Source organism: Pseudomonas sp. RtIB026 (assembly GCF_016861355.2).
GTDB classification, from domain to species: domain Bacteria; phylum Pseudomonadota; class Gammaproteobacteria; order Pseudomonadales; family Pseudomonadaceae; genus Aquipseudomonas; species Aquipseudomonas peradeniyensis.
This window is the reverse complement of sequence record NZ_AP023348.2, coordinates 3109594-3167264: the sequence shown is the minus strand read 5'-3', so window position 1 is coordinate 3167264 and position 57671 is coordinate 3109594. Positions and strand designations below refer to the sequence as shown.

The window sequence follows — 57671 nt, the reverse complement described above, 5'->3', positions numbered from 1 at the left end:
GGCGCGCATCCAGCTGCAGCGCCAGGCTGGCGCCGCTGAAGTCCTGGCGTGGCGGTCGTGGCCGGTCACTCGGCAGGCTCAGCAGGGTCGGCGCGCCATCCAGGGCCTGGCGCCAGTAGTCGGCCTGGCGTTGCAGTTGCTCACCGGCCAGCCAGCGTCGCTGCCACACGGCATAGTCGCCGTACTGGATGGCCAGGGCCGGCAACGGATCGTCCAGGCCCTGGCACATGGCCGGGTACAGCGCGCCCAGCTCACGGGTCAGCACGCCGAGGGACCAGCCGTCGGCGACGATATGGTGCAGGGTCAGCAGCAGCACATGGTGCTGATCCTCCATGCGCAGCAGGCTGGCGCGCAACAGTGGTCCCTCGACCAGGTCGAACGGCGCGGTGGCCTCGGCCTGCAGGTGCGCGGCCAGGTCATCGGGCGCCAGGCTCAGGCGCCGCAGCCAGCCCGGTAGCGGCGTGGCGGCGACGTGCACCTCGGCGCTGTCGCCTGCGGGTACGAAGCGGCTGCGCAGGCCTTCGTGGCGCGCGACGATGCACAGCAGGGCACGCTCCAGCGCGTCGGCATCCACCGAGCCACGCAGGCCCAGGGCCAGCGGCACGTTGTAGGCCTGGCTGCCGCCCTCCAGCTGGGCCAGGAACCACAGACGCTGCTGGGCGAACGACAACGGCAGGGGCTGCTCGCGGGGCACCGCGACGATGGCCGGCAGCGCGCTGTGCCCGGCGCTCGCCAGCACCTGGGCCACGGCGGCCAGTTCGGGGTTGGCGAACAGCTCGGCCAGGGTCAGCTCGACGCCAAGGCGCAGGCGCACCTGGGAGACCATGCGCATAGCCAGCAGCGAATGGCCACCCAGGGCGAAGAAATGGTCATGCCGGCCAACCTGCTCCACCTGCAGCAGTTCGGCCCACAGCTGGGCCAGGGCAGTTTCCAGTTCGCCCTCGGGGGCCACGTAGCCACGCTCGAACAGCGCCGAACGCTCAGGCGCCGGCAAGGCGCGGCGGTCGAGCTTGCCGTTGGCGGTCAGCGGCAGCGCCTGCAGGGCGACGAAGGCCACCGGCACCATGTACTCCGGCAGATGGGCCAGCAGTTGCGTGCGCAGGACCTCGGGCAAGGGTGCCTCGAGGCCGGCCTGCGCGGTGAAGTAAGCCACCAGGCGCGGCTGGCCAGGCTGGTCCTCGCGGGCCACCACCACGGCCTCGCCGATGCCCGGCAGGCTGTTCAGCCGGTTCTCGATCTCGCCCAGTTCGATGCGCACCCCACGGATCTTCACCTGGTCGTCGTTGCGCCCCAGGTAATCGAGGGTGCCGTCGGCCAGCCAGCGCACCAGGTCGCCGGTACGGTACATGCGCGCGCCCGGCGTTGCCACGAACGGATCGTCGAGGAAGCGCTCGGCGGTCAGCTGCGGGCGGCCAAGGTAGCCACGGGCGACCCCGGCGCCGCCGATGTACAGCTCGCCCGCCACGCCCAATGCTACCGGCTGCAACCCGGCGTCGAGCACGTACAGGCGGGCATTGTCCACGGGGCCGCCGATGTGCAGCGCGCCCCCCGCCTCCACTACTCCGGAGCTGGCCACCACGGTGGTCTCGGTCGGGCCGTAGTTGTTGACCACGGCGAAGGTCTGGGTGCGGTTGAACTGGCGCAGGCGATCCCCGCCGATCAACAGGGTGCGCAAGGTCGGGTGACCCAGTTGATGACTGAAGGCGTATTCGGCCACAGGGGTGGGCAGGAAGCTGACATCCAGCGGTTGGGCGCGCCACCAGGCCAGCAGCGCATCAAGGTCCTCGTGGCCCTCGCCGGCGGGCGCCAGGTGCAAGGTGGCCCCGGCGCACAACGCCGGCCAGACCTCCCAGGCCATGGCGTCGAAGCCGAAGCCGGCCAGGCTCGAAGTGTGCCGGCCCAGGCACAGGTCGAAGGCCCGGCAGTGCCAGTCCACCAGGTTGTTCAGGGTGCGGTGCTCGACCATCACCCCCTTGGGCTGCCCGGTGGAGCCCGAGGTGTAGATCACGTAGGCCAGGTGTTCCGGTCCCAGGTCGGCGACGGCTGGATCATCCAGCCGCTGCGGCCAGTCAGGCTGATCGAGCGCCAGCACCGGCACCGTGATCCCATCCAGGCGGCCGCGCAACGCTTGTTGGGTCAGCACGGCCACTGGCGCGCTGTCGTCGAGCAGGTAGCGCACACGCTCGTCCGGATGGGCCGGGTCCACCGGCACGTAGCCGGCGCCGGCCTTGAGCACCGCGACCAGGCCAATCAGCGTGTCCAGGCCACGACGGGCGAACACTGCCACGCGGTCATCGGGGCGCACGCCGAGGCCGATCAGGTGGTGAGCCAGGGCATTGGCGCGCTGGTTCAGGTGCTGATAAGTCAGCGACTGGTCATTGGCAGTGGCGGCCAGGGCGTGGGGATGGGCCTGGGCCACGGCCTCGATACGCCGATGCAACGGACCGTGCGACTGTTCGATGCCCGGGGTCTGGTTGAAGGTTTCCAGCAGTTGCTCACGCTCGTCGGCAGGCACCATCGGCAGCGCCCTGACTTCAGCGGTGGACGTCGCCGCAAGCAGGCTGCGCAGGGTCTGCTCCAGGTAGGCACAGACACGTCGTGCCGGCACCTCGGGGCTGGCCAGCAGGGTCAGGCGGAACGCTTCGCCGAAGTCGTCGACGCTCAGGGTCAAGGGGTAGTTGGTGGCCTCGGCGGCGTGCACGATCTCGATCCCGGCCCAGCCGGCGCGCAGCACCGCTTCGGAGCCCGAGGCCGCGCTGTGGCGGTAGTTGAGCAAGGCGTTGAACAACGGCGTCGGCGCCGCCACGCCGCTGCAGCGCTGGGCCAGGGCCAGGGGCGCGTGCTCATGGCGCATCAGCGTGCTCAGGCGCTGGTGGGTGGCCTTGATCGCGCTGGCCAGGTCAGCGTCGTCCAGGTCCACCCGCAGCGGCAAGGTATTGATGAAGATGCCCAGCGCCCGGTCGGTGGCCTCGGCGCCTTGCAGACGGCCCATCAGCACGGTGCCGAACACCACCTGGTCGCGCCCGGTCAGGCCGCCCAGCACCCGCGCCCAGGCCAGGTGGAACAGGCTGGCGACGCTCACCCCCTGGCTGCGGGCCTGGGCGCGCAGCGCGCGGCACAGCGCCAGGTCAAGGTCCAGCGCGTGCTCGTTCAGCGCCGCGCCATCCCCCTGCACATCGGCCAGGCCATAGGCCAGGGTCGGCGCGTCCACGCCGCCGAGCATGTCGCGGAAAAACGCCTCGTGCTCGGCCTCGCCGACGCCCAGCAGGGCCTGGGCCACATGGTTGCGGAACGGCAGCGGACGGCCCAACCGGGCACTTTCGCCGAGCAGGAAGGCGAGCATTTCGTGGCGCACCACCTCAAGGGCGCTGTGGTCCATGGCCACGTGGTGGAACTGCAGGGTCGCGTGGACCTGCCCATCCGCCTGCGCCGCCTGGCATTGCAGGCGGATCAACGGTGCCTCGGTCAGGTCGAAGCCGCTGTCCGGCAGCTGGCCCTCGGCCAACTGGGTGACCCGCAGCCGGGCCTGGCGCCAGACCACCTGCACCGGCGTCTCCAGGGCCTTCCAGTGCACCGAGGTGCGCAGGATATCGTGACGGTCGATCACCCCTTGCAGGGCCTGGGCGAAGGCCTCGACCCGGGCGCTGCTGGCGAACACGAAGCGCGCCTGCATCACGTAGGGATCATGGTCGCCGGCGCTGGCATGGTGGAACAGCATGCCTTGCTGCAAAGGCACCAGCGGATAGATGTCCTGCACATTGGCCGCGCCGCCGGGCACGCCTTCGACCAACTGGTCGATGCTGGCCTGGTCGAGCTCGACCAGGCTGAGCATGGCCGGGGTGATCCGCGCGCAGCCGGCGGGGATGCGGTTTTCCGGTACCTCGACGCTGCCCTGGCGCGCCGCCACGTACTCGCCACGTTCGAGCATCCCCAGCAGCGCCGGCTTGTGCTCGCGCAGCCGCGCCACCAGCGCGGCGTCGCTCAGGGCCTGGCGATTGCCCTGGACCACCAGCTGGCCATCCTTGAGGGCCAGCTGGACATTGTTGGCGGCCAGGGTCGCCAGTAGTTCGTTGATGCTCACAGGACGATCTCCATTCTGTCTGTGATGGCGGCATAGCCTGCCAGCGTCGGGTGTTCGAACAGGCTGCGCACGTCGGCTTCCAGGCCCGCCTCGCGCAAGCGCGAGGTGAGGGTCACGGCCAGCAGCGAGTGGCCGCCCAGTTCGAAGAAGTTGTCGTGGCGGCCTACCTGCTCCACGCCCAGCAGCTCGCCCCAGATACGCGCCAACAGCTGCTCGGTGTCGCCTTGCGGCGCCTCGTAGACGCGCGCCGGCAGGTCCGGCTGCGGCAGTGCCTTGCGGTCGAGCTTGCCGTTGGGGGTCAGCGGCAAGGCGTCGAGGGCCATGAACAGCGCCGGTACCATGTACTCGGGCAGTTGCCCCAGCAGCGCCTCGCGCAGAACCTCGGCGGGCGGCGCGGCGCCGGTGACATAGGCCACCAGGCGCGGGCCGGTCGGTTGGGCGTCGTGCACCAGCACCACGGCTTCGCGCACCCCGGGTACCCGGGCAAGGCAGGCCTCGATCTCGCCCGGCTCGATGCGCAGGCCGCGCAGCTTGATCTGGTGGTCGGTGCGGCCAAGGAACTCGAGGCTGCCGTCAGGGCGCTGGCGTACCCGATCGCCGCTGCGGTACAGCCGCTCGCCGTCGGCGAACGGGCTGGCGATGAAGCGTTCGGCCTGTTGCTCCGGCAACCCCAGGTAGCCACGCGCCACCCCGGCGCCGCCGATATGCAGCTGACCGGCAACGCCCAACGGCACGGGTTGGTCGTGGCCGTCGAGCACGTACAGGCGGGTGTTGTCGATCGGCCGGCCAATCGGCATTGCGCCCGATGTCAACGGATCCTGCGGGTGCAAGGTGCAGACGCTGCAATCGACCGTGGTTTCGGTCGGCCCATAGACGTTGTGCAGCCTTGCCCGTGGCAGGCGCTCGCGCACCTGGTGCACCAGGGCCTCGGTCAACTCGCCGCCACCGCAGACGATATCGGTGAGGCTGGCGCAGGCCGCGCTGGCCTCGTGCTCGAGGAACTGCTGCAGCAACGCCGGCACGAACTGCACCACGCCGACCTGTTGCTGGTGGATCAGCTCGGCCAGGTACTGCGGGTCGCGCTGACCGTCCGGCTTGGCCAGCACCAGGCGCACGCCGCTGCACAGCGGCCAGAACAGCTCCCACACCGAGGCGTCGAAGCTCACCGGGGTCTTGTGCAGTAAAGCGCCCTCGCCCGGGAACAGCCCGGCGCTCCAGTGCACCAGGTTGACCACGTTGCGGTGCTCGACCATCACCCCCTTGGGCAGCCCGGTGGAGCCGGAGGTGTAGATCACATAGGCCAGGTTGGCGGCGGCCAGGCCCGGCACCTGCGGGTTGTGCTCCGGCTCACGGATCGAGTCCGCCAGGTCGAGATCGACCTGGGTCAGTGGCAGATCCCCCATCAGCGCCCGGGTGGCCGCCTGCACCAGGACCGCCCGTGGCTGGCTGTCGACCAGCATGTGGCGGATCCGTTCGACCGGATAGTCAGGGTCCAGTGGCACATAGGCGCCACTGGCCTTGAGGATGGCCAGCAGGCCGACCACCAGCGACAGACCGCGCTCGACACAGATCGCCACCCGGTCGTCGGGCCGCACGCCCAGCGCGATCAGGTGATGGGCCAGGCGGTTGGCCTGGGCGTTGAGCTGCTCGTAGCTGAGTTCACCCTGTTCGGCGCTGAGCGCAACAGCCTCGGGCGTGCGCAAGGCCTGGGCCTCGAACAGGTCCTGGAGGGTCCGGTTCAGGTCGTGGGGCTGCGCCGTGCGGTTGAAGTCGTGCACCAGCAGGTCGTGCTCCTCGGCCGACAGCACCGGCAGTTGCAGCAGCGCTTGCCGTGGCTGATGGGCCAAGGCCTCGGCCATGGCCTCCAGCACCCGCCGCATCTGCTCGCAGACACGCGCCGCGCCGACCGCCGCCGGCGCCAGGGCAACCAGACGGAAGCGTTCGCCGATATCGTCCACGCTCAGGCTCAGCGGGTAGTTGCTGCGCTCGTTGCTGTCCAGGGTCTCGATGCCTTGCAGGGCCTGGCGCTGGTCCTCGTCCGCCTGGCTGCCGTGGCGGTAGTTGAGCATGGCGCTGAACAGCGGCGCCGGGGCCGGCACGCCGCTGCAACGCTGGGCCAGGGCCAGTGAGGCATGCTCGTGGGCGAGCAAGGCGCTCAAGCGCTGCTGGGTCTGGCGCACGGCGTCCTGCAGGTTGATGCCTGCAAGGTCCAGGCGCAGCGGCAAGGTGTTGATGAACATGCCCAGCGCCTGGTCCGCTCCCGCGCCGCCTTCCAGACGACCGAGCAGCACGGTGCCGAATACCACGCTGTCACGGTCGCTGGCGGCGGCCAGCAGGCGGGCGTAGGCCAGGTGGAACAGGCTGGCGACGCTGATGCCCAGCTGCCGTGCCTGCTGGCGCAGACCGGTAGCCAGGGGTTCGTCCAGCCATAGCTGGGCCTCTTCGATGCCGAGGCCGTCGACCTGCACGTCGCCCAGGCCGAACGGCAGGGTCGGCTCGTCGATATCGCCCAACTGCTCGCGGAAGAACGCCTCGTGCTCGGCCTGGCTGACGCCCAGCCGCGCCTGGGCCACGTAGTTGCGGTACGGCGCGCCCTGTTCGGCGGGCACCGGCGCGCCTTGCAGATAGCTGACCAGTTCCCGGCCGAGCACATCCAGCGCGGTATGGTCGAGGACGATATGGTGGAACTGCAGCACAGCCTGCCTTCCGGCGCCCTGCGCGTCCGGCCAGTGGTACAGGCGCACCAGTGGCGCCCGGTCGAGGGCCAGGGCATGAGGCACCGCAGCCTCGTCGGCCACCTCGAACAGCGCCAGCTCAGCCTGGCGCCAGACTACCTGCAATGCCTGCGGCAGGCCGTCCCACAGCACTGACGTACGCAGCACGTCATGACGGGCGATGACCTTGCCCAGGGCATCGACGAAGGCGTGCAGCCGGTCACGGCTGGCGAAGGCCATGCGCGATTGCAGCACATAGGGATCGTGCTCCGGCGAGCTGAGGTGGTGGTAGAGAATGCCCTCCTGCAACGGCGCCAGCGGGTAGATATCCTGCACGTTGGCCGCGCCACCCGACACCGTGGCGACGATGCGCTCGATGGCGGCAGGTTCTAGGTCCACCAGCGGCAGCATGTCCGGGGTGATCCGGGTGCAGCCGGCCGGAATCCGGTTGGCCGGGACCTCGACCTGGCGACCATGGCCCAGGGTTGCCGCCAGCGCCGCTACCGTCGGCTGGCCGAACAGGGTGCGCACGTCGGCCTGCAGGCCGGCCTGGCGCAGGCGCGCGGTGAGGCTCACCGCCAGCAGCGAGTGGCCGCCGAGCTCGAAGAAGTTGTCATGGCGACCAACCTGTTCGATACCCAGGACCTCGGCCCAGGTCGCGGCCATGGCCACCTCGGTGGCGCCGATTGGCGCAACGTAGGCCTGGCGCACCAGGGCCGAGGGGTCCGGATCCGGCAGCGCCTTGCGGTCCAGCTTGCCGTGGCTGGTCAGTGGCAGTTCCTCCAGACGCATGAAGGCTTGCGGTACCAAGTGACCCGGAAGGCTGACTTGCAGACCTTGGCGCAAGGTGTCGAGATCGACCACGGCGGTTTCGGTGAACCAGGCCAGCAGACGCTCGTCACGCACCAGCACCACCGCGTCCGTAATGCCCGGCTGGGCCTTCAGCGCGGCCTCAATCTCGCCCAGCTCGACCCGTACGCCACGGATCTTCACCTGGTCGTCATTGCGGCCCTGGTAGTCCAGCGTGCCATCGACATTCCAGCGCACCAGATCGCCCGTGCGGTACATCCGGCCGCCGTTGAACGGATCGTCGAGGAAACGCTCGGCAGTCAGTTCAGGGCGTTTGAAGTAACCTCGGGCGACCTGCGCACCACCGATGTACAGCTCGCCGGTCACCCCCACTGGTACGGGCTGACGCTGCTCGTCCAGCACATAGACGCGGGTGTTGGCGGTCGGCTTGCCGATATGCAGCGCACCGCCCGGTTGCAGTTGCCCCGACGTCGCCACCACGGTGGTCTCGGTCGGGCCATAGTTGTTGACCAGCGCGAAGCCCGGATCGCGGTCGAACTGGCGCAGGCGATCACCGCCGACCAGCAGCGTGCGCAGGGTCGGGTGCTGGCGTTCGCGACGCAGCGCCTGCTCGGCGACCGGCGTCGGCAGGAAGCTGACCTGTAGCGGCTGCTCCAGCCACCAATCCAGCAGTTCATCGACATGCTCGCCGCCGATGGACGCCGGCGGCAGGTGCAGCACTGCTCCGGTGCACAGCGCCGGCCAGGCTTCCCAGGCCATGGCATCGAAGCCGAAGCCCGCGACGCAGGAGGTGTGGCTGCCCTCATCCAACTCGAAGGCCTGGCAATGCCAGTGGATCAGGTTGGCCAGGGTGCGGTGCTCGACCATCACCCCCTTGGGCTGGCCGGTGGAACCGGAGGTGTAGATGACATAAGCCAGCTGATTCTCGTCCAGCCCTGCAACCACAGGATTGCTGGCCGCGTGGTCGAGCCAGCCATCGCCATCCAGCATGACTTTGGCTGCATCGCCGACCAACGCTTCGGTGGCCGATTCGACCAGCACCAGCGCTGGCGCACTGTCGCTGAGCAGGTAGGCAATCCGCTGCTCCGGATAACCCGGATCGACCGGCACATACGCCGCCCCGGCCTTGAGCACGGCCAGCATCGCCACCAACCGTTGCGGGCCACGTTCCAGACACAGCGCCACGCGGTCGCCCAGGACCACGCCACGCTCGATCAGATGATGAGCCAGGCGGTTGGCGCGCTCATTGAGTTCTCCATAGCTCAGACTCAGCTCGCCCTGTACTACGGCCAATGCTTCGGGCGACTGGGCCTCGACCAGTGCGTGCACGGTCTGCCCTTGGGGATAATCCACGGCCGTGGCATTGAAACCTTCTAGCACCTGGCGTCGCTGCATGCCGTCGAGGATGGGCAGCCTGTCGACCTGCGCCGCGCCACCTTGCTCCAACGCCTGGATCAACTGGCTCACGGCAGCGGTCATCCAACCTGCGACCCGCTCGGCACCGATCCCCAGCTGGGCCAGTACGCTCAGGCTGAAACCTTCCCCGTGGTCGTCCACGCTCAGGGTCAGCGGGTAGTTGCTGCGCTCTTCACCGCCGAGCTGATGCATGCCCTGGAAGCTTGCGACATCCACACCGGCCGTATCCGTCGGGCTATGGCGGTAGTTGAGCAAGGCACTGAACAGCGGCGCCGAGGCCGGCACGCCGCTGCAACGCTGGGCCAGTGCCAACGACGCATGCTCATGCCCAAGCAACGCCGACAGCCGCTGGTGGGTGGCCTGCACCGCATCGCGGGCGCCCTTGGCGGTGTCGATGCGCAGCGGCAAGGTGTTGATGAACACCCCCAGCGCCCGGTCGGCGCCGTCACCGCCTTGCAGGCGGCCCATCAGCACGGTGCCGAACACCACGTCACCGCGCCCCGCCAGCACACCCACCACGCGGGCCCAGGCCAGGTGCATCAGGCTCGCGGCGCTGACCCCGAGCGCCCTTGCCTGCTCGCGCACCCGGCGCGACAAGGCCGGATCCAGCGGCAGGCGCGACTCCTCGATATCACGCCCGTCGCCCTGCACATCGGCCAGCCCCATGGGCAGGGTCGGCTCGTCGACATCGCCGAGCATGTCGCGGAAGAACGCCTCGTGCCCCGCCTCGGCGGCGCCCAGGCGTACCTGGGCCACGTAGGTGCGGTACGGCACGGGCGCGCTCAACAGGTGCCGGCGACCGGAGAGGATCGCCTGCAGTTCGTGGACGATCACCTCCATCGCCGTGTGATCCAGGGCCAGGTGGTGGAAGTGTAAAACGGCCACCACCCGTTGCAGGGCCGGGTCCAGGGCGTAGGTCAGGCGCAGCAGCGGCGCCTGGGTCAGGTCCAGGCGTTGCAGGCGGGCATCGAAGTGCGCGTGCAGCCGCTCGATCACCGCCTCTTCGCCCAGGCCGGTGACCTCGCTGACCGCCAGGCGAGCCTGGCGCCAGACCACCTGCACCGGCTCGCCCAGCCCCTCCCAGACCACCGAAGTGCGCAGGATGTCGTGGCGGTCGATGACCTGTTGCAAGGCCTCGGCACAGGCCTGCAACCGATCCAGGCTGTCGAAGGCCAGACGGGTCTGCAGCAGGTAAGGATCGCCCTGCTCAGCACTGAGGTGGTGGTAGAGAATACCTTCCTGCAACGGCGCCAGCGGGTAGATTTCCTGCACGTTGGCCGCACCACCCGGCACGCTGGCGACGATACGGTCGATGCTGCCCTGGTCCAGGTCGATCAGGCTGAGCATGTTTGGCGTGATGTGCTTCGCATCACTTGGGACTCGATTGGCTGGCACCTCGATTTCACGTCCCGACCCCACAGCCGCCGCCAACGCGGCCAGGGTCGGCTGGACGAACAGCACGCGTACGTCGGCATCCAGCCCGGCCTTGCGCATGCGCTCGATCAGGCTCACCGCGAGCAGCGAATGGCCGCCCAGTTCGAAGAAGTGGTCATGGCGACCAACCTGCTCGACCTTGAGCACCTCGGCCCAGATCGCGGCCAGCGCGGTTTCGATTTCACCTTGCGGCGTCTCGAAGGCACGGCTGACCAACGCGTCGCTGCCCGGCTGCGGCAAGGCACGGCGGTCGAGCTTGCCGTTGGCGGTCAGCGGCAGCGCGTCCAGTTGTACATAGGCCGACGGCAACATGTAGTCCGGCAGTTGGCCTTGCAGTTGCTGGTGCAGTTCAGCGATTGCCTGATGGCCAGTGAAATAGGCCACCAGGCGCTTATCGCCCGGCACATCCTCGCGCACGATCACGGCGGCGTCGCGTACACCCGGGCACTCGCCCAGGCGTGCCTCGATCTCGCCCAGCTCGATACGGAAGCCCCGCAGCTTGACCTGCTGGTCGGCGCGTCCCAGGTAACGCAGGGTACCGTCGGCCTGCCAGCTCACCAGGTCGCCGCTGCGGTACATCGTGCCGCCGTTGAACGGATCCGGCAGGAAGCGCTCAGCGGTCAGCTCCGGCTGGCCCAGATACCCCATGGCCACGCCGTCACCGGCGATATACAACTCGCCCACCGCTCCCACCGGCAGCAATTGCTGGCGGGCATCGAGCACATAGCAGCGGCTGTTGCCGATCGGCTTGCCAATCGGGATGCTGCCCTCGCCCACCTCGGTGATTTCGTGGGTGGTGCTGAAGGTGGTGGCTTCGGTCGGGCCGTAGCCATTGAGCAGGTGTTGCGGCGCGCCATCGCGCAGTACCCGGGCAATCACCGCCGGGTCCAGCACATCGCCACCGACCATCAGGTAGCGCAGGCCACGGAACACCGGCAGCAAATCGTCGGCAAACTGGTGGAACAGGCCGGCGGTGAGCCACAGCACGGTGACGCCCTGCTCCAGCAGGACTTCGCGCAGGCCCTGGCGCGACAGCACCGTGTCCTGGTCGACCACCACCACCGCGCCGCCGTTGAGCAGTGGCGCCCAGACTTCCAGGGTGCTGGCGTCGAACGCCGGGTTGGAAGCAAAGGCCACGCGGTCCTGGCGGTTGAAATCGGCAAAGCCGTTGTTGATCACCAGGCGCACGATGGCCCGGTGCGGCACCTGCACGCCCTTCGGCGTGCCGGTGGAGCCGGAGGTGTACATGATGTACGCCGCGCTGCCGGCGTCCACCGCCAGGCCCAACGGCGCATCGGCATAACCGCTCAGGTCGAGGCGGTCGAGTTCGACTCGGCGTGCGCCGTCCACCTGGGGCTGGTCGCTGTGGGTCAGCACCAACCGCGCCTGGCTGTCGGCCACCATGAACGCCTGACGCTCGACCGGCGCATTGCCGTCCAGCGGCACGAACACCGCCGCGCACTTGCTCACGGCCAGCTGGGCCGCCAGCAGATCGAACGAGCGAGGCAACAGCAAGGCCACGCGGTCACCCGCCTGTACCCCCTGCTCCAGCAGGTACCCGGCCAGCCGGCTGGCCTGCCGGTCGAGCGCCTGGTAGCTCCAGCGCCGCGTGCCATGGGCCACCGCCAGTGCATCCGGGCTGGCCATGGCCTGCGCCTCGAACAGGGCATGCACGGGCAGGTCGCGGGGATAGTCGCGACGGGTCGCGTTGAACTGCCGCGCCACGCGCTCGCGCTCGACGTCCGGCAAGGCGTTGATACGGTTCAACGGCGCCGCCGGCGTGTCCGCCAGGGTATCGGCCAACCGCGCCAGGGCCGTCTGCAGCAGCTGGCAGACCAGTACCCCATCCACTTGCGGCACCGCCTGCACGGTCAGGATGAAACCGTCACCCAAATCGTCGACGCTGACCACCAGCGGGTAGTTGCTGCGCTCATGGGCGGCCAGCAGTTCGATGCCCTGCCAGGCCTGTGCGCGCTGCGCCCCGGAGACCGCGCTATGGCGGTAGTTGAGCAGGCTGGTGAACAGCGCCTGGGAGGCCGGCACGCCGCTGCAGCGCTGGGCCAGGGCCAGGGAGGCCTGCTCGTGGGCCAGCAGGCGCGCCAGGCGCTGGTGAGTCAGGCGCACGCCGTCGACCACATCCATCTCCCCCACACTGACCCGCAACGGCAAGGTGTTGATGAACATGCCCAGCGCCCGCTCGGCGCCCTCGCCGCCCTGCAGGCGGCCGAGCAGCACGGTGCCGAACACCACGTCCTCGCGGCCGGACAGCTGCGCCAGCACCTGCCCCCAGGCCTGGTGCACCAGGCTGGCGACGCTGATGCCCAGCAACCGTGCCTGCTGACGCAGGCGCAGGGCCAGTGGCTCGTCCAGGCGCTCACGGTGGTCGAGCACGTGGCTGCCATCGCCCAGCGCCCCGCGCAGGCCGAACACTTCGGTCGGCTCGTCAATATCGCCCAGCAGTTCGCGAAACAGCGCCTCCTGCGCCTGGCTGTCGTCACGCAGGCGCGCCTGGGCCACATAGTTGCGGTACGGCACGCTGTCGCCCTCGGGCATGCGCCCCAGCAGCGCATCGCCGACCTCGGCCACCAGCAGTTCCATGGCGGCGTGGTCGAGGAGGATATGGTGCAGCAGCAGGGTCGCCTGCAAGCGGCCCTGTTGCACATGGCTGCTCAGGTGCATCAACGGTGCGCGGCCCAGGTCCAGGCGCGGGCTGTCCAGTGCCGGCTCAAGGTCCAGGCGCGCCTCGCGCCAGACCACCTGCACCGCTTCCTCGAGCCCCTGCCAGTGCACGCTGGTGCGCAGGATGTCGTGGCGGGCGATGACCTGGTTCAGCGCCGCGACGAAGGCTTCCAGCTCGGCCTCGCCGGCAAAGGCGAACTTCAGTTGCAGTACGTAGGGGTCGACCTCGGCACTGGCCAGGTGGTGGTAGAGAATGCCCTGCTGCAACGGCGCCAGGGCGTACAGGTCCTGGATATTGGCCGCACCGCCGGGAATCCTCTGCACCAGGCTGTCGAGCGCGGCCTGTTCCAGGCGCGCCAGCGGCAACATGTCGGGGGTGATGCGTGTGCAGCCCGCCGGGATACGGTTGGCCGGCACTTCCAGCGTCGCCTCGCCGCCCACCGCCGCCGCCAGCGCGGCCAGGCTCGGCTGGCCGAACAGTACCCGTACATCCGCCGCCAGGCCGGCCTGGCGCATGCGCGCGGTCAGGGTCACGGCCAGCAGCGAGTGGCCGCCGAGCTCGAAGAAGTTGTCATGGCGACCGACCTTAGCCACACCCAGCAGTTCGCTCCACAGCTGCGCCAGCAGGGTCTCGACTTCGCCTTGCGGCGCCTCATAGGCCTGCTGCGTGGTTTCCGGCTGCGGCAGCGCCTTGCGATCGAGCTTGCCGTTGGGGCTCAGCGGCAGCGCGTCGAGGTGGGTGAACGAAGCCGGCACCATGAACTCCGGCAACTGGCCCAGCAGCGCAGGGCGCAGCGTGTCCGGCGCCTGCCGGGCGCCGGTGTAGTACGCCACCAGGCGCTGCTCGCGGGCCAGCACCACCGCCTCCTTGACCCCTTCGATACGGGTCAGGCAGGCCTGGATCTCGCCCAGTTCGATGCGCAGGCCACGAATCTTCACCTGATCGTCGTTGCGCCCGAGGTATTCCAGGTTGCCATCGGCCAGGTAGCGGGCCAGGTCGCCGGTGCGGTACATCCGGCCACCGGCCCTGAGCGAGAACGGATCATCGAGGAAGCGTTCAGCGGTCAGTTGCTCGCGGTTGAGATAGCCGCGGGCCACCTGCATGCCACCGATATACAGCTCGCCGGCCACACCCACCGGTACCGGCTGGCCCTGGGCGTCCAGCACGTACAGCGCGGTATTGGCGATCGGCTTGCCGATCGGCGTGCTGTCCGGTGCCGTCACGCAGTGCCAGGCACTGACATCCACCGCCGCCTCGGTCGGACCGTACAGGTTGTGCAGCTCGACCGTCGGCAGTTGTGCATGGAAACGCCGTACCAGGCTGCCGGGCAAGGCTTCGCCGCTGCACAGCACGCGCTTGAGCTGGTGCGCCAGGACTTCGCCATGGGCGAGGAACACATCAAGCATCGACGGCACGAAGTGCAAGGTGCTGACCTGCTCTTCACGGATGACCGCGCGCAGGTACTCGGGGTCGCGGTGTCCGCCGGGGCGCGCCATCACCAGGCGGGCGCCGGTCTGCAGCGGCCAGAGGAACTCCCACACCGACACGTCGAAGCTGAACGGGGTCTTCTGCAGCACCACGTCACCAGCCCCCAGTTGGTAGGCGTCCTGCATCCACAGCAGGCGGTTGACCACCCCGGCGTGCTCGTTCATCACGCCCTTGGGCAGGCCGGTGGAGCCGGAGGTGTAGATCACATAGGCCAGGTGGCGCGGGGTCAGCCCGGGCACCTGTGGGGCATGCGCCGGCTGTGCCTGCCAGGTCGGTCGGTCGAGGTCGATCAGCGTCGCCGGGCTCGCCTGCGGCACGTCGCGGGTGGCACCGTGCACCAGCACCGCCAGCGGCGCGCTGTCATCGAGCATGTGGCGGATGCGCTCGGCCGGGTAGTCCGGGTCGACCGGCACGTAGGCGCCACCGGCCTTGAGGATGGCCAGCAGGCCGACCACCATCGACAGGCCGCGCTCGAGGCAGAGCGCCACGCGCGCGTCGGGTTTTACCCCCAGCGCAATCAGGTGATGGGCCAGGCGGTTGGCCTGCTCGTCGAGCTGGCGATAGGTCAGCTCGCCTTCCTCCGCCCTCACCGCCACAGCGGTCGGGGTGCGTCGAACCTGAGCCTCGATCATGCCGTGCAGGGTCTGCTCCAGGTCGTACGCCACCGCCGTGTCGTTGAACTCGACCAGCACCTGGCGCCGCTCCTCGGCACTCAGCACCGGCAAGCGGTTCAGCGCCTGCTGCGGATGCTGCTCAAGCGCCAGCAGCAGGCCATCGAGCACCTGCAGCATCTGTGCGCAGATGCGCTGCGCGCCCACCTGGGCCGACACCTGCACGCCCAGGCGCAGGCCATCGCCGAAGTCATCGACGTTGAGGCTCAGCGGGTAGTTGGTACGCCCTTCGCTGCCCAGGGTCTCGATCCCCTCCCAGGCCTGTGGCTGCGGCGCGGCGCGGGTGCTCTGCCGGTAGTTGAGCATGGCGCTGAACAGCGGCAGCGGCGCGGCCACCTGGCTGCAGCGCTGGGCCAGGGCCAGCGAGGCGTGCTCGTGGACCAGCAGCGCCGACAGCTCGCGGTGGGTGGCCAGCACGCCGTCGCGCACGCCCAGCCCATCCAGCTCGACCCGCAACGGCAGGGTGTTGATGAACATGCCCAGGGCCCGCTCGCTGCCCTCGCCGCCCTGCAGGCGGCCCAGCAGCACGGTGCCGAAGACCACGCAGTCCTTGCCGCAGGCCACCGCCAGCAGACGCGCCCAGGCCAGGTGCACCAGGCTTGCGGCACTCACGCCCAGTTGGCGGGCCTGGTCGCGCAGGCGACCATAGCGAAGGCCGTCGAATTCCACCTCGGCCTCATCGAGGGCCTGACCTTCGCCCTGCACCTCGCGCAGGCCGAACGGCAGGCTTGGCTCGTCGATACCACCCAGGCGGGCGCGGAAGAACGCCTCGTGCTCGGCTTCGCTGACGCCCAGGCGCGCCTGTGCCACATAGTTGCGGTACGGCACCGAGGCCGACAACGGCTCGGTCTGCCCCAGCAGGTAGCCGCGCAGTTCGGCCTGCACCGCCTGCATGGCGATATGGTCGAGCACGATATGGTGGAACTGCAGCACCGCCTCGACCCGCTGGCTACCCGGCTCGGTGCGGTGCAGCAGGCGGATCAGTGGCGCCTGGCCAAGGTCCAGACGCGCCAGGTGGGCATCGTCGAGCGGCGCCAGTTGCAGCGGCGCCTGGCGCCAGACCACCTGTACCGGCTGCGGCAGGCCATCCCAGAGCACTGCGGTACGCAGGATGTCGTGCCGGGCGATGACCTGTTCCAGGGCCTGTGCGAACACCCGCAGCCGCGCCGGGCTGTCGAAGCGCAGCCGTGCCCGCAGGGCGTAGGGATCGACGCCCACGGCGCTGAGGTGCAGATAGAGGATGCCCTCCTGCAACGGCGCCAGGGGGTAGATATCCTGAACATTGGTCGCACCGCCCGGCACCGCGGCGACGATGCGCTCAATGGCGGCCGGTTCCAGGTCGACCAGCGGCAGCATGTCCGGGGTGATAAGGGTGCAGCCCGCCGGAATCCGGTTGGCCGGCACCACCACCGCGCCGCCCTGGCCCAGGGTAGCCGCCAGCGCGGCCACGCTCGGCTGGCCGAACAGGGTGCGTACATCCACCTGCAGGCCGGCCTGGCGCAGGCGCGCGGTGAGGGTCACGGCCAGCAGCGAGTGACCGCCCAGTTCGAAGAAGTTGTCGTGCCGCCCTACCCGCTCCACGCCCAGCAGTTGCGACCAGATCTCGGCCAGCAGCACCTCGGTCTCGCCTTGTGGCACCTCGTACTGGCGCGCCTGCACGTCCGGCAGCGGTAGCGCCTGGCGGTCGAGCTTGCCATTGGGGGTCAGCGGCCAGCTGTCGAGGTGGACGAACAGCGCCGGCACCATGTACTCCGGCAACCGCGCCAGCAATGCCTGGCGCAGCGCGTCGGCAGGCTGCGGCTCGCCGCGGTGGTAGGCGACCAGGCGATCACCGCCGTGTGGATGCCGGTGGACCAGCACCAGGGCCTCGCGCACGCCGGCCACGCGGTTCAGGCAGGCCTCGATCTCGCCCGGTTCGATGCGCAGGCCGCGCAGCTTGATCTGGTGGTCGGTACGACCAAGGAACGTCAGGCTGCCGTCGGCGGCCTGACGTACCCGATCGCCGCTGCGGTACAGGCGCTCACCCTCGACGAACGGGCTGGCGATGAAGCGTTCGGCCTGTTGCTCCGGCAACCCCAGGTAGCCACGCGCCACCCCGGCGCCGCCGATATGCAGCTGGCCGGCGACGCCCCAGGGTACCGGCTGGTCGTGGGCATCGAGGACGTACAGACGGGTGTTGTCGATGGGTTGGCCGATCGGCAACGCGCCGGGTGGAATCGGCTGTCCGGGCTCCAGGGTCCAGGCGCTGCAGTCGACCGTGGTCTCGGTGGGGCCGTAGACGTTGTGCAGGCGCACCTGCGGCAGGCGCTGGCGAACCTGCCGGGCCAGGACCTCGGTCAGCTCGCCACCGCCGCAGACGATATCGCTGAGGCTGGCGCAGGCGGCACTGTCGTCCTGGTCGAGGAACTGCTGCAACAGCGCGGGCACGAATTGCACCACGCCGACCTGCTGCTGGCGAATCAGCCCGGCCAGGTACTGCGGGTCGCGCTGGCCATCCGGCTTGGCCAGCACCAGGCGCAGCCCGCTGCACAACGGCCAGAACAGCTCCCACACCGAGGCGTCGAAGCTCACCGGGGTCTTGTGCAACACTGCGCCGCCGGCCGGGAACCGGCGGGCACTCCAGTGCACCAGGTTGGCCAGGTTGCGGTGCTCGACCATCACCCCCTTGGGCAGGCCGGTGGAACCTGAAGTGTAGATCACATAGGCCAGGTGCGCGCCGTTCAGCCCAGGTACCCGTGGGTCGCTGTCCGGTTGCTCGGCCCAGCACGGTTGATCGAGATCGACCTGCGGCACCGCCGCTTCGCCGACCAGCGTCCGCGTGCCTTGTTGCACCAGCAGCGCTCGCGGCTGACTGTCGGCGAGCATGTGGCCGATACGTTCTGCCGGGTAGTCCGGGTCCAGCGGCACATAGGCACCGCCGGCCTTGAGGATCGCCAGCAGGCCGACCACCAGCGGCAGGCCGCGCTCGACACAGATTGCCACCCGGTCGTCGGGCCGCACGCCCAGTGCGATCAGGTGGTGGGCCAGGCGATTGGCCTCGGCGTTGAGCTGGCGATAGCTGAGTTGTCCGTCGTCAGACTGCACGGCGATCGCCTCGGGATCGCGCGCCACCTGCTGCTCGAACAACGCCTGGACAGGCTGTTCGAGATTGCCGGCCTGGGCCGTGGCGTTGCAGGTCTGCAACAGATGCTCACGCTCATCGTCCGGCAATACCGGCAGCGCCAGCAGCGCTTGCCGTGGCTGAGCCTCCAGACCTTCCACCATGCCCTGCAGCACCTGCCGCAACTGCCCGCAGACCCGCTGGGCGCCGACGCTCGCCGGGGTCATTGCCACTAGGCGGAAGTCTTCCCCCATGTCGTCCACGCTCAGGCTCAGCGGGTAGTTGCTGCGCTCCTGGCCATCGAGGAACTCGATGCCCTGCCATTCCAGGCGCCGGGCCTCGCTCGCCGCCTGGCCATGGCGGTAGTTGAGCATGGCGCTGAACAGCGGCGCCGGGGCCGGCACGCCACTGCAACGCTGGGCCAGGGCCAGCGACGCATGCTCGTGCACCAGCAAGGCGCTCAGGCGCTGCTGGGTCTGACGCACGGCGTCCTGCAGGTCGATGCCTGCAAGGTCCAGGCGCAGCGGCAAGGTATTGATGAACATGCCCAAGGCCCGCTCGGCGCCCTCGCCGGCTTCCAGGCGGCCCAGCAGCACGGTGCCGAACACCACCCGGTCGGTGCCGCTGACGGCAGCCAGCAGGCGGGCGAAGGCCAGGTGGAACAAGCTGGCGGGGCTGGTGCCCAGCTGCCGGGCCTGTTGCCGCAAACGCGCGGCCAGGGTCTGGTCCAGCCAGAGGTGGGCTTCCTCGATGGCCTGGCCGTCGCCCTGCACATCACTCAGGCCGTAGGGCAGCGTCGGCTCGTCGATATCGCCCAGCTGGGCGCGGAAGAACGTCTCATGCTCGGCCTGGCTGACGCCCAGGCGCGCCTGGGCCACGTAGTTGCGGTAAGGCACCGGGGCCTGCACTGGCACGGCGCTGCCCTGCAGGTAGCCGAGCAGCTGCGCGCCGATGATCTCCAGGGCGGTGTGGTCGAGAACGATATGGTGGAACTGCAGCAGTGCCTCGATGCGCTGGCTGCCGGCCTCATCGCAATACAGCAGGCGGATCAGCGGCGCCCGGGCCAGGTCGAGGCGTTGCAGGTCGTGGCCGTCGAGCGGCGCGACCAGCAGTGGCGCCTCGCGCCAGACCACCTGCAGCGGTTGCTCCAGGCCTTCCCAGAGCACGGCGGTGCGCAGCACGTCGTGACGGCTGATGGCCTGGCGCAAGGCCTTGGCGAACGCCTCCAGGCGCGCCGGGCTGTCGAACGCCATGCGCGACTGCAGCACATAGGGATCGTGCTCCGGCGAGCTGAGGTGGTGGTAGAGGATGCCCTCCTGCAACGGCGCCAGCGGGTAGATATCCTGCACGTTGGCCGCGCCGCCTGGCACCGTGGCGACAATGCGTTCGATGGCAGCAGGGTCAAGGTCCACCAGTGGCAGCATGTCCGGAGTGATATGGGTGCAGCCGAAGGGGATCCGGTTGGCCGGGACCTCGACCTGGCGGCCGTGGCCCAGGGTCGCCGCCAGTGCCGCCACGGTCGGCTGGCCGAACAACGTGCGCACGTCAGCCTGCAAACCGGCCTGGCGCAGGCGCGCGGTGAGGCTCACCGCCAGCAGCGAGTGACCGCCCAGTTCGAAGAAGTTGTCGTGGCGACCGACCTGCGCAACGCCCAGCACCTCGGCCCAGAGTGCCGCGATGGTGGTTTCCACGGGGCCTTGCGGCATGGCGTAGGCCTGGCCGGTGAGCATGGCCGGTTCCGGCAAGGCCTTGCGGTCCAGCTTGCCGTGGCTGGTCAGTGGCAACTCGTCCAGGCGGATAAAGGCTTGCGGTATCAAATGGCCCGGAAGGCTGGTTTGCAAGCCTTGGCGCAAGATGTCTAGATCGACCATGGCGGTTTCGGTGAACCAGGCCAGCAGACGCTCGTCACGCACCAGCACCACGGCATCCGCGATACCCGGCTGCGCCTTCAGCGCGGCTTCGATCTCGCCCAACTCGACCCGCACGCCACGGATCTTCACCTGGTCGTCATTGCGACCCTGGTAGTCCAGCGTGCCATCGGCATTCCAGCGCACCAGATCGCCCGTGCGGTACATCCGCCCGCCGTTGAACGGATCGTCGAGGAAGCGCTCGGCGGTCAGTTCAGGCCGGTTGAGGTAGCCTCTGGCGACCTGAGCGCCGCCGATGTACAGCTCGCCGGTCACTCCCACCGGCACGGGCTGACGCTGCTCGTCCAGCACATAGACGCGGGTGTTGGCGGTCGGCTTGCCGATATGCAGCGCACCGCCCGGTTGCAGTTGCCCCGACGTCGCCACCACGGTGCTCTCGGTCGGGCCATAGTTGTTGACCAGCGCGAAGCCCGGATCGCGGTCGAACTGGCGCAGGCGATCACCGCCGACCAGCAGCGTGCGCAGGGTCGGGTGCTGGCGTTCGCGACGCAGCGCCTGCTCGGCGACCGGCGTCGGCAGGAAGCTGACCTGTAGCGGCTGCTCCAGCCACCAATCCAGCAGTTCATCGACATGCTCGCCGCCGATGGACGCCGGCGGCAGGTGCAGCACCGCCCCGGTGCTCAGTGCCGGCCAGGCTTCCCAGGCCATGGCATCGAAGCCGAAGCCGGCGACGCTGGAGGTGTGGCTGCCCTCGCCCAACTCGAAGGCCTGGCAATGCCAGTGGATCAGGTTGGCCAGGGTGCGGTGCTCGACCATCACCCCCTTGGGCTGGCCGGTGGAACCGGAGGTGTAGATCACATAGGCCAGCTGATTCTGGTCCAGCCCTGCAACCACAGGGTTGCTGGCCGCGTGGCCGAGCCAGTCATCGCCATCCAGCATGACTTTGGCTGCATCGCCGACCAACGCTTCGGTGGCCGATTCGACCAGCACCAACGCCGGAGCACTGTCGCTGAGCAGATAGGCAATCCGCTGCGCCGGATAACCCGGATCGATCGGCACATACGCCGCCCCGGCCTTGAGCACGGCCAGCATCGCCACCAACCGTTGCGGGCCACGTTCCAGACATAGCGCCACGCGGTCGCCCAGGACCACGCCACGCTCGATCAGATGATGAGCCAGGCGGTTGGCACGCTCGTTGAGTTCGCCGTAGCTCAGACTCAGCTCACCCTGTACAACGGCCAATGCTTCGGGCGATTGAGCCTCGACCAGCGCGTGCACGGTCTGCCCTTGCGGATAGGCCTCGGCTGTGGCGTTGAAGTCCTCCAGCACCTGACGCGATGCGTCGTCATCCAACATCGGCAGGTCATCCAGCATTTGCCCCGGGCTCTGTTCCAGAGCCTGCAACAGCTGGCCGAGGGTGTTTACCATCCAGCCGCCGATCTGCGCCGCCGGCAGCCCTTCGGCGGCCAGCACGCTCAGGCTGAAGCCCTCGCCCAGGTCGTCGACGCTCAGGGTCAGCGGGTAGTTGCTGCGCTCCTCCCCCCCCAGCAGGCGCACGCCCTGCCAGATGCCTTCGCCATCGCGGGCGACGCCCTCGGCGCTGTGGCGGTAGTTGAGCAAAGCGCTGAACAATGGCGCAGAAGCGGCGACGCCACTGCAACGCTGGGCCAGCGCCAAGGGCGCGTGCTCGTGACCGAGCAGGGCCGACAGCCGCTGGTGGGTGACACGCAGCGCCTGGTCAACCGGCAACGCGGTGTCCACCCGCAATGGCAGAGTGTTGATGAACATGCCCAGCGCCCGATCGGCGCCCTCGCCCGCTTGCAGGCGGCCCATCAGCACGGTGCCAAACACCACGTCGCGACGCCCCGCCAGCACGCCCACCACACGGGCCCAGGCCAGGTGCACCAGGCTGGCGGCGCTGACGCCGCGCTGCCGCGCCTGCTCGCGCAGACCATGGGCCAGGGTGGCCGGCAACATCAGGGCAGCATGTTCGACGCGCCCGCCATCGCCCTGCACATCGGCCAGGCCATACGGCAGGGTCGGCTCGTCGATATCACCCAGTTGCGCGCGGAAGAACGCCTCGTGGCCAGCCTGATCGTCGCCCAGGCAGACCTGGGCAACATAATTGCGATACGGCACCGCCGCAGGCAGCGTGACACCACGCCCGTCCAGCAGCGCCTGCATCTCCTCGCCGACCACGGCCATGGCGGCGTGGTCGAGGGTCAGGTGGTGGAACTGCAACAGGGCTACCCACTCGCCCTGGCGCGGATCCTCGGCATAGACCAGGCGCAGCAAGGGCGCCCGGGTCAGGTCCAGGCGTTGCTGGCGGGCATCGAAACGGGCCTGCAGTTGCTCGATTACTGCCTTTTCGCCCAGCCCGGTGACTTCGCTGACCGCCAGGCGGGCCTCGCGCCAGACCACCTGCACTGGCTCGCCCAACCCCTCCCAGACCACCGAGGTGCGCAGGATGTCGTGGCGGTCGATGACCTGTTGCAAGGCCGCAGCCCAGGCCCGCAAACGCTCGATGCTGTCGAAGGCCAGGCGTGACTGCAAAAGGTACGGGTCGCCCTGCTCGGCACTGAGGTGGTGATAGAGAATGCCTTCCTGCAAGGGCGCCAGCGGGTAGATTTCCTGCACGTTGCCCGCGCCACCCGGCACGCTGGCGACGATACGGTCGATGCTGCCCTGGTCCAGCTCGATCAGGCTGAGCATGTCCGGCGTGATCTGCGTCGCGCCTTGCGGCACACGGTTCTCGGGCACTGCCACTTCACGTCCGGAGCCCACCGCGGCCGCCAGCGCGGCCAGGGTCGGCTGGGCAAACAGCACGCGCACGTCGGCATCCAGCCCGGCCTTGCGCATGCGCTCGATCAGGCTCACCGCCAGCAGCGAGTGGCCGCCCAGCTCGAAGAAGTGGTCATGGCGGCCGATTTGTTCGACCTTGAGCACCTCGGCCCAGATCGCGGCCAGCGCGGTTTCGATCTCACCTTGCGGCGCCTCGAAGGCACGGCTGACCAACGCGTCGCTGCCCGGCTGCGGCAAGGCACGGCGGTCGAGCTTGCCGTTGGCAGTCAGCGGCAGCGCGTCCAGGCGCACGTAAGCCGACGGCAGCATGTAGTCCGGCAGCACGCCTTGCAGACGCTCATGCAGCTCGCCGATGGTCGGCGCCTGGCCGGTGAAGTACGCCACCAGGCGCTTATCGCCCGGCACATCCTCGCGCACGATCACGGCGGCATCGCGTACACCCGGGCACTCGCCCAGGCGTGCCTCGATCTCGCCCAGCTCGATACGGAAGCCCCGCAGCTTGACCTGCTGGTCGGCGCGTCCCAGGTAACGCAGGGTACCGTCGGCCTGCCAGCTCACCAGGTCGCCGCTGCGGTACATCGTGCCGCCGTTGAACGGATCGGGCAGGAAGCGCTCAGCGGTCAGCTCCGGCTGGCCCAGGTAGCCCAGGGCCACGCCGTCACCGGCGATATACAACTCGCCCACCACTCCCACCGGCAGCAATTGCTGGCGAGCATCGAGCACATAGCAGCGGCTGTTGCCGATCGGCTTGCCAATCGGGATGCTGCCCTCGCCCACCTCGGTGATGTCGTGGGTGGTGCTGAAGGTGGTGGCCTCGGTCGGGCCGTAGCCATTGAGCAGGTGTTGCGGCGCGCCTTCGCGCAGTACCCGGGTAATCACCGTCGGGTCCAGCACATCGCCACCGACCATCAGGTAGCGCAGGCCACGGAACGCCGGCAGCAAATCGTCGGCAAACTGGTGGAACAGGCCGGCGGTGAGCCACAGCACGGTGACGCCCTGCTCCAGCAGGACTTCGCGCAGGCCCTGGCGCGACAGCACCGTGTCCTGGTCGACCACCACCACCGCGCCGCCGTTGAGCAGTGGCGCCCAGACTTCCAAGGTGCTGGCGTCGAACGCTGGGTTGGAGGCGAAGGCCACCCGGTCCTGGCTGTTGAAATCGGCGAAACCGTTGTTGATCACCAAGCGCACGATGGCCCGGTGCGGGACCTGCACGCCTTTCGGTGTACCGGTGGAGCCAGAGGTGTACATGATGTACGCCGCGCTGCCGGCGTCCACCGCCAGGCCCAACGGCGCATCCGCGTAGCCGCTCAGGTCGAGGCGGTCGAGTTCGACCCGGCGCGCCCCCTCCACTTGCGGCTGGTCGCTGTGGGTCAGCAGCAACCGCGCCTGGCTGTCGGCCACCATGAACGCCTGACGCTCGACGGGCGCATTACCGTCCAGCGGCACGAACACCGCCGCGCACTTGCTCACGGCCAGCTGGGCCGCCAGCAGATCGAACGAGCGAGGCAGCAGCAAGGCCACGCGGTCACCGGCCCGAACGCCCTGTTCAAGCAGGTAATAGGCCAGACGATTGGCCTGGGACTCAAGCTGGGCAAAAGTCCATCGACGCTGACCATGGACTGCCGCCAGTGCATCCGGTGAATTCACGGCCTGGGCTTCGAACAACCGGTGCACGGCCAGGTCACGCGGGTAGTCCCGTGCCGTGCCGTTGAACTGCTGCACCACGCGCTCACGCTCCGCCTCCGGCAAGCGATGCAGGCTGTGCAAGGCGCTCATCGGCGCCTGTTCCAGCGCCGTGACCAGTTGCAGCAGCGCCATGCGCAGCAGCTGGCAGACCCGGCCACCGTCCACTGGCGCCACGACCTGCACCGTCAACCTGAAGTCATTACCGTAATCGTCGACGCTGACCACCAGCGGATAATTGCTGCGTTCCTGCGCGGTCAGCAGCTCGATCCCGGCCCAAGCCGGCCCCTGGGCGGGTTGGCCGGCACTGTGGCGATAGTTCAACAAGCTGGTGAACAGCGCCTGGGACGCCGGCACGCCACTGCAACGCTGGGCCAGGGCCAGGGACGCCTGTTCGTGGGCCAGCAGGCGTGCCAGGCGTTGATGGGTCAGACGCACGCCATCGGCGACGCCCGCAGCCCCCACGCTGACCCTCAGCGGCAAGGTATTGATGAACATGCCCAGCGCCCGGTCGGCGCCCTCGCCGCCCTGCAGGCGACCGAGCAGCACGGTGCCGAATACCACTTCCTCGCGGCCAGACAACTGCGCCAGCACCTGGCCCCAGGCCTGGTGCACCAGGCTGGCCACGCTGATCCCCAGCGTCCTCGCCTGGCCACGCAGGCGTGCGCCCAGTTCCGGTTCCAACGACTGACGGGTTTCACCGACCTGGCGAGTATCAACCTCGGCCTCACGCAATCCGAACACCTCGGTCGGCGCGTCGATATCGCCCAGCAGCTCGCGGAACAGCGCCTCGTCGGCCCGCGGATCGGCGCCCAGGCGCGCCTGGGCTACATAGTTGCGGTACGGCACGCTGTCCGGCAGCGCCGTCTGCCCTTGCAGCAAGGTACCGATCTCGGCCACCAGCTGCTCCACGGCAGTGTGGTCGAGGAGGATATGGTGCAGCAGCAGGGTCGCCTCCAGGCGCCCGGCCTGGACCTGGCTGCTCAGGCGCAACAGTGGCGCCTGCCCCAGATCGAGCCGCAGTGTCTCCAGCGCCGGGCTTGGCACCAGCGGCGCCTCGCGCCAGACCACCTGCACCGCCTCGTCGAGGCCCTTCCAGTGCAGGCTGGTGCGCAGGATGTCGTGACGGACGATGACCTGGTTCAGTGCCGCGACGAACGCATCCAGCTCGGCTTGCCCGGCAAAGGCGAAACGCGCCTGCACCACATAGGGGTCGGCGCCTTCACTGGCCAGGTGATGGTAGAGGATGCCCTGCTGCAACGGCGCCAGGCCGTAGATATCCTGGACATTGGCCAGGCCACCGGGGATCTGCCGCACCAGCGCATCGATGGCGTCCTGGTCGAGGCTGGCCAGGGGCAGCATATCCGGGGTGATCCGCGTGCAATCGGCGGGGATGCGGTTGGCCGGCACGGCGACGGCCGCATGCCCGCCCACCGATGCGGCCAGCGCTGCCAGGGTAGGCTGGCTGAACAGCACCCGCACATCGGCTTGCAGCGCCTGCTGGCGCATGCGTTCGACCAGACGCACCGCCAGCAGCGAGTGACCGCCCAACTCGAAGAAGTTGTCGTCTCGGCCTACCGCCTCGACCCCGAGCAGGTCAGTCCAGATCGCCGCCAGGGCGGTCTCGACCGGCCCCTCGGGTGCCTGGTACTGCCGCGTCGGTGCCTCGGGCGCCGGCAGGGCCTTGCGGTCGACCTTGCCGTTCGGTGTCAACGGCATGGCCTCAAGGTGGATGAACAGTGCCGGCACCATGTACTCGGGCAATTGCCCCAGCAGATGCTCACGCAGCTCTTGCGCGACCTGGGCCTGACCGCTGTGGTAGGCCACCAGGCGTGGGCCGCTGTGCGGGTGCTGGTGAACCAGCACCAGCGCCTCGCGCACGCCAGGCAGACGGTTCAGGCAGGCCTCGATCTCGCCCGGCTCGATACGCAGGCCGCGCAGCTTGACCTGATGGTCGTTACGGCCAATGAACGCCAAGTTCCCGTCCGCGCGCTGACGCACCAGGTCACCGCTGCGGTACAGGCGCTCGCCCTCTACGAACGGACTGTCGATAAAGCGCTCGGCCTGCTGCCCGGCCAGCCCCAGATAGCCCCGCGCCACCCCCGCGCCACCGATGTGCAAGTGCCCGGCCACGCCCCACGGCAGTGGCTGATCGGCGTCGTCGAGGACGTACAGGCGGGTATTGTCGATGGGTCGGCCGATCGGCAGCGCGCCGTGGGGCACAGGTTGTCCGGGCTCCAGGGTGAAGACGGTGCAGTCGACCGTGGTTTCGGTGGGTCCGTAGACGTTGTGCAGGCGCACCTGCGGCAGTCGCTCGCGCACCTGGCGCGCCAGGGACTCGGTCAGCTCGCCGCCACCGCAAACGATATCGGTCAGGCTCGTGCACTGCGCGCTGCGCGCCTGCTCGACGAACTGCTGCAACAGCGCCGGCACGAACTGCACCACGCTGACCTGCCGTTCGATGATCTCCCGTGCGACATAATCCGCGTCGCGCTGGCCGTCCGCTCGCGCCAGCACCAGGCGCAACCCGCTGCCCAGCGGCCAGAACAGCTCCCACACCGAGGCGTCGAAACTGATCGGCGTCTTGTGCAGCAGCGCGCCGTCAGCGCTGGTCGGGCACAGCCCGGCGGCCCAGCGCACCAGGTTGACCACGCTGCGGTGCTCGACCATCACCCCCTTGGGCGTGCCGGTGGAGCCAGAGGTGTAGATCACATAGGCCAGGTGCCGTGGGGTGAGCCCGGCCACCCGTGGGCGGGTGGCCGGCAAGGCTTCCCAGGTCGGCTGGTCGAGGTCGACCTGCGGTACCGCCACCTCGCCCGCTACCTCGCGGGTAGCGCTGTGGACCAGCACCGCCAGCGGCGCGCTGTCTTCGAGCATATGACGGATGCGCCCGGCCGGGTAACCCGGATCGAGCGGCACGTAGGCGCCACCCGCCTTGAGGATGGCCAGCAGGCCGACCACCATCGACACGCCGCGCTCGATGCAGATCGCCACCCGGTCGTCAGGTTTTACCCCAAGTTCGATCAGGTGATGGGCCAGGCGGTTGGCCTGCTCGTCGAGTTGGCGATAGCTCAGTCGCTCGCCATCGGCCTCCAGCGCAACGGCGCTGGGGCGCGCCTGCGCCTGGTGTTCGAACAGGGCGTGCAGCGGCAGGTCCAGGTCATGGTCGACCGCCGTGTCATTGCAGTCCACCAGCAGGTGATGGCGTTCCTCGACCGTCAGCACCGGCAGGTCCAGCAAAGGCCGCTCGGGCTGCTGCTCGAGCGCCTCCACCAGCCCTTCGAAGACTTGCCGCAACTGCCCGCATACGCGCTCGGCGCCCCACTCGGCGAGCGCCTGGACCGTCAGGCGCAGGTCCTCGCCCAGGTCGTCGACGGCCAGGCTCAAAGGGTAGTTGGTGCGTTCCTCGGCCCCCACCACATCGATGCCCGGCGCCACCGCGATCACCTCGGCCGCATCGCCCGCGGCACTGTGGCGGTAGTTGAGCATGCTGTTGAACAGCGGCGTCGGTGCCAGCACGCCGCTGCAGCGCTGGGCCAGGGCCAGGGGCGCCTGCTCATGGCCGAGCAACGCCGTCAGTTGCCGATGGGTGACCAACAGCGCCTCACGCACGCCCTGCCCGCGCAGGTCGACGCGCAGCGGCAAGGTGTTGATGAACATCCCCAGGGCCTGTTCAGCGCCCTCACCCGCCGCCATGCGCCCGAGCAGCACACTGCCGAACACCACCGACTCACGTCCAGACAACGCCCCCAGCAGGCGCGCCAGCCCCAGGTGCATGATGCTGGCCGGGCTCACCCCGAGCAGCCTGGCCTGGGCCCGTAGGCGCTGGCTGAAGCCGGAAGCCAGGGTCAGCCTGGCTTCCTCCATGGCCTGGCCGGCCACCTCCTGGACGCCAAAGGCCAGGGTCGGCTCGTCGATATCGGCGAGCATGGCGCCGAAGAAGGCCTCATGGGCCTGTTCATCCTGGGCCTGCCGACTTCTGGCCAGCAGGTCGCGGAACGGCACCGGGGCCGGCAGTCGCTCGCCCTCACCCGCCAGGTAGGCCTGGATCTCGCGGCGTACGATATCCAGCCCGGTGTGATCCATGACGGTGTGATGGAACAGCAGCAAGGCCAGAACCTCGCCGTCGCGGGCCTGGGCATGCACCAGGCGCAACAGCGGCGCCTGGCCCAGGTCCATGCGATAGCGGTGGGTGTCGAAGCGCTCGCGCAACTGTCCCAGCGCATCCCCGTCGTCGTTCAGCTCGACGGCCTCGCAGACCAGCGGCGCCTTGCGCCACACCACCTGCAGCGGCTGGTCGAGGTATTCCCAGGCCAGCGCCGTGCGCAGGATGTCGTGGCGCTGGATCACCCAGTCGAGGGCCTCGGCGAACGCCTGCAGGCGTACAGGGCTGGCAAAGCGCAACTGCGCCTGCAACACGTAGGGGTCGCCCTCGGCCGCCGTGAGGTGGTGGTAGAGCATGCCCTCCTGCAGCGGTGCCAGCGGGTAGATGTCCTGCAGGTTGGCCGCGCCGCCGGGCAAGGTGGCGACGATGCGGTCGATGGCCGCCTGGTCGAGGCCGGCCAGGGGCAGCATGTCGGGGGTGATGCGCAACGCCGGGCTCAACCAGCCATGATCCAGGCCGGCGAGCATCTCCAGCAGTGCCGGCTTGTGGGCCGCCAATGCATCCCACAGGGCGTCATCGAGGGTGTCTTCATCGCCTTCGACGATCAGGTCGGCCTCCTCGCGCTGGAGTCGGATCGCACGGGTGGAGAGCGCTGCCATGAGTTCGTTGAAGAGCATTGGTAAGCATCCTGCTTTAGCCAGTCGGAAATGCTCGGAACGCTAATGGATCGAGGTGGGGTGGGCTGACATGGGAAGGGGGGACAATGGCAGGAGCAGTCGGGTGTTCGACAGGCGCTGCAAAACCATCGCCAAACACCCAACAGCCACCCCGCGAGCCCCCATCATTGCAATTGCCCCCCGCCTGCCCCAAGCTCTGCGGTATCGCCACCCCGGACCGCCAGATGCAACGACGCCACCTGATCCTGATCGCCCTGCTGCTTGTACTGGTACTGCCCATCGCGATCGGCTACCTGTGGCGTGACCAGCAGCCCGCGGCGCCCAGCCTGCCGCCGCACAGCTACGCCAAGGCCCTGCGCCAGGCCCACGACGGCCTGCCGGGCGCCGCCCGGGTGCTCTACCAGCAGCTGCAACGCGACGACCTGCCAGCGATCCGCCGCGCCGCGCTGTACGCCGAACTGCCCCATTATCCGTCGCCACAGGCACTGAAGCTGGCCCAGCAAGACCTGGAGCACGCCGACCCACTGGTCCGCCGCGCCGCCATCGCCAGCATCCGCCGCCTGCTGCCGGCCGCCCAGCGCAGCCTGGTGCTGGGTCCGCTGCTGGAAGATGACGAGCAAAGCGTGCGTTTCGCTGCGGTAGACGCGCTGCTGGGCCTCGACCCCGACGCCATCGGCCTGTACTTTGGCCCCTTGCAGGATGCCCTGGAACAATACGAGCAGACCCTGGAGCAACAGCCTGACGACGCCGCGGCCCAGGTGCACCTGGCCCGCCTGTACATGCATGAGCAAGCCTACGACGCGGCCACCAGGGCCCTGCAACGCAGCCTGGCGGTGGCGCCCGAGGGGCTGGACGCCCTGGCCACCCAGGTGCGCCTGCTGGAACAGCAAGGCCGCCACGACGCCTCCCGTGAAGTGCTGGCCAAGGCCTTGGCGCTGCGCCCCGACTCGGCGTTCCTGCAATACGAACTGGGGCGCTGGCTGACCCGCCACGAGCAACAGGAATACGCCCTGCTGGCCCTGGCACGCGCGGTCGAACTGGAACCGGAAAACAACGAATACCGCTATACCCTGGCCGTCACCCTGCACCAGCTGGAACAGGTGGATGCCGCGCAGAAGCAGCTGGAAACCGTGCTCAACCGCCAGCCCGCCAACCGCCGGGCGCGGGTGTTGCTGATCGAGTACTGGAAGGAAACAGGCCAACTGCAGAATGTCCAGGTCCTGCTGGCCGAACTGGAACGGCAGAACCCGGACGACCCCTACTTGCAGCAGGGGCTCTGAGCCCCTCTATCAGGCCTGCAACATGCGCTGAATCTGCACGACCAGCGTCTGCAACGAGAACGGCTTGAACATCAACGCCGTGCCCGGCTCGTCAAGCAACGCCTGTTCGACCGGGTCGCTGGTGAAGCCGGTAATGAACAGGATCTTCTGCTCCGGCTTCATCATCCGCAGCGCCTTGGCCACCTGGCGCCCACTGAAGCCTCCCGGCAAGCCGATATCGGTGATCACCAGGTCGAACGGGCCGCGATGCCGGAACTCGCCCAGTGCGCCATTGGCATCGGCCACATCGCACACCTCGAAGCCGCATTCGACCAACGCCTCTTTCATCAGGCCGCGCAAGTTGACTTCGTCATCGACCAACAGCAGCCGCTCGCCCCGGGCCTGAACCGGCAGCGCTTGCGGGGCGATGCTCTCGGGCATCACACCCGAATGGCGCGGGAACATCAGCACCACCCGCGTCCCTTGATCCAAGGTCGATTCGATCCACGCCTGCCCCCCCGACTGGCGCACAAAACCATGCACCATGGGCAGCCCCAGGCCCGCCCCCTGCCCCAACGGCTTGGTGGTGAAGAACGGCTCGAAGGCCCTCGCCACATCCTCCCGGGACATGCCGTGGCCATCGTCCTCGATCTGCAACGTGACGTAGTCGCCCGCCGGCAAACTGGCCGGCCCCTCGCAACCCGACGCCAAGCGCTCGTTGGAGGTGCTGATCGTCAGGGTGCCCTTGCCAAGACAGGCATCCCGGGCATTGCTGCAAAGATGCAGGAGGGCGTTGCGCAATTGATCGGAGTCGACCTGCAACAGCCAGGGCGCAACATCCAGCTGCCAATCCAGGTGCATTTCGGCGCCGAGGGTCTGGCGCAACAAAGGCTCCATCTCCCGCAGCAGGTGATTGATGTTCAGTGGATAGGGCGACAGTGGCTGGCTACGGGCGAAGGCCAGCAGGTTCTGGGTCAGGCCAATGGCGCGCTGGGCACATTCCCGGGCCATCTGCACATACTCCTCGACACGCTCCATCCGCCCTTGGGCCAGGCGCCGTTCGAGCAGTTCGAGGCTACTGCCGACACCGGACAGCACGTTGTTCATTTCATGCGCCAGGCCACCCGCCACCTTCACCACGGTTTCCATACGCTGGCCGTCCCGCACCGCCGCCTCGGCCAGGCGTTGGACCGCCTGGCGGTCCGCGGTGAGGTCCCGTCCCACCAGCGCGGGCAATGCCGGATCGGCAACCCCGGTCCAGCGGAACCAGCAATAGTGCCCTTCGTTGTGCCTGACCCGAGCATCGAATGCCGTCATGCCCTGTCCCTGCAGCAGCAACTTCAATGCAAGCTGGGCTTCGGTGCGATCGGCAGGGTGAAACAGTTCAGGCAACGTCACCTGCAGATGCGACGCCTCGCCCCAGCCCAGCAAGCGATGCCAGGTCGGATTCGACGAGCGCACGTGCAGGTTGGCATCGAGCATCAGCATCACGTCGGGCGACAGCTGCCAGGTATGTTGCGGATCGCTCAGGTACTGCTCCAGGCGCGCCTCGAAGGACAGCGCCAGCTCACGCCACTCACGCCCGGTCTCGATACTGGCGGTGGTCTCGATCAGGGCATGCAGGAAGCCGGCAACCTCACCCTGGTCATTTCGGATAGGTGAATAGCAACCCGTTACCCAGGCCGTCGCCGCAAAGCCCTCTCGCTTGACAGGCAACGGCGCGTCCTCGATCAAGCTGCCCTGCCCCTCCAGCACCTTGAACACCGCCGCGCCCATGCCCTCCCAGTTCTGCGCCCAGAGTGCATCGAAGGACCGCCCCTGATGGCCACCCTCACCGCCCAGCAGGGCCTGGTAGGGTTCGTTGTGAATCACGGTCAGCGCCGGGCCCCAGACCAGCGCACAGGGAAACGGAGACAGCAACACCATGTCGGCGGCGATACGCAGGGCGGGCGGCCAGGACGTCAGCGGCCCCAGCGGGGTCGTGAACCAGTCGAAGTCGGCGATGGGTTTGCCCATGGCGGCCAGCGGGGAGGAAGGCGGCGCCAGGTGAATGACCTGGATCTCGCCCTCGCCGGCATGCAGGTCAGCGGCCAATATCTTCGTCCCATAGCTCGGGTTTTTCGTCGATGAATCGGCGCATCAGCGCCTTGCAGGTTCCATTGTCGTGTACTTCCAGGCGTACACCCCGGCTGCCGAGCAGTTTTTCCTCTCCCAAGAACGTGGTGTTCTCACCAATGACCACATGCTTGATGCCATACAGCAGGATAGCGCCGCTGCACATGGCACAAGGCGACAAGGTGGTGTAGAGGGTGGCCTCCTGGTACACCCGGGCTGGCTGACGGCCGGCATTTTCCAGGGCGTCCATCTCGCCATGCAGGATGGCGCTGCCGTTCTGCACCCGGCGATTATGGCCGCGGCCAATGATCTTGCCATCGTGCACCAGCACCGAGCCGATCGGAATACCCCCCTCCTCGAGCCCCTTGCGGGCTTCGTCTATGGCGGCCTGCAGGAAAGCGGAAGTGCCCTGGTCCATGGTTTTCCCCGGTAGTACGTCGACTTTGCAGCAGACTAGCACAGCGCCCACCGGTCATGGCGCATTGTCTGGCGCGGGCTATGCTCATAGGGCTTTGGATCTTGCTGGCCAACCGTTTTCCCATGGATTCGACGGGCATGCACACATGAACAAGAAGCTCCTGGTCGTGCTGACCAATACCGCCAAATACCCCACCATCCCGCGCGCCACAGGACTGTGGCTGGGCGAGGCCGTGCACTTCATCGACAAAGTGCAGCAGGCGGGTTTTTCCGTCGACTATGTCAGCCCGGCGGGCGGCTATGTGCCGATCGATCCGCACAGTCTGCGCGTGGCGCCGGAGCTGGACTGGCAGTGGTACAACGACAAGACCTTCATGAATCGCCTGGGCGCCACGCTTAGCCCTGGCCAGGTCAAGGCAGAGCAGTACAGCGGGATCTACTACACCGGCGGGCATGGTGTGATGTGGGATTTCCCCGACAACCAACCGCTGCAAGAGCTGGCACGGCGCATCTACGAAAGCGGTGGTGCGGTCGCTGCGGTCTGCCATGGCGTGGTGGGCCTGCTCAATATCAAGCTCAGCGACAACAGCCTACTGCTCAAGGGACGTAGGGTGACCGGCTTCTCCAATACCGAAGAGAAGTTGGCCGAGCTGGACAAGGTGGTACCGTTCCTGACCGAAAACGAACTTGTCGCCCGCGGTGGCGAGTACAGCTGTACGGACGATGCATGGGCGTCCTTCGTAGTCGCGGACGACAGCCTGATCACCGGGCAGAATCCAGCATCCACCGCCGGGGTGGCCGACGCGGTCATTCACTACTTGCGCAACCGGTAGCCGCCACAAAAACATCGCGGGGCCAGCCCGCTCCCACACCGTCATGGCGTGGGAGCGGGCTGGCCCCGCGATGGATCTTGCAGGCAAAGCGCGTTATTCGACGCTCAGCACACCGCGACGCACCTGGTCACGCTCGATCGACTCGAACAGCGCCTTGAAGTTGCCTTCGCCGAAGCCGTCATCACCCTTGCGCTGGATGAACTCGAAGAACACCGGGCCCAGCAGGGTTTCCGAGAAGATCTGCAGCAGCAGGCGCTTGTCGCCCGGCGCGGAGGCGCCATCGAGCAGGATGCCGCGGGCCTGCAACTGGTCGACCGGCTCGCCGTGCCCTGGCAGGCGCTCCTCGAGCATCTCGTAGTAGGTCTGCGGCGGCGGGGTCATGAAGCGCATGCCCAAGCCCTTGAGCGCGTCCCAGGTCTTGAGCAGGTCGTCGGTGAGGAAGGCCACGTGCTGGATGCCTTCGCCGTTGAACTGCATCAGGAACTCTTCGATCTGTCCGGCACCTTTCGACGATTCCTCGTTGAGCGGAATGCGGATCATGCCGTCCGGCGCGGTCATCGCCTTGGAGGTCAGGCCGGTGTACTCGCCCTTGATGTCGAAGTAGCGGATTTCGCGGAAGTTGAACAGCTTTTCATAGAAGTTGGCCCAGTAGGCCATGCGTCCGCGATAGACGTTGTGGGTCAGGTGGTCGATGATCTTCAGGCCGGCGCCAACCGGGTTGCGGTCCACGCCTTCGATGAACTTGAAGTCGATGTCATAGATCGAGCTGCCTTCCTCGTAGCGGTCGATCAGGTACAGCGGCGCGCCACCGATACCCTTGATCGCCGGCAGGCGCAGTTCCATCGGGCCGGTTTCGATTTCCACCGGCTGGGCGCCCAGTTCCAGGGCGCGAGCATAGGCTTCATGGGCGTTGCGCACGCGGAAGGCCATGCCGCACACCGACGGGCCGTGCTCGGCGGCGAAGTACGAGGCGATGCTCTTGGGCTCGTTGTTGAGGATCAGGTTGATGCCGCCCTGGCGATACAGGTGCACGTCCTTGGAGCGGTGGCTGGCCACCTTGGTGAAGCCGAGAATCTGGAATACCGGCTCCAGCACGCCAGGAGTCGGCGAAGCGAGCTCGATGAATTCGAAGCCTTCCAGGCCCATCGGGTTGTCGAAGATATCTGCCATGTGGGTGTCCTCATCTATAAGCGAAAAACGGTTTATTACAGGCTTTGGATGTGGAGATGGCGTGGTGGTGAACAGGGGATCCCGCGCACGCTGCGGGCCAGGAAGTCACCAATGATCAGCTTGAACCCATGGTATGTCATATGGACCCATTCTCGGCGGGCTTGATTCCCCGGGAGGCGGAGAACCTTATTGTTGTATTCGTAACCCGATTCTACAGTGCGTAAATTTGTTTGTCGCGCTTTAGTTCGCAGGTTGTTCCGACAAACGGCTATTCTCAGCAGCATCCCGTCGCCTTGCAGAAGGTCCACCCGCACATGCCCCTGACCGCCAAACGCCCCGCCCGCTGGAGTTGGCGCGCCCTGCTGCCCTGGGGTGTCGGCGTGCTGCCGCTGCTGTGCGGGCTGGCGGTGATGCGCTGGCAGACCGAACAGGAACTGCAAGCCAGCAGCCAGGCCACGGCCCGCGAAGTGGGCGGCCATGTCGAGGCAATCCTCGACAGCCTGTCCAGCGCCGCCCATCACCTGCTGCCCAAGGCCGGACTACCCTGCGACGAGGTGCAGTTGGCCCTGCGCATCGAGGTGACGCGCAACGCCTTCGTGCGCTCGACCAACCTGTTCGACCACGACCGGCTGTACTGCACCTCGCTGTTCGGCGACTTCGACGAGCCGGTGGATGCCAAGGACTACACCAATGGCCAACTGTGGCTGATGAATGGCAACTCGGTCACCCCGGGACAGGCCCTGCTGGTCTACCGGGTCAGCCAGGAAGGCCGTGGCGACCGTGGCGCGATCACTACTGTGGATGGCCGCCACCTGCTCACCGCGCTGCACCTGATCGGCGCCGACAACCTGGTAAAGGTGCATGTCGGCCATCACTGGATGGGCAGCGATGGCCAGGTTCACGACGGCAAGCCGCCGCTCGCGGCCACCGCCGCCGCGCAGTATGCCTCTACCCGTTATCCGTTCGATGTGCACGCTGGCTACGAAGAAGGCAAGCAGGCCGCGTTGATGCGCTCGCGCTACCCCGCCCTGCTGAGCCTGCTGCTGATGCTGGGCGTGGCGGCCGGCGCCGCCTGCCGCTGGCAGATCCGCCGCGCCAGCTCATCGCGGGGCGAGCTGGACCGGGCCCTGGATGCCGACGAGTTCTTGCCGTACTTCCAGCCGGTGGTACGCAAGGGGGATTACCGCTGGGCCGGTGTCGAGGTGCTGATGCGCTGGCAGCACCCTCGCGAAGGGCTGGTGCGCCCGGACCTGTTCATTCCCTATGCCGAGCATAGCGGCCAGATCGTCGCCATGACCCGGGCCCTGATGCTGCACACGGCCCAGGCCCTGGCCCCGCATGCGGCGCTGCTGGAGGACGGTTTCCATGTCGGCATCAATATCACCGCCGACCATTGCCGCGACCTGGGCCTGCTCGACGACTGCCAGACCTTCCTCCAGCACTTCCCGCCCAAGCGCGTGGTACTGACCCTGGAGCTGACCGAACGCAAGCTGATCGAGCCGACTCCGGTGACCTTGGAACTGTTCGAAAAACTGCACGCCATGGGCGTGATGATCGCCCTGGACGACTTCGGTACCGGCCAGTCCAGCCTCAACTACCTGCGCCAGTTCCAGGTCGACTACCTGAAGATCGACCAGAGCTTCGTCGCCATGATCGGCGGCGACGCCCTGTCCCAGCATATCCTCGACACCATCATCGATCTCTCGGCCAAGCTGGGCCTGGGCATCGTCGCCGAAGGCGTGGAGACCGAGGTGCAGCGCGACTACCTGGCACGCCACGAAGTGGACTTCCAGCAGGGCTACCTGTTCGCCCGGCCGATGCCCGCCGACGAACTGCTGCTGGCCCTGGCCGCCCAGCCCAGTAGCCCGCAGTTGCCGCCGGGCAATGGCCCTGAGATCATGCGCGGCTGATCCGCCCGCTCACTTCCCGTTTTCCGAGGCATTCGTGTCAAAAGGCATTCTTTCGTCGGTCATGGCGTCCTGTCTGTTCGCCGTGATGTACTTCTATACCTCCTTCCTCAAGCCCCTGGACGGCGAGGAGATCTTCGGCTGGCGCACCCTGCTGACCCTGCCCTGCCTGACGCTGTTCATGCTGGTCTCGAAAGACTGGAAACGGGTCGGCGAGCTGCTCGGGCGGGTGCGCCGCGCACCGCTGCTGCTGCTCGGCATGGTCGGCACTTCGTGGCTGATGGGCGTGCAGTTGTGGTTGTTCCTCTGGGCGCCCCTGCACGGGCGCAGCCTGGAAGTGTCGATGGGCTACTTCCTGCTGCCACTGGCCATGGTACTGACCGGACGACTGGTGTATGGCGAACGCCTGTCGCGCCTGCAGAAGGTCGCGGTGAGCTTCGCCGTGCTCGGGGTTGGCCACGAGCTGTACCAGCACGGCAGCTTCGCCTGGGAAACCCTGCTGGTGATGATCGGCTACCCGATCTACTTCGTCCTCAGACGGCGCTGCCGCACCGACCACCTGGGCGGCCTGTGGTGCGACATGTGCCTGCTGCTGCCGTGGGCCCTGTACTTCGTGATCCAGGGCCCGCTGTCGGCGGCGGACCTGGCCGAGCACCCGGGCCTGTACGGGCTGATCCCGCTGCTCGGGGCGATCAGCGCCTGTGCCCTGATCGCCTACGTGCTGGCCAGCCGTCTGTTGCCGTTCAGCCTGTTCGGCCTGCTCAGCTACGTCGAGCCGGTGCTGCTGGTGGGCGTGGCCCTGCTGCTGGGCGAGACCATCGGCCCCGACCAGTGGCTGACCTACCTGCCGATCTGGGGCGCCGTGCTGGTGCTGGTGCTCGAAGGCATCAAGCACCTGCTGCGTCAGCGTCGGCGTTCGGTGTAAGGCGCACCTGGCGCACCCGACGCTCCTCCACCGCCACCACGGTCATGGTCCAGCCGTTCCAGGCCAGGTGATCACCCACCACCGGCAGGCGGTCCAGCAGGCTCATCACCAGGCCCGCCAGGGTCTGGTAGTCCTCGGTGGTACGGGCGGCGAAGCCTGTGCGCGCCTGGACCTGGGCCAGGTTCAGGGCGCCACTGACCACGAAACCGCCCGCCTCCTCGACCACGCCCGGCCCCTCCACCTCGCTCGCATCCGGCAGCTCGCCGGCAATCGACTCGAGGATGTCGGTCATGGTCAGCACCCCGGTGAAGTCACCGAACTCGTTGACCACGAAGGCGATGTGGGTGGACTGGGCGCGCATCTGCTCCAGGGCGTTGAGGATGCTGAAGCTCTCCAGCAGGTTCAACGGCGCCCGGGCCAGATGTTCCAGCGCCGGCTGGTTACCGCCCAGCAGTTCCTTGAGCAGCTCCTTCTTGTGCACGTAGCCCAGCGGTTCCTCGATACGCCCGTCGCGGATCAGCGGCAGGCGCGAGTACGACGAGTTGACCAGCATCTGGGTGATCGCCTCGGCCGGCTGCGACAGGTCGATGGCATCGACCTTGGCCCGCACCGTCATCACCGTGCGGATCGGCCGCTCGGCCAGGTTGAGCACGCCACTGATCATCACCCGCTCACGGCGGTCGAAGACCACCTGCTCGTCACCACCGGCCACCAGGTCGGCGATCTCCTCGCCCACCTCGTCGGCCTCGACCCGGCGCCCACCCATCAGGCGCAGCACCGCGTGGGCCGTGCGCTCACGCAATGGCCGGTGCTGATGCAGGCTGCGCTTGCGACGGGCGCGGGCCAGCTGGTTGAACAGCTCGATCAGCAGCGAGAAGCCGATGGCCGCGTACAGGTAGCCCTTGGGAATATGGAAGCCCAGGCCTTCGGCGGTGAGGCTGAAGCCGATCATCATCAGGAAGCCCAGGCACAGCATGATCACTGTCGGGTGTTCGTTGACGAAGCGGGTCAGCGGCTTGCTGGCGACAATCATGATACCGATGGAGAAGATCACCGCGATCATCATCACCGACAGCTGTTCGACCATGCCCACGGCGGTGATCACCGCGTCCAGCGAGAACACCGCGTCGAGCACCACGATCTGCGCGACGATCGGCCAGAACGCCGCGTGACGGGTCACGCCGCCGCTCTGGGCGACATGACCCTCGAGGCGTTCGTGCAGTTCCATGGTGGCCTTGAACAGCAGGAACACGCCACCGAACAGCATGATCAGGTCACGGCCGGAGAAGGTCTTGCCGAACACCTCGATCAGCGGCGCGGTGAGGGTCACCATCCACGAGATGCTGGCCAAAAGGCCCAGGCGCATGATCAGCGCCAATGACAGGCCGATCACCCGGGCGCGGTCGCGCTGGTGCGGCGGCAGTTTGTCGGCAAGAATGGCGATGAACACCAGGTTGTCGATACCCAGCACCAGCTCGAGGACGATAAGCGTCAACAGGCCCAGCCAGGCCGTGGGGTCGGCTAGCCATTCCATTAGCGGGTACTCACAGGGGCGGCGTCACGAGGACGGGGGAAGGAAGGCCGGGACGGCCAGGGACTGGGGGGCTCCGCGAAGGTGCTCATATAGACCTTGATAGAAAATAGGGATGTCGATCCTACAATCGAAGCAGATTTCTCTGATAGCGCAAAACTATTACAAAAGCTGTAACAGGTGCGGCAGGGCATTTTTGTTCAATACGCCCGTCACGGTCTTAGCCAGGATAGCCACACCCTCCTCCTGCATGGAAATCTCCAATGAGCCTGACATTGTCCATGGCAGCCTTTGCCCTGGCTGCCTCCATCTCCCCCGGCCCGGTCAACATCGTTGCCCTCGGCAGCGGCGCACGCCATGGCTTGCGGGCCAGCATCGGGCATGCCGCCGGCGCCACCCTGGGTTTCTGTCTGCTGCTGGTGCTGGTGGGGCTGGGCGTGCATGAGCTGTTGCTGCGCTGGCCGTTGCTGGGGCGGTTGCTGCACTGGGGTGGCGTGCTGTTTCTGCTGTACATGGCCTGGAAACTGGCCAGTGACGATGGCGGACTGGGTGCCGACGACAACCGGCGAGCGCCCAGCGCCTGGCACGGCGCGGCCATGCAGTGGCTGAGCCCCAAGGCCTGGCTGGCGGCGGTGGCCGGGATCGGCGCCTATACCGGCGGCGAGCAGCAGTTGCTGTGGCTATTCACCTGGATCTACGGGCCGATCTGCTTCGTCTGCGTGGCCAGCTGGGCCTGGGCCGGCAGCGTGATCCGCCAGTACCTGGCCGAGCCGTGGCGGATGCGCCTGCTCAATCGGGTGCTGGCGGGGTTGCTGGTGGCGAGCGCGGTTTACCTGATGGTGTGAGGTTATCGGGCCGGGCGCTATCGCGGGGCAAGCCCGCTCCCACAGAACACCACGTAACCCATTGACTTGGCTTGGCCCTGTGGGAGCAACTGTCTTGCTCAAAGTCTGATAGCTTGCGTAATTCCTGTGGGAGCGGGCTTGCCCGCGAACACGGGCGAAGCCCGTGCCATCCATTGCGGCGCCTGCTTCGCGGGTAAACCCGCTCCCACAGGGGCACAGTTCCTTGCGCGACAACACAGCCCGAAGTCTTGGGCGATCTCCCTCCTGTCTCAGCCATTGCGATAATGCCCAGGCGTGGTCGCCAGGTGGCGCTTGAAGGCCCGCTGCAGGTGCGCCTGGTCGGCGAACCCCGCCTCCAGCGCAACCTCGGCAATCGGCCTGCCGGCCCGCAGTTGCGCCCGGGCGTGCTGCACCCGCTGGTCGAGCAGGTAGCCATGGGGCGTCAGGCCGAAGCGCTTGCCGAACGCGCGGATCAGGTAGGCCCGTGACAGCCCCGCCGCAGCGCAGATGTCCTCCAGCGTCAGCGGGTCGAGGCGATGGGCACGGATGAACGCGGCGGCCAGCTCAAGACGTGGATGGCGTGGTGGCTGGCCGCTCGCGTCCGCCTCCAGCACCTGCGCCAAGCCCCTGAAGAACGCCTCCAGCTGCGCCTCCCGACCCTCGTTGCCGGGCTCGAACAACCCGGCGAACAGCGCCAGCAACTGCCCGTACAGCACCGCCGATGTGCTCAAGGTCGCCGAGGGCAGCGCGAAGCCACGCGCCAGCAGCCAGGGCATGTCGACGAACAGCATCAGGTACGACCAGGGCTCGCCCTGGATCGGGTTGCAGGTGTGCACCACGCCCGGGTTCATCAGCACCGTGCTCCCCGCCGCCACCTCATGCCGGGCGTTGCCGGTCAGGTAGGTGCTGCGCCCACCGGTAATCACGCCGATGGAGAAACTCTCGTGGGAATGGGCCGCATAGCACACCTGGCGGCCGTCCCCCACGCGCCGGGCTTCGACAAAGGGCAATGCCGGATCACGCCAGAACCGCGAGACCTCGATCATCGCCCCGCCCTCACCCCTCGCCGCCCTGCACCACCACCAGCAACTGCGCCTGGCGCTCGCCGACCGAACGCAGGCGGTGCGGGGTCTGGGCATTGAAATGCAGGGCATCGCCCGCCTCCAGCAACACCCGTTCGCTCATGAAGTCCACCTCCACCTGGCCCTCGTGGACGAACAGGAACTCCTCGCCTTCGTGCTCCTTGAAAGTCGGGTCGCTGAACGCGGTCGGTGGCTGGATCAGGAACGGCAGCAGGCTGCGCTGGCCAACCTGGGAGGTCAGCACCGCATATCCCGGCCCCTCGCCACCACCCACCAGCGCCTGGCGCTCGCCGCGGCGCACCAGGCTGTAGCGCGCCTGGCCGTCGTGCTCGCCGTCGAACAGCTCCTCGACATTGACGTTCAGCGCCCGCGCCAGCTTCAGCGCGGCGGCGATCGACGGCGTGTTGAGGCCGCGCTCGACCTTGGACAGGTAACTCTTGGTCATGCCGGACTTGCCGGCCAGTTGCTCAAGGGTGATGCCCAGTTTCTTTCTCAGCAGTTTCAGTCGGATAGACATGTGACGCGGGTTTCCCGAACAAACGCACTTGCTTATGACACTTTGTGTCATATAGGATTATTTGTGTCATCTGATGGCTCGCCCCCTCACCGTCCAAAGCTCGGGGGCGAGCCAGCCCTGACATCCGTCATCACGCCACAGAGGAAAGCTCCCCATGGCCAATACCCTTACCCTCAGCAAAGACCAGCTGGTGCAAAAGGCACTGACACAGATGCAAGGCTCGCTTGCCGATAATACGTGGACTGTGCGCGAAAAGCTGGCCCTGACCTGCCGAATTCTCTTCGATAACGGCCACGACTCGGGCCTGGCCGGGCAGATCAGCGCCCGCGGTCCGCAGCCGGGCACCTTCTACACCCAGCAACTGGGCCTGGGCTTCGACGAAATCACCGCCGGCAACCTGCTGCTGGTCAACGAAGACCTCGAAGTGCTCGAAGGCCAGGGCATGCCCAACCCGGCCAACCGCTTCCACAGCTGGGTGTACCGCGCCCGCCCCGACGTCAACTGCATCATCCACACCCACCCCACCCACGTCGCCGCGCTTTCCATGCTCGAAGTGCCGCTGCAGGTCTCGCACATGGACCTGTGCCCGCTGTACGAGGACTGCGCGTTCCTCGAGGCCTGGCCGGGCGTGCCGGTGGGCAATGAGGAAGGCGAGATCATCAGCGCCGCCCTGGGCGACAAGCGCGCCATCCTGCTCTCGCACCACGGCCAGCTGTCCACCGGCACCAGCATCGAGCAAGCCTGCGTCTACGCCCAGCTGATCGAGCGCGCCGCGCGCCTGCAACTGCTGGCGATGGCCGCCGGCACCATCAAGCCGATCGCCCCGGAGCTCGGCCGCGACGCCCACGACTGGATCGACCGGCCCAAGCGCCACGGCGCCGCCTTCAACTATTACGCCCGGCAGGCGCTGCGCCAGCACGCCGATTGCCTCGCCTGACCCCATCTTGCCTTGCTTGCGGAGCCACACACCATGACCACTCGATTCCACGGCATCATCGGCTACACCATCACCCCGTTCACCCAGGACGGTGAACAGCTTGACCTGCCGGCCCTGGGCCGCTCCATCGACCGCCTGATCGACGGCGACGTCCACGCCATCGCGCCGCTGGGCAGCACCGGCGAAGGCGCCTACCTGAGCGACGGCGAATGGCAGCAGGTCGCCCAGTACAGCCTGGAGCGCATCGGCAAGCGCGTGCCGAGCATCGTCAGCGTCTCCGACCTGACGACCGCCGGTGCCGTGCGCCGCGCCCGCTTCGCCCAGCAGCACGGCGCCGACGCGGTAATGGTGCTGCCGGCGGCCTACTGGAAACTCAGCGAAGCCGAGATCGTCCAGCACTACCGCGCCATCGGCGCGGCCATCGATTTGCCGATCATGCTCTACAACAACCCGGCCACCAGCGGCACCGACATGCCGGTGGAGCTGATCCTGCGCATCGTCCGCGAGGTGGACAACGTGACCATGGTCAAGGAGAGCACCGGCGACATCCAGCGCATGCACAAGCTGCAACTGCTCGGTGAAGGCCAGGTGCCGTTCTACAACGGTTGCAACCCGCTGGCGCTGGAAGCCTTCGTGGCGGGCGCCACGGGCTGGTGCACGGCGGCGGCCAACCTGATTCCCGAACTGAACCTGCGGTTGTACCAGGCGGTGCAGAACGGTGAGCTGGAACAGGCCAAGGCGCTGTTCTACCGCCAACTGCCGTTGCTTGACTTCATTCTCAAGGGAGGTTTGCCGGCGACCATCAAGGCTGGCCTGGAGATGACCGGGTTGCCGGTGGGCGAGCCGCGCCGGCCGGTGTTCGGGCTGGATGCCCAGGGCCGCGACCAGCTGAAGGCGCTGCTCGACGCCTTGTATCAGGGCTGACATCGTCAACGTGCCTGTGGGGGGCCACTCCCACAGGTCATCTACACACTTGAGAACACCGCCCCGACCCGGACGGTGTTCTGATCAGCGCTGGCGCGCCACCTGCCACAACCGCGCCACATCCCCGGCCCGCGCCTGCAGCAGCGTCTCGGCTTGGGCACAGGCCTGCTCCAAGGTCATCGGTCCGCTGGCCAAGGCAAAGGCGGCGTCGATGCCCTGTGCGTACAACTGCTCGTAACCGGCACCCAGGGTCCCCGCCAAAACCACCACCGGTACACCATGACGCCTGGCCACACGCGCCACCCCAAGCGGCGTCTTGCCGCGCAGGGTCTGGGCATCGAAGCGTCCTTCGCCGGTGATCACCAGGTCCGCGCCCTGCACCAGGCCATCGAGCCCGGCCAGCTCGGCGACCACCTCGACGCCCGGGCGGAACTGCGCGCCCATGAACGCCTTGGCGGCAAACCCCATGCCCCCGGCCGCGCCGCTGCCCGGCTGGTCACGCACATCCGTGCCCAGCAGGCCTGCGCAATGGTCGGCGAAATGTGCCAAGGCCTGGTCCAGGGCCTGCACCTGCTCGGGGCTGGCGCCCTTCTGCGGGCCGAAGATCGCCGAAGCACCGTTGTCCCCGCACAACGGGTTGTCGACATCGGCGGCAACCTCCACCTGGACCTGCGCCAGGCGCGGGTCCAGGTCGCTGGCGTCGATGCGCGCCAATTGCGCCAGGGCCAGTCCGCCCTCGGCCAACGGCTCGCCCTGGGCATCCAGCAAGCGCAGGCCCAACGCCCGCAACATGCCGCTACCGCCATCATTGGTGGCACTGCCGCCGATGGCCAGGACGATGCGCGAGGCACCGGCCGCCAACGCCGCCGCCACCAGTTCGCCGGTGCCCCAGGTGCTGCTGCGACAAGCGTCGCGCTGGCCGTTGGGCACCAGCTGGATGCCACTGGCCTGGGCCATCTCGATCACCGCCGTGCGGCTCTCGGCCAGCCAGCCCCAGCCCGCCTCGACCGTCTCGCCCAACGGGCCGCGTACCACCTGGCGACGCAGTTCGCCATGGCTGGCGGCGACGATCGCCTCCATGGTGCCTTCGCCGCCATCGGCCATCGGGCATTCGATGCGCTCGGACGCCGGCCAGACTTCGGCCAGGCCGGCGGCGATGGCGCGGGCGACACCGGCAGCATCGAGGCTGTCCTTGAACGAGTCGGGGGCGATGACGATCTTCATGGGGATTCTCCTGTCCTGTTGTCGCGCATGCTGACAGGTGTACGCCACGCCAGCCTCGGTCGGATGCACAAAACCCAGGGGCGTTGATTGGGCGGATGCCTCTACAGCCCCTTTGCCGGCAACAACTGCAACCCCAAATACAGGCTCAGCATCCCCTCCATCCGCAACGGGTCCACCTCCCCCACCTCGGCCATCCGCTCCAGCCGATAGCGCAGGCTGTTGCGATGGATTCCCAGGGCCTCGGCGCAGGCCTGGCTCTGCCCGTCATGGGCGCACCAGGCACGCAGGGTGAGCAGCAACTGGCCACTGGCGTCCTTGGCGCGGATGCGCTGCAACGGTTCGAGCAGCTCATCCAGGGCATCGTCGTTGCGATGCCGCCAGAGCAAAGCCGGCAAGCGGTAGCGCTCCAGGCTCAGCAGACGCTCGTCAGGCAGCACTTCACGGCCGTAGGCCTGCAGGTCGCGAACCCGCCGATAACCACGGCGCAACTGCTCCAGGCTCTGCGCCGGGCTGCCCAGGGCCAGGCGTTCGACGTCCCAACCATGGCGCTGCAGGCGCTCGAACAGGCGCGGCTCGTCCAGCACCACGCCCGCCGGGCGGCACCATAGCAGCGACTGGCGTGCGGGACTGACGCACCAACTGTCCGGGTAGCGACTCATCAGCCAGGCTGACAGGGCCTCGGCAGGCGGCCCGGCGCGCAGCTCGAACAGGCAGGGAATCCGTGGCAGGTTGGGCTTGAGCCCCAGTTGCTGGGCCTCGTCGACCAGGCGCGGTGACTCACCGCTGCCGCCCAGCAGCAGCGCCAGCAGGTCGTCGCAGCGCTGGCGGCGCCATTGCTGCTCCACCTGCAGGTGACGCTGGGCCAGCAACATCTCGGCGGTCATGCGCACCAGCTCGCCGTAGGTGCGCAGTTGCTGCGGATCACCGGTCAGCCCCAGCACGCCGATCAGCCGGCCATCGAGCATCAGCGGCAGGTTGACGCCGGGCTGCACGCCCTTGAGGCACTTGGCCGCTTCCGTATCCAGCTCGACGATGCGGCCGTTGGCCAGCACCAGTTGCGCGCCTTCGTGACGGGTATTGATGCGCTCGGGCTCGCCACTGCCGAGGATCAGGCCCTGGCTGTCCATCACATTGACGTTGCACGGCAGGATGGCCATCGCCCGGTTGACGATGTCCTGGGCCAGGTCGTGGTCCAGCTCGAACATGTAAGGGTCCTTCGGCATTGGTCGACGGCACAGCAGCCTGCACCTGACACTGTGCAAAAGCACAAAGACAGCCGCGCTACACTCCCCGAGACTGCTCAAGGCGAGCGCCGGCACAGGCGACGCGGTGACAACCATAACAACAGAGAACCCGATCATGGCACACAGCCCCGCCCCTGACCAAGGCATCGAGATCACCCGCAACGCGCTGTACCGGCGCATTACCCTGCGGCTGATCCCGTTCATTTTCATCTGCTACCTGTTCAACTACCTGGACCGCGTCAACGTCGGCTTCGCCAAGCTGCAGATGCTCGACGCGCTGAAATTCAGCGAAACCGTGTACGGCCTCGGCGCCGGCATCTTCTTCATCGGCTACGTGCTCTGCGGCCTGCCCAGCAACCTGGCGCTCAACCGCTTCGGCCCGCGGCGCTGGATCGCGCTGATGATGATCGCCTGGGGCAGCCTGTCCACCTGCCTGCTGTTCGTCACCACCCCCACCGAGTTCTATGCCCTGCGCCTGCTCACCGGCGCCGCCGAAGCGGGCTTCTTCCCCGGCGTGGTGCTGTACCTCTCGCGCTGGTTCCCGGCGGACCGCCGCGGCCGCATCATGGCCCTGTTCATGTCGGCGATCCCGGTGTCCGGCCTGCTCGGCGGACCCTTCTCCGGCTGGATCCTCGAGCACTTCGCCGCCGGCCAGCATGGCCTGGCCGGCTGGCAGTGGATGTTCCTGATCCAGGGGCTGCCCACCGTGGTGCTCGGCGCGCTGGCCATCGTGCTGCTCAGCGACGGCTACCAGACTGCCAAGTGGCTGAGCCCGGCCGAGTGCCAGCTGATCGAGGCGGACCTCAAGGCCGACGCCGCCAGCAAGCCGGCCACCCGCGGTGACAGCGTGCTGTCGGTGCTGACCAACCCGCTGATCTGGACCTTCGGTTTCGTCTACTTCTGCATCCAGAGCGGCGTCTACGCCATCAACTTCTGGCTGCCGTCGATCATCAAGAACATGGGCTTCGACAACCCGCTGCTGATCGGCTGGCTGAGCGCCATCCCGTACCTGTTGGCGGGTGTGTTCATGATCCTGGTCGGCCGTTCGGCGGACCTGCGCAACGAGCGCCGCTGGCACCTTGTGGTGCCGATGCTGATGGGCGCCCTGGGCCTGCTGATCGCGGTGAACTTCGCCGGCAACCCGCCCATCGCCATCCTCGGCCTGTCCATCGCCACCATGGGCGCGCTGACCGGCCTGCCGATGTTCTGGCCGATGCCGACCGCGCTGCTGACCGCCGGTACCGCCGTAGCGGGCCTGGCGATCATCAACTCGGTGGGGCAGATGGCGGGGTTCCTCAGCCCTTACCTGGTGGGATTCATCAAGGACCAGACCGGGTCGACCGATGCGGCGCTGTATGCGCTGGCGGGGTTGATCGTGGTCGGCAGCCTGGTGGCGTTGCGGGTTTCGCGGGGTGGTAGTGCTGCCTTGGCAGGTGCCCGCTCGTAACGTTAACGCCCTATGTAGGAGCGGCCTTGTGCCGCGAAAGGGCTGCGCAGCAGCCCCGGAATCTCAGCGTCGACGCATGAATTGCCGGGGCCGCTACGCGGCCCTTTCGCGGCACAAGGCCGCTCCTACAGGGGGGAAACGGTACTGCTAGTTACGAGGCTTCCACCCCGCCTCGTGCAACGCCGTCAGCAGCGTATCCCCCTCCAGCGCCGGCACCACCAACCCACCCTTGCCCTGCATCGTCCGCCCCGCCAGCAAGGCATTGACGATCGCCTCCTCCACCGCCTCCGCCGCCGCCATGAACAACCCCGAGATATGGTCGTTGTTGAGCATTTGCACGCCCGTGCACTGGGCCAGCCCCTTGCGCCCGTAGTCAGCGGGCGGCAATCCCTGGTTGCCGGTGGAAAACGCCAGGAAGATATCCCCACTGGAGTCCTCGGTGCCGCCGCCGGTGCGGGCGATGCCGATCGACGCCCGCTGCGCCAGGCGCTGACACTGGTGTGGCAGCAACGGCGCGTCGGTGGCGATCACCACCACGATCGAGCCCATCCCCGGCGTGCCCGCCTCGGCCTCGGCGAAGGGCGACGGCAGGTGACCCAGCTGGCGCCCGACCGGATAGCCGTCGACCCGCAGCTCGCGTCGCTGGCCATGGTTGGCCTGGACCAGGACGCCGACCGTCCAGCCCCCCTGCCCGTCCTCCAGGCGCCGCGAGGCAGTGCCGATGCCGCCCTTGAACTCGTGGCAGATCATCCCCGTGCCACCGCCCACCGGGCCTTCCTGCACCGGGCCTGACTCCGCGGCCTGCTGCGCCTGGCGCACCTGCGCCGGCGTCACGTGCTGGCCCCAGATGTCATTGAGCAGGCCATCGTAGGTTTCCATCACCACCGGCATGCACCAGTACACCGCGTCGTCCGGCAGACGCTCGCGCTCGGCGGCGATCAGCGCGTCGCGCACCACGCCGACGCTGTGGGTGTTGGTGATGGCGATCGGCGTGGTCAGCAGCCCGGCCTCGCGAATCCACTCCAGCCCCGTGGCGTCGCCGTTGCCGTTGAGCACGTGGCAGCCGGCGAAGCACGGCTGCTGACGGGCCGCGCCCGCGCGCGGCTCGATCAGGGTCACCCCGGTGCGGATCGGCGCCGGGCGTTGCTCGTCGATCAGGGTGCTGTGGCCGACCCGTACCCCTGGAACGTCGGTGATGGCATTGAACGGGCCCGGGGTGCCGTGGCCGAGGGTGATGCCCAGTTGACGCGCACGCATGTGTACTCCTTGGATGCTCACAATTTCTGGAAAGTCGGGCTGAGGCGGCCGTGGGTGCTGTACAACACCATCGACACGGCCAGCAGCCCGAGAATGATCAACAGGTCGCGCAGCGATGCCTCGCGCAGCAAGGTCACCAGCAGCCAACCGGCGCCGCTGACCGCCAGCAACGCCGGCAACGGCCACAGCGGCATGCGGTACGGGTGCTCACGGTCGCGGCGCAGCACCCGGCTGCACAGTGCGCAGGCCGCCACCACCAGGTAGATCAGCAACAACAGCAGCACGGTGAACGAAGTCAGTTGTTCCAGGCTGCCGGACAGGCTCAGCAACGCCGACGGCACGGCCAGGAACAGGGTCGCCAGCCACGGCGATTCCCAGCGCGGGTGGATCAGCGTGAAGGCGCGGTTGAGGGTTGGCGTCCAGATCGCATCGCGGCCGCTGCTGTACACCACCCGGCCGACCTGAATGACAATGGCGACAATGGCGTTGAACACCGAGAGGAAGATCCCGGCGCTGACCAGCCGCGCCAGGGTCTGGTTGCCGTGGGCGGTGAGCAGGTAGCCGATCGGGTCGCCGCTGGCCAGCATCGCCTGCAACGACGGTGCGCCGATCAGCAGCGCCGCCAGTGGTATCACCTCGATCGCCACTACCACCGCCAGCGACCACAGCACGGCCCGGTGCACGGTGCGACCACGGTCCTTCATGTCCTCGGCCAGCAGCACCGCGCCACCGTAGCCGTTGAAGGCGAACAGGGCCATGCCCACCGCGCCCAGCACCAGCGCCCAGGGCGCGACGACCAGGCTGCCCTGCTCGAGCATCTGCGGTTGCAGCAGGCTCGCCACCGGCTGGCCGGCGTTGCCGAAACCCAGGGTCACGATCACGAGCAGCGCGGCGATCTCGCAGAACAGGAACAACCCGGTGATCCAGGCGTTCAGGCGAATATTGAGAATGCCCAGCGCATAGCTCGACACCACGATCACCAGGGCCACCGCCTGGGTGTCGAACCTGGTGCCCAGGGCGTTGTTCAGGTAGGTGGCGGCACCAGCGGCGAGCACCGGCGGGATGAACAGCATCGAAGCCAGCACGGTGAGGAAGGTGGCGTAGCCGGCCAGCCCGCCGAACACCCGCTTGGCGTACACATATTCGCCGCCGGCGGAGCTGTGGGCACGCCCCAGCTCGGCGTAGCACCAGGCGAACATCAGCGCCAGGACCGCCGCCATGATGAACGAGAGAAAGGCGCCGCTGCCGGCCTGCTGGATGGCGAACGGGGCGATGACGAACACGGAACTGGCCGGGGTCACCGCCGACACGGTGATGGCGACCACGTCGAACACCCCCAGCCGTTGCTGGAGTGCGCCCGTGGGCGCTGTGCTGGAGCTCATGGCGTTTTTCCTCTGGTTGTTATTGGTTGTGAGGGGAAAACCGGTCACGCGGCCGCTGGACCTGGGCTGGACTGTAGGCTGGCGCAGCGACTGGGCCAATTACCTAAAGGGGGTACGCCTCTTGACGGGGAGCAGGAAACCTCACAAGACTGCGCAATCGCAGGTTGAATTTTGTGGGAGCGGGCTGGCCCCGCGATGGCGTAGCGTCAGGCAACCCTGCAATATCGCGGGGCAAGCCCGCTCCCACGCCCCCCTCATTCCAGCCAACTGACTAGTAACAGTCGCCAGCAATGGGGTCTCATGCACAACCTGTTCACCGAAGCCAGCACCCACGCAGGCCTGGCCCGCACCGTCGAACAGATCGGCCAGCCGCGTTTCTGGCGCCAGTTGATCCTGCTGTTGCAGCAGTGGCTGGTGTTCGACAACGCCCTGGCGATGTTCTACCCCCGCGCCGGCCTGCCCCGGGCGCTGGAGATCTTCGATGCCCGGGGTGAAGGCAACCCCGAGGCCATGGCCCTGTACCTGAGCGGCCTGTACCAGCTCGACCCGTTCTACCAGGCCTGCCAGGAGCGCATCGGCGACGGTCTGCACAGGCTCGAGGAAGTGGCACCGGACCAGTTCCGCCAGAGCGAGTACTACCTCAAGTACTTCCACGACCATGTGCTGGAAGACGAGGTGCAGTTCATCGTGCAGTTGGGGGACAGTGGCGCCCTGTCGCTGTCGCTGGGACGCCGCGAGCGGTTCGACAGCGCCAGCCATGGATTGCTGGCGGTGGTCTGCCCGTGGGTGGTTGCGCTGATGGCCCAGCACTGGCTGCAGCAGAGCCTGCGCCCGACGCCCGTGGCAGGCATGGCCCATCAGGTGCGCGACGCCATGAGCCTGTTCGGCGCCAAGGTGTTGTCCGAGCGCGAGCTGGAGATCGCCCGGCTGATCCTGCGCGGCTATTCATCCAAGGCCATGGCCGAGCGCCTGGCCATTTCCCCGGAAACCATCAAGGTCCATCGTCGGCATCTCTATGCCAAGCTGGATATCTCGTCGCAACCGGAGTTGTTCTCGTTGTTCCTGCAATCGCTGGGGCATGATCCGCAGGATCCCTGAGCCCGCCGCACAGCGTTTGCCAAGACGCTCACGGACGCGCCGGATCTGCCAGCCCCTGCCAGGCACGCAGCACGGCATAGCCACGCCAGGGCCGCCAACCCTGCGCAGCCTGTGTCGCGGCCTTGGCGCTGTTCACCCCCAGCGCCTTCTGCAGTGCCACGTCACCCGCCGGAAACGCATCGGGCCAGCGCAACGCGCGCAAGGCGATGTACTGGGCCGTCCAGTCGCCGATGCCGGGCAAGTCCCGCAACTGGGCGCAAGTGGCCGCGACATCGACACCGGGGCTCAGCAGCAGGCGCCCCTCCCCCACGGCCTCGGCCAAGCCCTTGAGGGCGGCCTGGCGCTGGCGCGTGATGCCCAGTCGGCCAAGGGCGTCACCACTGGCCGCCGCCAGGCTGGTCGGTGTGGGAAACAGACGGTCCAGCGCTGCAACGGGCGTCTGGATAGACTCACCAAAGGCGCCGACCAGGCGCGCGCCCAGCGTGCGCGCGGCGGCCACGGTGATCTGTTGGCCAAGCACGGCACGCACCGCCAGCTCGAAACCGTCCAGCGTGCCGGGCACACGCATGCCTTCGCTCGCCGGGAACGTCGCCTGCAACACACTGTGGATCGCCACCGGGTCGGCATCCAGGTCGAACGCGGCCCGCACACGGTTGATCAGCGTGGGCAAAACGCCTGCCAGGCTGTCACTGATGGTCACCTGCGCCTGGGCACGCTGGTCGTCAAGGCTCACACTCAGCCAGCCGCTGCACGCCTGCTGGCCCTGCACAAGGCGCAGGGTGCGCATGTACTGCCGGCCCTCCACCCATTCCAGGCCCGGGATGGCGCGCAGGCGCAGGAAGCCCAGTATCGACTCCACGTCATAGGGCGGGCGCCAGCCCAGGCGAATGCTCACCCCTTGCCCATTCGCGGTCGAGCGGGCGCGACGCAACGTACTGGGATTCAGGCCATAGTGCTGGGAGAACGCATCGTTGAAGCGCCGCACACTGCCAAATCCACTGGCCAACGCCACCTGGGTCATCGGCAGCTGCGTGTCGGCGATCAGTTGCTTGGCCGCCAGCAGCCGACGTGTCTGCAGGTACTGCAGCGGCGAAACCCCGAAATGCGCCTCGAAGATGCGTCGCAGATGGCGGTCGCTCACCCCCAGGTGCCGGGCGATGTCGACCATCGTACGCACGCTCTGCGGCTCGTCCATCATGCGCGCCGCCTGCACGGCCAGGATGCGCGAGGCATCCTCGGTACTCCACGCCACCGCCCGCGGGGCCAGCTCAGGGCGGCAGCGTAGGCACGGCCTGAAACCCGCCGCCTCGGCCTGGGCGGCATGCCGGTAGAACCGCAGGTTGTCGCGCCGTGGCGTCTTGACCCGACACACCGGCCGGCAATAGATGCCGGTGCTGGTGACCGCGGCGAAGAAGGCGCCATCGAAGCGCGCATCGTGCGCCTTGAGAGCCAGGTAGCAGGCATCGCTTTCGGGGGAATCGATGAGGTTGGTCATGAGCGACATCCTATGCCCTGGATTCGCTGGAGGCTCGCCATTTTCGGACATATGGCTCGCAGAGCGAGCCTAGTCTGCAGACGACAAAAAATCCGATGCCTTGCGGCATCGGATTTTCATTGATCGATCACGCCGGCAGGCCTCGACTGCCGGGCATCAGGCACGTCTGCCCGATGCGGGTTCGATCAGGCGGTCGGCGCCTTGCGGGTGCGTGCGGGCGCCTTGGTGCCGTTGATCAGCGGCCCGTAGCGTCGGCTGAACTCCTGGTTGTAGGGCACGTGGTCCTTGTTGACCCCATTATCCCAGTTGACCGACCAGGTCATCAGGCCCTTGATCGACACGCCCTTGGCGTACAGGCGCTTGAACGCGTTGGTCACCGCCGTCGGGTTGACCACATAGCCGGTGGCGGCGGCATCGACGTTGGCCGGCAGGCCGATGACGAACTTGTCGGCCGGAATCCGGGTGAAGCCGCGGGTGCCGCTGACCAGGCTTTCGGTCAGGTAGAAGAGGAAGTCCTCTTTGAGCGCATCGTTGTTCTGGGCGATCCAGGCGCCCCTGCCGTTGTTGGCCTCCTGCACCCACAACCCGTCGCCACCCTGGTTGTAGAACTGCGGGGCGATGAAGTCGTAGTAGCCCTCCAGTGCCTTGAGGTAGTCGACGTAGCGCCCGGCGCTGGTCAGGTAGGGGAACTCCGGTGCCATGCTGATGATGAAATGCTTGCCCTCGGCGGCATAGTGATCCTTCACCAGCTTCAGCGCGGCGGGCAGGACGGTCTTGTTGGCGGCGAAGTCGATCGCGCTCTGTTCAAGATCGATGTCCAGCCCGTCGAAACCGTAGGTTTCCACCAGGCGGATGATTTCATTGGCCAGCGGCTGTTCGTGGCCCGGGTTCAGCGCGATATGCGCATCGGCACCGCCCAGCGACATCAGCACCGCCCTGCCCTGGCTGTTGAGCACGCCGACCTGGCGGCGGAACTCGGCATCGGACAGGTTGTACGGCTTGAAGGTCGGAATGCCGCTGCCCTTCATGAATGCCACGGCCACCACGTTGTAGTCGCGCGGCACCTCCTCCAGGCTCATGTTGGCGAACTGCCCGCGCTGGTAGCCGTCCGCAGGGCCCGCCGGCCAGTTGTGCCAGTAGCCCATGAGGATCTTCTTGCCCTCGAGGCTGGGCATGCGCGAGGCGGCGTCGTCGCGCGCGGCCTTCAGTTGGGTAAAATCAATCTTTGACATGTTCCAATCCTTTAGAACGTGTGGAAGATCCGCGGACTTACTTGAAGTCGACGTCGAAGGCCTGATAGAAGGCGTTGCCGGTGTTGGCGACGATCCACATCAGGACGATCACATGACGGCCCTTCTTGTTGGCCGGCAGCTTCACTTCGTGGTCGACCTTGGCCTTCAGCTCGCCGGCATGGCTGTAGTACGGCACCTGCGGGTAGAAGTCCTCGGCGAACGGCTTGTCCTCCAGCTGCGCACGGCTGATGCGCTGTTTCGGATCCCAGCCGTCCTTGGTGATCAGCCAGCGGTAGCCGCGGGTGGTGTGCGGCGCGGTGTAGCGCCAGGTCACCTTGAACAGCTGTCCGGGGTCGACGTTCACCAGCGGCCAGGTGAAGGCGCGGTTGAGCTTCTTGCTCATTTCCTCGTCGGTGAAGTTGACGCAGTCGCGGGCGTCGGTCTTGCCACCGCTGAGGATGTAGCCGTCGGCGGGCGGGGCGACGCTTGGGTTGTCCGACTGGAACGGTGCGGGGAACGGGCCGGCCGCCAGGGCCGGGAAGTTCTTGCCGCCTTCCATTTCGTCGACCTGCCAGCCGCTGAGCACGCCCAGGTCGATGGCGACGGCGCCGCGGGAGGCCGGAGAAGTGACGCGACCGTGGCGAAGCGGGTTCTGGTTTTGTGGTTGGTTCATGTTCATAGCTCCATAAGGTTTGAGAACTCTCCCTTTCCTAGGAAGAGGTCTTCAAATTAACGGAGCTGGATTTATTGTCCACGGGGCGATTTTGCGCACTGACGCCGGTCGTTTGGAGAAACCCCAATGAATACTGGATATTCATACAGTATCGCTATGCTTCTCCTACCCATCATGGAGCAAATCACCTACATGCCCAGGCGGCGCATGGCCCTGTAGGAGCGGCCTTGTGCCGCGAAAGGGGCGCGCAGCGGCCCCAGGTTCTGAGTCACCCTCGAAATTGCCGGGGCTGCTTCGCAGCCCTTTCGCGGCACAAGGCCGCTCCTACAAGGGATAGCGCATGGCCTGTGGGGCTGTCAGCCGACCAGATAGCGCCGCCGCTTCGACCGGTAGTTCGCCGGATCCAGGTGCGCGGGCAGCCATTGCCCGGCCTGCGGCTTGAGGTAGTTGCCGGTGCTCCCGGGCCGGGCCTGGTACTTCGCCGCCAGGTAGCGCGCATAGTGGTGATCGAACAGGCGCATGAACTCGCCGAAGTAGATGTCCGCCACCCGGGTATCGCCGTGGATCACCAGCATGTTCTCGTCGTTCTTCTCCTGGGAGGCGGCGCTGAAGTTCGCCGACCCGGTCACCACCGTGGGCTGCTCGCCCAGGGGGTCGACCAGCAGGTACTTGGTATGCACGTAGTCGTTGCTGTTCAGCGGGTTGTCACGCTCCTTGAGCGCGTTGGTCAGCGGGTTGTCCTCCCCCAGGAAGCTGCCGGCGGCAAAGATCACGTCACCGTCGGTGCCGATGTTCTCGGTCTTCCTGAGCGGGTCGTCCTTGATCACGTAGCGCAGCACGTCGTTCTGCGCCTGGAGCACCTCCTGGAACTCCCGAGCGATCTCGAACGCGGCGGTAAAACACACCAGCTGACGGGCTGCGCCGGCCAGGTCCGCGTACCACTGCAAGGTCTTCTGCGCCTGGGGCGTTTCCTTGCGCTCGCGGGGACTGAACAGCGGGTAGGTGCCCGGCTGCAACGGCAAGGCGGGCAGCGGGGTAGCCTGGGTATTGGGCGCACGCAGCCTGGCTGGGGTCATGTTCTGTTGCAGCCGCGTCCAGTAGTCCAGGTATTGCCGGGCGATGATGGGGTCGTGGACAACATGGCCGACATTGGAGTGGCCGAAGATCCCGCCAGCCGAGATATTGGTCGAGCCGGTCCAGACGCTGACCGGCTGGCCATCCTTGAGCAGCACGATGAACTTGTTGTGGCGGATGCCTTCGCTGACCGTGCGCGGATGCACCCAGGCCTGCAGGCCGGCCTGCTCGATGGTGGCCAGGTTGTTCGCCTTGTACTTGCTCTGGGCATCGAAGACGACCTGCACGTCGCCTTCACGGGCGGCCTCGCGCAGGGCCTGGGCGACCGGCAGGTACTGGAACTCGTAGAATGCCGCGCGCAGGCCCATGCCTTTCGCGCCGCCGCGCCCGATGAAGTCGAGCAGGGCCTCGTACAGGCCCCGCGAAAGCCATTTCATCGGTTTGGAGGCCGGCGCATCGGGATCGGGAGCGACGTTATCGAATTCCCTGGCATAAGCCTGGGAGCCGATCACGCCGCGGTTGAAATGGATATCGTGCCTCAGGCCCTCGCCGCCCGGCGCAAGCGTGGGCTCACAGCGCACGCGCACCGCGACGCCTCGGGCGTCGTCGATGCGCAGGTTCCTGGGCTCGCCGAACACCGGCTGCACCGTGTAGGCGTACTCCCCTTCGGGCGCGACGGTGTAGTCGGCCCACAGGAAACTCTGGATCGGATGCTCGCTGGTCGGCACCAGCGTGCCCGGTGGCAGCCCCTTGTCCTTGTCGGCGAAGCGCTTGAGGCCGCGCAGATAGTATTGGGTCCGCAGCTTGCCGGCCGCGTCGAAGTACCGACGGTGTACGGCAAAGCCCAGCAGGTTCTGCTCGCCGACCAGGGTCTCGAGGCTCGGCGGCGTGACGAAGTCCCAGGCCAGGAACACGACATGGGTGCCGGCGATGGCCCGTACCCGCAGATAGTCGCCAGTGGCGGATGCTCGCATGGGTGCACTCCTTGCAGGCCGGTTACTGGAACGGCGTCCTGACCTTGATCTGCTGATTGTCGGGGGTCCCGCCGCTCGGGCACGGGATCGCAGCGAGCTGCTTGTCCAGGCACACCCAAAGCTCCTTCAGACGGTTGCCCGAACCCACCGAGACCCGCAGGCTCTGTGCCGGCAATGCAGGGTTGCGGGCCAGGAAGGCCTGCTTGATGTCGCTGACCTTGGCGTTAACCAGTTGATTGGGGCCAGGGTTGCTGCCGAGCATGGCTTGCGTGTCGGGACGGCGCAGCGTGTCGTACACCCGCTGGATATCGGCGAAGTAGCGGTTGGCGGACGACCAGCCACAGGTGCCGTGGGCCTGCCATTCGTTCTGCATCAGGTCCGGCCCCGGCATCATGCACAGGTGCTGCCTGACCAGTGGCGCCGGCAGCGAGCCGACGCTCTGGCAGTTGCGAGGATGGTCCTGGTTGGACTTGGCATAACGGTTCTGCGGCCACAGGCCATGCACCACCCATTCGAAACGATTGCCCGAGAAGCACTGGAAGGCATGCTTGTCCCGTTGCGCCTTGGGCTTGTTGCGCTG

The 57671-nt window shown here is 67.5% G+C and carries 26 protein-coding genes (2 of these 26 only partly in view); 9 read left to right on the top strand and 17 right to left on the bottom strand.

From position 1 onward, the window contains the following. Positions 1-4081, bottom strand: the 5' end (the start) of a protein-coding gene (locus PRtIB026_RS14115) for a non-ribosomal peptide synthetase (protein ID WP_267812210.1). The gene continues 10445 nt to the left of window position 1, outside the view; 4081 of the gene's 14526 nt are visible here — the first part of the coding sequence; its start codon is at positions 4079-4081; its stop codon lies beyond the left edge, outside the window. Next, positions 4078-29529 (bottom strand): non-ribosomal peptide synthase/polyketide synthase, encoded by a 25452-nt coding sequence (locus PRtIB026_RS14110; RefSeq protein ID WP_267812209.1) that lies wholly within the window; start codon positions 29527-29529, stop codon positions 4078-4080. The genes PRtIB026_RS14115 and PRtIB026_RS14110 overlap by 4 nt, the downstream gene beginning before the upstream one ends. A 224-nt stretch (positions 29530-29753) precedes the next feature. Between PRtIB026_RS14110 and PRtIB026_RS14105 the strand changes: the two genes are divergently transcribed. After that, complete coding sequence (locus tag PRtIB026_RS14105) at positions 29754-30809, top strand: tetratricopeptide repeat protein (RefSeq protein WP_203647003.1); 1056 nt, start codon at positions 29754-29756, stop codon at positions 30807-30809. A gap of 9 nt (positions 30810-30818) precedes the next feature. On the opposite strand, the gene PRtIB026_RS14100 is transcribed toward PRtIB026_RS14105, so the two are convergent. After that, positions 30819-32804 carry an ATP-binding protein gene (locus tag PRtIB026_RS14100; RefSeq protein WP_203652665.1) on the bottom strand — a complete coding sequence of 662 codons (1986 nt, stop codon included), beginning with the start codon at positions 32802-32804 and terminating at the stop codon, positions 30819-30821. 67 nt (positions 32805-32871) lie between these two features. Then, positions 32872-33321 (bottom strand): nucleoside deaminase, encoded by a 450-nt coding sequence (locus tag PRtIB026_RS14095; RefSeq protein WP_203647005.1) that lies wholly within the window; start codon positions 33319-33321, stop codon positions 32872-32874. A gap of 145 nt (positions 33322-33466) precedes the next feature. On the opposite strand from PRtIB026_RS14095, the gene PRtIB026_RS14090 reads away from it, so the two are divergent. Further along, on the top strand, positions 33467-34153 hold the full coding sequence (locus tag PRtIB026_RS14090) for a type 1 glutamine amidotransferase domain-containing protein (RefSeq protein ID WP_203647007.1): 687 nt from the start codon (positions 33467-33469) through the stop codon (positions 34151-34153). A gap of 93 nt (positions 34154-34246) precedes the next feature. On the opposite strand, the gene hppD is transcribed toward PRtIB026_RS14090, so the two are convergent. Continuing rightward, positions 34247-35323: a 4-hydroxyphenylpyruvate dioxygenase gene (hppD, locus tag PRtIB026_RS14085; RefSeq protein ID WP_186734067.1), complete on the bottom strand. Its 1077-nt coding sequence runs from the start codon at positions 35321-35323 to the stop codon at positions 34247-34249. Positions 35324-35637: 314 nt separating this feature from the next. Here hppD and PRtIB026_RS14080 point away from each other — a divergent pair, with 314 nt between their 5' ends. Next, positions 35638-37233, top strand: a complete 1596-nt coding sequence (locus PRtIB026_RS14080; RefSeq protein ID WP_203647009.1) for an EAL domain-containing protein — start codon at positions 35638-35640, stop codon at positions 37231-37233. Between the two features lie 34 nt (positions 37234-37267). Then, positions 37268-38155 carry an EamA family transporter RarD gene (gene rarD / locus PRtIB026_RS14075; RefSeq protein WP_232856507.1) on the top strand — a complete coding sequence of 296 codons (888 nt, stop codon included), beginning with the start codon at positions 37268-37270 and terminating at the stop codon, positions 38153-38155. Here rarD and PRtIB026_RS14070 read toward each other — a convergent pair. Beyond that, on the bottom strand, positions 38118-39689 hold the full coding sequence (locus tag PRtIB026_RS14070; RefSeq protein ID WP_203647012.1) for a TerC family protein: 1572 nt from the start codon (positions 39687-39689) through the stop codon (positions 38118-38120). The two genes, rarD and PRtIB026_RS14070, sit on opposite strands and share 38 nt — an antisense overlap. A gap of 260 nt (positions 39690-39949) precedes the next feature. On the opposite strand from PRtIB026_RS14070, the gene PRtIB026_RS14065 reads away from it, so the two are divergent. Further along, entirely contained in the window at positions 39950-40531 is a 582-nt protein-coding gene (locus PRtIB026_RS14065) for a LysE family translocator (RefSeq protein WP_203647014.1), read from the top strand. 269 nt (positions 40532-40800) lie between these two features. On the opposite strand, the gene PRtIB026_RS14060 is transcribed toward PRtIB026_RS14065, so the two are convergent. Both PRtIB026_RS14060 and PRtIB026_RS14055 read right to left on the bottom strand, forming a co-directional pair. Next, positions 40801-41577, bottom strand: coding sequence for an AraC family transcriptional regulator (locus PRtIB026_RS14060; RefSeq protein WP_203647016.1), 777 nt, complete (start codon positions 41575-41577; stop codon positions 40801-40803). A gap of 10 nt (positions 41578-41587) precedes the next feature. Beyond that, positions 41588-42130: a helix-turn-helix domain-containing protein gene (locus tag PRtIB026_RS14055; RefSeq protein WP_203647017.1), complete on the bottom strand. Its 543-nt coding sequence runs from the start codon at positions 42128-42130 to the stop codon at positions 41588-41590. 154 nt (positions 42131-42284) lie between these two features. On the opposite strand from PRtIB026_RS14055, the gene PRtIB026_RS14050 reads away from it, so the two are divergent. Both PRtIB026_RS14050 and PRtIB026_RS14045 read left to right on the top strand, forming a co-directional pair. Next, a complete protein-coding gene (locus PRtIB026_RS14050) occupies positions 42285-43067 on the top strand; it encodes an aldolase (protein WP_203647018.1) in 783 nt (260 codons plus the stop codon). A 33-nt stretch (positions 43068-43100) separates the two neighbouring features. Next, positions 43101-43991: a dihydrodipicolinate synthase family protein gene (locus tag PRtIB026_RS14045; RefSeq protein WP_203647019.1), complete on the top strand. Its 891-nt coding sequence runs from the start codon at positions 43101-43103 to the stop codon at positions 43989-43991. Positions 43992-44075: 84 nt separating this feature from the next. On the opposite strand, the gene PRtIB026_RS14040 is transcribed toward PRtIB026_RS14045, so the two are convergent. Both PRtIB026_RS14040 and PRtIB026_RS14035 read right to left on the bottom strand, forming a co-directional pair. Further along, positions 44076-45215 carry a glycerate kinase gene (locus tag PRtIB026_RS14040; RefSeq protein WP_203647020.1) on the bottom strand — a complete coding sequence of 380 codons (1140 nt, stop codon included), beginning with the start codon at positions 45213-45215 and terminating at the stop codon, positions 44076-44078. A gap of 101 nt (positions 45216-45316) precedes the next feature. Further along, positions 45317-46420: a sugar diacid recognition domain-containing protein gene (locus PRtIB026_RS14035; protein ID WP_203647022.1), complete on the bottom strand. Its 1104-nt coding sequence runs from the start codon at positions 46418-46420 to the stop codon at positions 45317-45319. Between the two features lie 154 nt (positions 46421-46574). Between PRtIB026_RS14035 and PRtIB026_RS14030 the strand changes: the two genes are divergently transcribed. After that, positions 46575-47906: an MFS transporter gene (locus PRtIB026_RS14030; protein WP_203647025.1), complete on the top strand. Its 1332-nt coding sequence runs from the start codon at positions 46575-46577 to the stop codon at positions 47904-47906. Between the two features lie 147 nt (positions 47907-48053). On the opposite strand, the gene PRtIB026_RS14025 is transcribed toward PRtIB026_RS14030, so the two are convergent. Both PRtIB026_RS14025 and PRtIB026_RS14020 read right to left on the bottom strand, forming a co-directional pair. Next, positions 48054-49163, bottom strand: coding sequence for a P1 family peptidase (locus tag PRtIB026_RS14025; protein ID WP_203647027.1), 1110 nt, complete (start codon positions 49161-49163; stop codon positions 48054-48056). A 17-nt stretch (positions 49164-49180) separates the two neighbouring features. Then, positions 49181-50545, bottom strand: a complete 1365-nt coding sequence (locus tag PRtIB026_RS14020) for an APC family permease (RefSeq protein ID WP_203647029.1) — start codon at positions 50543-50545, stop codon at positions 49181-49183. Positions 50546-50845: 300 nt separating this feature from the next. Between PRtIB026_RS14020 and PRtIB026_RS14015 the strand changes: the two genes are divergently transcribed. Then, positions 50846-51643, top strand: coding sequence for a helix-turn-helix transcriptional regulator (locus tag PRtIB026_RS14015; RefSeq protein ID WP_203647032.1), 798 nt, complete (start codon positions 50846-50848; stop codon positions 51641-51643). A gap of 28 nt (positions 51644-51671) precedes the next feature. Here the strand turns inward: PRtIB026_RS14015 and PRtIB026_RS14010 are convergent, their stop codons facing one another. The 5 genes from PRtIB026_RS14010 to PRtIB026_RS13990 all read right to left on the bottom strand — a co-directional run. After that, positions 51672-53138: a DNA-3-methyladenine glycosylase 2 family protein gene (locus PRtIB026_RS14010; RefSeq protein ID WP_244670906.1), complete on the bottom strand. Its 1467-nt coding sequence runs from the start codon at positions 53136-53138 to the stop codon at positions 51672-51674. 185 nt (positions 53139-53323) lie between these two features. Then, positions 53324-54370 carry a chitinase gene (locus tag PRtIB026_RS14005; RefSeq protein WP_203647036.1) on the bottom strand — a complete coding sequence of 349 codons (1047 nt, stop codon included), beginning with the start codon at positions 54368-54370 and terminating at the stop codon, positions 53324-53326. A gap of 37 nt (positions 54371-54407) precedes the next feature. After that, positions 54408-55043, bottom strand: coding sequence for a lytic polysaccharide monooxygenase auxiliary activity family 9 protein (locus PRtIB026_RS14000; protein ID WP_203647037.1), 636 nt, complete (start codon positions 55041-55043; stop codon positions 54408-54410). 356 nt (positions 55044-55399) lie between these two features. After that, a complete protein-coding gene (locus PRtIB026_RS13995) occupies positions 55400-57091 on the bottom strand; it encodes a phospholipase D-like domain-containing protein (protein ID WP_203647038.1) in 1692 nt (563 codons plus the stop codon). 22 nt (positions 57092-57113) lie between these two features. Then, a protein-coding gene (locus PRtIB026_RS13990; protein WP_203647039.1) for a ribonuclease T2 family protein crosses the window boundary here: on the bottom strand, positions 57114-57671 show its 3' portion. The gene runs 210 nt beyond the window's last position; only the last 558 of its 768 coding nucleotides appear in the window; its start codon lies beyond the right edge, outside the window; the stop codon is at positions 57114-57116.

Coding starts and splice junctions, on each gene's coding strand:
- PRtIB026_RS14080 (WP_203647009.1), top strand. CDS start 35,638: ATGCCCCTGACCGCCAAACGCCCCGCCCGCTGGAGTTGGCGCGCCCTG.
- PRtIB026_RS14060 (WP_203647016.1), bottom strand. CDS start 41,577: ATGATCGAGGTCTCGCGGTTCTGGCGTGATCCGGCATTGCCCTTTGTC.
- PRtIB026_RS14015 (WP_203647032.1), top strand. CDS start 50,846: ATGCACAACCTGTTCACCGAAGCCAGCACCCACGCAGGCCTGGCCCGC.
- PRtIB026_RS14000 (WP_203647037.1), bottom strand. CDS start 55,043: ATGAACCAACCACAAAACCAGAACCCGCTTCGCCACGGTCGCGTCACT.
- hppD (WP_186734067.1), bottom strand. CDS start 35,323: ATGGCAGATATCTTCGACAACCCGATGGGCCTGGAAGGCTTCGAATTC.
- PRtIB026_RS14010 (WP_244670906.1), bottom strand. CDS start 53,138: ATGACCAACCTCATCGATTCCCCCGAAAGCGATGCCTGCTACCTGGCT.
- PRtIB026_RS14035 (WP_203647022.1), bottom strand. CDS start 46,420: ATGTTCGAGCTGGACCACGACCTGGCCCAGGACATCGTCAACCGGGCG.
- PRtIB026_RS14005 (WP_203647036.1), bottom strand. CDS start 54,370: ATGTCAAAGATTGATTTTACCCAACTGAAGGCCGCGCGCGACGACGCC.
- PRtIB026_RS14100 (WP_203652665.1), bottom strand. CDS start 32,804: ATGGGCAAACCCATCGCCGACTTCGACTGGTTCACGACCCCGCTGGGG.
- PRtIB026_RS14055 (WP_203647017.1), bottom strand. CDS start 42,130: ATGTCTATCCGACTGAAACTGCTGAGAAAGAAACTGGGCATCACCCTT.
- PRtIB026_RS14040 (WP_203647020.1), bottom strand. CDS start 45,215: ATGAAGATCGTCATCGCCCCCGACTCGTTCAAGGACAGCCTCGATGCT.
- PRtIB026_RS14095 (WP_203647005.1), bottom strand. CDS start 33,321: ATGGACCAGGGCACTTCCGCTTTCCTGCAGGCCGCCATAGACGAAGCC.
- PRtIB026_RS14025 (WP_203647027.1), bottom strand. CDS start 49,163: ATGCGTGCGCGTCAACTGGGCATCACCCTCGGCCACGGCACCCCGGGC.
- PRtIB026_RS14110 (WP_267812209.1), bottom strand. CDS start 29,529: ATGCTCTTCAACGAACTCATGGCAGCGCTCTCCACCCGTGCGATCCGA.
- PRtIB026_RS14030 (WP_203647025.1), top strand. CDS start 46,575: ATGGCACACAGCCCCGCCCCTGACCAAGGCATCGAGATCACCCGCAAC.
- PRtIB026_RS14065 (WP_203647014.1), top strand. CDS start 39,950: ATGAGCCTGACATTGTCCATGGCAGCCTTTGCCCTGGCTGCCTCCATC.
- PRtIB026_RS14050 (WP_203647018.1), top strand. CDS start 42,285: ATGGCCAATACCCTTACCCTCAGCAAAGACCAGCTGGTGCAAAAGGCA.
- PRtIB026_RS14090 (WP_203647007.1), top strand. CDS start 33,467: ATGAACAAGAAGCTCCTGGTCGTGCTGACCAATACCGCCAAATACCCC.
- PRtIB026_RS14045 (WP_203647019.1), top strand. CDS start 43,101: ATGACCACTCGATTCCACGGCATCATCGGCTACACCATCACCCCGTTC.
- PRtIB026_RS14105 (WP_203647003.1), top strand. CDS start 29,754: ATGCAACGACGCCACCTGATCCTGATCGCCCTGCTGCTTGTACTGGTA.
- PRtIB026_RS13995 (WP_203647038.1), bottom strand. CDS start 57,091: ATGCGAGCATCCGCCACTGGCGACTATCTGCGGGTACGGGCCATCGCC.
- PRtIB026_RS14070 (WP_203647012.1), bottom strand. CDS start 39,689: ATGGAATGGCTAGCCGACCCCACGGCCTGGCTGGGCCTGTTGACGCTT.
- PRtIB026_RS14020 (WP_203647029.1), bottom strand. CDS start 50,545: ATGAGCTCCAGCACAGCGCCCACGGGCGCACTCCAGCAACGGCTGGGG.